This is a genomic window from Pseudomonas sp. Q2-TVG4-2, assembly GCF_013620795.1.
Lineage (GTDB): Bacteria > Pseudomonadota > Gammaproteobacteria > Pseudomonadales > Pseudomonadaceae > Stutzerimonas.
On the sequence record NZ_LGLW01000005.1, the window covers coordinates 344,749 to 401,629 of the forward strand.

Consider the following 56,881-nt stretch of genomic DNA (forward strand, 5'->3'; position numbering starts at 1 on the left):
CCTCCCAGGGCCCTTCAGAAAATCGGCTCTTCCTGGTTGGCTAGCGCCTGACCCTGCTCGGCGATCTGGATCGGCAGACCGTCTTCACCCGCGATGATCTCACGAACCATTTCCCAGTCCAGCTGCAGCACGCCGGCCGCTTCGTCACGCTTCAGCAGCGTATTCACCACCACCGCATGCTTGTCCATCAGCGTCATATGCTTGTCCTCGTCCTGCAGAGGCGTGTGCGCTTCCAGGTAGATCCTGCCCTGACTCACGCCAAACTTGTAAGGCTCGTCGATAATTCGCACAGCGGTTCCGACTTTAACTAACCCCGACAATTCCAGAACGTTGTGATTGAGCATGCGGAAACAACCGTGGCTGACACGCATGCCAATGCCGAACTTTTTGTTCGAACCGTGAATCAGGTAGCCGGGCAACGCCAGGGTCATCTTGTAGGGACCAAGCGGGTTATCCGGTCCTGGCGGCACGACCTTCGGCAGGGGATCGCCATCGGCGGCGTGCTCATCCCGAATTGACTGTGGCGGATACCACGCCGGATTGCCGATCATGGCCGTGATACGGGTATTACCTATCGGCGAACCCCAGCCTTCGCGGCCAATTCCGAGGGGAAAGGTATGCACCACGCTCTCGCCCTCCGGGTAGTAATACAACCGGTATTCGGCCAGGTTGATCACAATACCCTCACGCGGTCCGGGCGGCAGGATGTAGCGAGTCGGCAGAATGATGTCGGTACCTTCGCCCGGCAACCAGGGGTCCACACCCGGGTTTGCCGCGATGAGCTCCAGATAGCCCAGGTCGTACGTTTCGCCCAGCGCCGCGAAAGTGTCTTCGTATTTGGCCTTGATGACCTGAATCTGCCCGACTACGTCCTCGCCCTCCGGCGGGAGCGGCAACTCGAGAGCAGCGGACGGCCCAGCCAGCAACAGAGCAGCGAAGGACACACAGGAGGCGACTGCAGACGCACGCGAGAGCATTCAGGGTTTCCTTGGAAAAGGTGATCGTATTGCCGGCGATTGTACTCGAAGCGACAGCAGCCGCCGAGCTACCAGCCGCTGGCGGCAGACGGAAGGCCCTTGCGTTGCGCCCTGAGCGCCTCACGGCATGTTGAACAGAGTCGGCGGTCCTTGAGCATCGGTCGCTCCAGATCCTGCCAGTGCGGCCGCGCAGGTAGAAAACCACCGCAAAGCGTGCGATCGACCTGACCACTCAATTCCAGTTGTCGCAGCGCAAGATGCAGACGATTTTCGCGGCAGGCGAACAGGTCGAACTGTTCGTCCGGCACAATAAGACGATAGGCAAATAGGGTCCAGGCTGGGCGCGGCATCTGAGGCTCCGATCGAGGGGCGCGACAGTAGCCGCGCGCACGCCTCAAAGCAAGGGTTCGAGCACCGGCCAGACGTTATCCAGCAGCCTTTGCTGGGCACCGGCTGTGGGGTGTATCCGATCGGACTGCATCATGCCCTCGACCCCACCTACACCTTCAAGGAAAAATGGCACGTAAGGTAGTTTCTTCTCCTCAGCAAGGGAGTCGAACGCTTGTGCAAAGGCCGTGGTGTAGCGCTGCCCCAGGTTGGGTGGCAACCGCATGCCGAGCAGCAGGACCTTAGCGCCTGCGTCCCGTGACTGTTCAACCATCGCCGCAAGATTCTGCTTTAAGTGAGGGGGCGACTGGCCACGCAGACCGTCATTGCCTCCCAGCTCAAGGATGACCACCTCCGGCTCATGCTCCGCGAGCAAAGTGGCCAGCCTGGCGCGCCCGCCAGCGCTGGTGTCGCCGCTGATCGAGGCATTCACCACTTGATAACCCGCCCCTTCTGTATCAAGGCGTTGCTGAAGCATGTGTACCCACCCCTGGCTGGTTTCCAGCCCAAAAGCGGCACTGATACTATCCCCGACCACCAGCACCGTTCCCGCCAAGGCTCCCTGAGCCCAGCACAGCAGTACCAGGACACCACTTCTCAACCAATTTCGCATCGGAATCTCCATGAGCGCCAGCATTCTCTACGCCCGGAACCTTAGCAAAGCGGTACCCAGCGCGGAAGGCGAGCTGGCAATACTCGACGATGTGTCCCTTAGCCTGAACAAGGGGGAGAGCCTGGCGATCATCGGGACCTCCGGTTCCGGCAAATCGACGCTGCTCGGCCTGTTGGCCGGCCTGGATCTGCCCAGCTCGGGCGAGGTGCACCTCGCCGGCCATCTGCTCGGAGACCTGGACGAAGACCAGCGCGCCAGGGTGCGAGCCGAGCATGTCGGCTTCGTCTTTCAATCGTTCCAACTGCTCGACAGCCTCAACGCCCTAGAGAACGTCATGCTGCCCCTCGAGTTGCATGGTCGCCGTGATGCTCAGGCGAAAGCCACCGAGCTGCTCGGACGAGTCGGCCTGGGCGCTCGCCTACATCACTATCCGAGACAACTTTCGGGCGGCGAACAACAACGCGTCGCCGTCGCCCGCGCGTTCGCCGCCGAACCCAAAGTACTGTTCGCCGATGAGCCCACCGGTAATCTCGATAGCCACACCGGCGCGAACATCACCGAGCTGCTCTTCGAGCTGAACCGGGAGCGCGGCACCACCTTGGTGCTGGTCACACACGATGAGCGATTGGCGCAGCGCTGCCAGCACCTGCTTCGCCTGGAAGGTGGTCGCCAACTTCGTGATGAGCAGACCCGATGAAGCGCGTGCCCTTCAGCCGCCTGGCTGCTCTGGCGTTGCGTCAGTTGTTGCGGGACGCCCGGGGCGGCGAGCTTCGCGTGCTGTTCGGTGCGCTGCTGATCGCCGTCGCGGCAAGCACGGCCATTGGCTATTTCGGTGCACGCCTGAACGATGCCATGTTGCTGCGTGCCACGGAATTCCTCGGTGCCGATCTGGTATTACGTGGCAGCGCACCTGCCGCGCCCGAACAGATCGAGGCGGGCTCTCGGCTGCAACTCGACCATGCTCGGGTGGTGGAATTTTCCAGCGTCGTCGCGACCGACGACAATCTGCAGCTGACCAGTGTCAAGGCAGCCGACGACCATTACCCGCTGCGCGGTGAGTTGCGCAGCGCCGCCGCGCCGTATCAGCCCGAGCAGCCCGGACGTGGGCCGCAGCCCGGGGAGGCCTGGGCCGAAGCACGCCTATTCGCCGCACTCAACCTGCAAATAGGCGATCACATCGAGGTGGGTAACAAGCAGCTGCAGTTGACCCGCGCGCTGACTTACGAACCCGATCGTGTAGGCGATTTTTACAGCCTGACGCCACGCGTCCTGATGCACCTCGACGACCTTGATGCCACTGGCGTAGTGCAGCCTGGCAGCCGCGTACGCTATCGCGAACTCTGGCGTGGCTCGACCGAACAGCTGCAAGCTTACGAAGAGACCATCAAACCCGACCTGCAACCGCATCAGCGCATCGAAACCGCTAAAGATGGTAACCGCCAGATCGGCGGCGCCCTTGGGCGTGCCGAGCGCTATCTCAACCTAGCCAGCCTGGCGGCGGTACTCCTCGCTGGCGTAGCGGTAGCGCTTTCGGCGGCACGTTTTGCCGCGCGCCGCTTCGATGCCAGCGCCCTTCTGCGCTGTCTTGGCCTGTCACGACGCGAGGCGCTGACGCTCTATGCCTTGCAGCTCGGCTATCTTGGCGTAGCGGCCAGTGCAGCAGGCGCTTTGCTAGGCTGGGCCGCGCAACATGGATTGTTTTTTCTGTTGCGCGATCTCGTGGTCAGCGAAGTCCCTCCCGCAACCCTCTGGCCAGCCCTGGCAGGCATCGCCACTGGAATGGTCGCGTTGGCCGGTTTCGCCTTGCCGCCGCTGGCCGCTCTGGGCCGTGTGCCGCCGCTGCGGGTGCTGCGCCGAGATATTCTGCCGGTCCCACCGAGCACCTGGCTGGTGTACGGCGCAGCGATCGGCGCGCTTGGCCTGATCATGTGGCGCCTGAGCCTGGACTTGAAAATAACTCTCGCGCTGCTGGGTGGCGGTCTGCTTGCCACCGTCTTCCTCGGTGGTTTGTTATTGCTGGCGCTGAGCGGATTGCGTCGGGCGCTTTCTGGCGCGTCTCTAGCATGGCGCCTGGGCCTCGGGCAGCTACTCCGCCACCCGCTGGCGGCGGCTGGCCAATCACTAGCCTTCGGTCTGATATTGCTGGCAATGGCGCTGATCGCACTGCTGCGCGGCGAGCTGCTCGATACCTGGCAGAATCAGTTGCCGGACGATGCGCCCAACCATTTCGTGCTCAACGTCTTGCCCGCTGATAAGGATGCGTTCGCGCAACGTATCGAGGCGCTGTCGGATCATGCCGCGCCGCTGTACCCGGTGGTACCGGGTCGCTTGGTGGCAATCAACGGCGAGCCGGTGCGTCAGTTGGTAAGCAAGGACAGCCAGGGCGAGCGGGCAATCCGCCGAGATCTGAGCCTGACATGGGCACGCGATCTGCCTTCCGATAATCGCCTGAGCGCCGGCCATTGGTGGGGCCGCGAACGGAGCGAGCTGCCCGGCGTGTCGGTAGAAGCCGAACTGGCCGAGAGCCTTCAGGTCGAGCTGGGCGACCGGCTCAGCTTCACGGTCGGCGGGCTCACCCGCGATGTCAGCGTAACCAGCCTGCGCGAAGTGAACTGGGACAATTTCCAGCCGAACTTCTACATGATTTTCGAGCCGGAAACGCTACGTGACGTGCCCACCACCTATATGACCAGCTTCCACCTACCGGCCGGCAAGGATCGCGAACTGGTGCAGCTGGCCCGGGATTTTCCCTCCGCGACGATCCTGCAGGTCGAGGCCTTGCTCAGTCAGTTGCGCAGCATCCTCACGCAGGTCTCTCTGGCGGTGGAGTACGTGCTGATGTTCGTCCTCGCCGCCGGCCTGGCCGTGCTGTTCGCCGGGCTTCAGGCCACACTCGACGAGCGCATCCGCCAAGGCGCTCTGTTGCGGGCGCTGGGTGCGGAGCGCAGCCTGCTGCTCAAGGCCAGGCGCGCCGAGTTCGGTGTGCTAGGCGCGGCCAGCGGCTTGCTGGCCGCTCTAGGCTGCGAACTGGTCAGCGCCCTGCTCTATCACTTCGCGTTCGACTTGCGCTGGCATCCGCACCCCTGGCTGCTGATGCTGCCGGTGATCGGAGCATTGCTGGTCGGGGCTGCCGGCGTGGTCGGCACCCGCCGGGCACTGAATGCCAGCCCGCTCAATGTGCTCCGTGAGAACTGAGCAGATGAAGATAAGTGCCTCTAGAATGGGCGGCTCCTTGCCTGCCCCGGATCACCCATGAGCCGCTATCGCCCCCCACGCCCCGCCGGCACTCCCTTGATCACCCCCGAGGGCGAAGCGCGACTGCGCGCCGAGCTGCACGAGCTCTGGCATGTCAGGCGCCCGCAAGTCACGCAATCGGTCAGCGAAGCAGCAGCGCAAGGCGATCGCTCCGAAAACGCCGAGTACACCTACGGCAAGAAAATGCTGCGGGAAATCGACAGCCGAGTGCGCTTCCTTGCCAAGCGCCTGGAGAAGCTGAAGGTCGTCAGCGAGAAACCGAGCGATCCGGGCAAGGTTTACTTTGGCGCCTGGGTGACGGTGGAAGACGAGGATGGCGAGCAAGCCCGCTATCGCATCGTCGGGCCGGACGAGCTGGACTTGCGCCAAGGCCTAATCAGCATCGATTCGCCACTCGCCAGAGCGTTAGTGGGCAAACCGCTTGACGCCGAGGTACAGGTTCAAACGCCTACCGGCGCCAAGCGCTGGTACATCGTTGCCATCGACTACCCGTGACCGGCCAGTTAGAAAACGACCGATAAGTCGGTATTTCCGGCAAAATTCCGCGATAAAGAACCGATAATCGAAAATCATAACTTTCCTACCCATCCAGGCGTTCCGCCTGGTAACAGACAGCCGATACGGCGTTAACGGCCAGTTGCCATCAACTAACCTGGATGCACCATGCCAGAGCGGATGTTCTCCGATCGTAAGAAACTGGCGCGATTGCTGCAATTGTCCTACGGCAGTACGCGCAGCGCGCGGTGAATGGCGAGGGACTGCCCAATGCCCGATTCACCCACCGATGAGTGCATTCATGAACAACAAGAAGACCTTGATCGCTCTATGCCTCGGCACCGCACTGGCCCTTTCCAGCCAGGTGCAAGCAGGCTTGTTCAGCTCCAGCGGCTACACCCAGACGCGTTACCCGATCGTCCTCACTCACGGCATGCTGGGCTTCGACAGCATGCTCGGCATCGACTACTGGTATGGCGTCCCGCATGCGCTTCGGCGTGATGGTGCGCAGGTTTACGTGACCGAAGTCAGCCAGCTCAACACCTCAGAACTGCGCGGCGAAGAACTTCTGGAGCAAATCGAAGAGATCGTGGCGATCAGCGGGAAACCCAAGGTGAACCTGATAGGCCACAGTCACGGCGGGCCAACGGTGCGCTACGTCGCCGCCGTGCGTCCCGACCTGGTCGCTTCAGTCACGAGCGTCGGCGCGCCGCACAAGGGATCGGACGTCGCGGACTTGATCCGCAAGATCCCCGAGGGGTCTGGCGGCGAAGCCATCGTCGCCAGCCTGGTCAATGGCATGGGCGCGTTGATTCACTTCCTGTCCGGCAGCCCAAGTACCGAGCCACAGAACGCTCTCGGGACGCTCGAATCGCTCAACAGCGAGGGCGCTGCACGCTTCAACGTCAAATATCCACAGGGCATTCCGACCTCTACATGCGGCGAAGGGGCATACCAGGTCAACGGCGTGCGCTACTACTCCTGGAGCGGAACCAGCCCATTGACCAACCCGCTGGATATTAGTGACGCGATGATGGGCGCAGGCTCGCTCGCGTTCGACGAGGCGAATGACGGACTGGTGGGCCGCTGCAGTTCGCACCTCGGCATGGTTATCCGCGACAACTACCGGATGAACCACCTGGACGAGGTCAACCAGGTTCTCGGGCTGACCAGTCTGTTCGAAACCGATCCGTTGACCGTTTACCGCCAGCATGCCAACCGCCTGAAGAACGCAGGCCTCTGAGACGCGCCGGGGCCAACCGGCCCCGGCCCTGACCACAAGGCATATCGATGAAAAAACTCGCTGCCCTGCTTCTGCTGATCGTTACCGTTGGCGTCGCTATTCACTGGCGTGAGCCATCCGGACCGGTACAGCCCCGCACGCACACCACCATAGCCCCGGCGTTCGCTACGGCACCTCCTGTAGATCAGATGCCGGTTCGCCCCGCAGCCGTACAACCCTCACCCACCGAGACGATTCGACGTTTGCCGCCCTCTTTCGCCGGAACCCAGGTCGACGGTCGGCTTCGCGCCGACTCCCTGGGCAGGCTAATCATCGAGCGCGACGTCCGTCGCGTCTTCGATTACTTCCTGGCCTCGATTGGCGAGGAGCCGATCGAGGCCAGCGTCACCCGCCTGCGCCGCTATATCGAGGCGCAACTTCCCCAGCCCGGAGCGGACCAGGCATTGCGGCTGCTGGGCCAGTATCTGGACTACAAACGTCAGCTACTGGTACTCGAAGAGCAACACGCGCAGCGGGCCGATCTGGATACCATGCGCGAGCGGCTGCGCGCAGCTCGGCACCTGCGCGCCGGGACATTTGATGAAGAGACACACGAGGCATTCTTTGCGCTGGAGGAAGCGGCCGACAGCTTCACGCTGGGAAGATTGGCGATTCGACGCACCCCAACCCTCAATGCAGCGGCTAAGGGGGCAGCTATCGACAGGCTGCAGGACAGCCTGCCGCCCGAACTGCGGGACGGAATGGTGATACAGCTGCAGTCCCAACTACGCGAGCAGACACAGGTGCTGCAGTCCAGCGGCGGTTCGCCGACCGATCTGCGTCAGCTGCGCCAGCAGCTGGTCGGCAATGCTGCCACCGCGCGCCTGGAACGACTCGATCTGAAACGACAAGAATGGCAGAAGCGGCTGGCGGTCTATCGCCAGGAAAAGAAACGCATCGAAAGCAGCCGGGGCCTTGGGGACGCTGACAAGCGTGCGGCTATCGCTCGATTGGCGGCGGAACACTTCGAGGAAAACGAGCGCCGGCGCCTGGATGCAGCCGAACAGCGACTCATCATGAAAAACGGCTAAGCGGTTAATTGGCCGCGCTCTGGGGCCCGCCTTCCAGCAGGTAGCGTTCACGGGTGTAGGCCAGGTAATACTTGTTGACCGCATTAACGTAGCTGACCACGCCCATGCCCATGGTCGCCATGGCGACACGTTCAACCTGGAAGAACCACTGGTCCGGATTGAGACCGAGGCGACGGGCCTCCGCACGCATACTCTGAACCCGCTGCGGGCCCATGTTGTAGGCAGCGAGGACGAACGCCATGCGTTCACGCTCATTCAGTCTGGGACTGGAAAAGAATTTCCGACGAATGTTCGCCAGATACATCGCGCTGGCCTGCACATTGTTGTCCAGCTTGCCGATGTCATTTACGCCCATACTGCGAGCAGTGGCGGGAGTTACCTGCATCAGCCCGGTGGCCCCGTAAGCACCGCGAGCCGCCGGATTGAGGGTCGACTCTTTGAACGCCAACGCGGCGAGGTTCAACCAATCGATATCCTGCTGCTGAGCATGCCGCTGCAAGGTTGGCCGTACTTTCTCAAGGCGCTGGCGTCCGATCCGGTCGAGCGGATACTGCACTCGATAGAGCCGCCGATAGACTCGAACGAACGCAGCGTCCTGGTTGTCCGGCGAATTGTAGCCGTGAAGAAAGCGATCAACGCTGGCACGCAACATGCTCGCCTCCTTTCGCAGAAACCAATGCATGTCGGCCCGCTTGCCCAGCGTCAGCTGGGATTCGATACGCAGCTTGGGCAGCACCTTCGCCCAGCGTTCGGCAATGGTCTGCTCAACAACCGTAGCCGGATAAACTCCGGCCTGCACCATTTCCAGTACATCCTCCACTGCAAGCGTCGGATCCACCCACTCGATGGAAATCGGAGCACGCCCGGCCTGCATCAACTGCTGATTAATGCCTTCCAGAGCAGGCCCGGCCGCACTGCCAGCCGACAACGCCAAACTACGCCCCGATAATTGCTCGAAGCTTTTGTAACGATGGTTGCCCTGGCGGCTGACCAGCACCATCGGCACCTTATCGACGACGGCCCGGCTGCGACTGACTCGGCGCATCGCACCCAACTCCAAAAGCTCTCCCGGCGCCACCAGATCACCCTCGCCTCGTTGCAGCGCGCCAAGCAGCTGATCTTTGGCCTTGGGAATGATTTCCAACGTGATCTGAGGTCCTTTCGAACCCCGATTGAGAAACTGTTCGAACGCACGCAGACGCACATATTCCACGCCGATGGCTTCACCCTTGACCTCGCCTGAGCTATTGCGGCTCTGGTTGATCAGCACGCGAAGCACCTGACTGCGGCGAATCTCCGCCAGATCGCGTACCGTATCCACCGGCTGCCATGCCTGGGGGCCCATTACCCGCGCGACCACCGGCCACGGCGCGAGCGCCAGCAGACACAACAGCAGTGGGAATAGTCGGATCATCACAGGGTATCGGCTCGAACGGGGGCAGTATGCAGTGCGGCAGGCTACCGCCGCGGCGGCGAAGATTCTCACAGCGGAGGCTCGGTCGCCAGCGTCACTTGTCTATTAGCATGAGATATTGGCTTCAACTACTTGATTAATATAGTTATATTGTTTTGATTTATAAGCGAGGCAGTTCCATGCAGCTTGTCGACATCGGCGTCAATCTGACCCACCCGACCTTCGCTCGCGATCCGCGCGCCGTGTTGAATCGCGCCTATGCGGCGGGAGTGACGCAGCTGGTGCTGACGGGTACCAGCCTCGCCGAGAGCGAGGCAGCACTGGGCCTCTGCCGGGAGCTGGATGAAAGTCGGCAGCGCCTGTTTTGCACGGCGGGGATCCACCCCCATGACGCGAGTCAATGGACGTCGGAAACCGCATCCCAGCTGAAAGGTCTGCTCGCCGAACCCGAGGTGCGCGCCGTCGGTGAGTGTGGGCTGGACTTCAACCGGGACCTATCCCCTCGCTCACAGCAGGAACGGGTGCTGGAGGAGCACCTGCAACTGGCGGTGGAAACCGGCCTGCCAGTGTTCCTTCACGAGCGCGACGCCGACCAGCGCCTGGCGGCGATCCTCCGGCCTTTCCGTGACCAGCTCAGCGCCGCGGTGGTGCACTGTTTTACCGGGGAGAAACGAGCCCTATACGCCTATATGGATCTTGACCTGCATATCGGCATCACCGGCTGGATCTGCGACGAGCGGCGTGGCACGCATCTGCATCCGCTTGTCCGCGATATTCCAACATCGCGATTGATGCTAGAAAGCGATGCGCCTTACCTGTTGCCTCGCACGCTTCGGCCTAAACCCAAGGGCGGCCAGAACGAACCCGCCTTCCTCCCGGAGGTGTTGCGAGAGGTGGCCCGACATCGCGGCGTGCCCGAGGACGAACTGGCCACTTCCACTACCGCTTGTGCCCGGCAATTCTTCGCTATCACGCCGCTGGATCAGCCAGAACGGCGCTAAAGCCGGGTGCTTCTATCGCCAATAACCGGCTCACACAAAATGGCAAGAACGCCTTTCGCTTAGCCGTTTGCATAGAAACCGACGGTGTGGTCAACGTCATGCACAGCATTGCCGGGCAGACCAACCTGCTCGAATTAAACGCAGCCATCGAGGCCGCCCCCGACCAGAATCGCCGGTCAGCCAAACACCGTAACAGTCTGGCGACTCAAGGCCACCAACTCCCCCTCGGCCGTCCAGAGTGCCGCTGCACAATGGCCATAACCGTCCTGAGCGTGCTCGATCACCGCGCGGTACCGGCACCAGTCATGGGTATCCACCTGCGGAGACGGCTGGATGAACTCGATGGTCCAGGTCAGCGAGCTACCAGGTGCGAAGCTGTTTAGATGAGACAGCACCGCGGGTGGCCAAGCATCAACCAGTGCCAGCAAATGCGAAACGGTGACAGGCTCGCGCTCGATCTCGCCGCGCAGCCGTACCCAGCCGCCCATCTCACGTGAAGCATTGCCGGTAAAAGGCAGCCCGCCGATCCCCCAACGCATCGCCAAATAACGGGTGAATTCCGGCGCTGCGCCCGGTACATATGGCAGCTCCTGGCACTCTTCCACTGGCGGCATTACCGGAGCCGTTTCCGCGGCTACCCGGATGGCCGAGGCCCGGGCTGCACCGAAACTGCCTTGGATGATGGTTACCACCTGACCATTCTGCACAGCCCGCCCGAGTACCTGGCTCACGGCCTTCCCCTCGCGCAGCACTTCAGCCTCGAAGCCGACCGGGGTATCGACCAGCAAGGGACCGACGAAGGTTATGGCCAGAGAACGCACCGGTCGACCGTCCGGCACCTGCGCCTGCATGGCCTCGTACACGAGCGCTGCAACCACCCCGCCAAAGCCGGCACGACCCTGGCCCCAGGTGGCAGGAACGGTAACGTTCGCAGGATTGTCACGAACGGCGTTGATCAGTTCGGAGAAAGTCATGCCCACCTCGGATTGTTTTTATGGTTCGCCATCTTACCGTCGGCACATCGTTAGAAGCGCGCAACTGAGCTTCGGTGATAGCGCACCATCGCACACAGCTATCGTTCATCGGGAACAGCTTTCGGCTTCCAGCGAGCACCGGATCGCCATGACAGCTGGCGCCGCAGCCTGGCAAGCGACGCTTGTAGTTCGCCCCTGCCCGATGGACGGTCGGCGTAACGGGCCATCTCGTAGAGACGCGCAAACTCACGAATCGATTCGGCACTTGCCGGGAGCAGAGCCGCCGCCCGTTCGGCGAAGTCCCGTGCGCCTTCACTCGCCTGGCGCTCGATGCCCTGACGTGCAAGCAATCGCTCGAAGTGCCGGAATAAGCGTATTTGTAGATCCCGTTCGCGGCGCCATGGTTTCAGCACAATGACTGCCAGTCCCGCCATCAACAGCGCCCCGATCAAGACTGTCAGCAATCCGAGCCGCCGCGCGTCAAGCTTGCCGAACAGCCCTTTCAATACATCCAGCTGGCGCTCGCCCTGATAGCCGAGTACCCAACGCTGCCAGCCGTAGTTCAGATTATCCCAGCCGAATCGCAGCTGGTTCAGCCAATCGATGTCTCGATAACGCCGCAGCGTCAGCGGAGAATCATCAAGAAGCGCATCTTCGTCTGAAAGCGCTTCCTCCAGCCCCAGTTCGATGCGCTCGGGCGCGACCTGAAACGTTGGGTCGATTGCGATCCATCCTCGATCCGCGCGCCAGTATTCGACCCAGGCGTGGGCGTCAAGCTGGCGAACGGACAGATAATTACCCGATGGATTGATCTCTCCGCCCTGATAGCCCGCAACTACCCGGGCAGGTACGCCGGCGGCACGCAGCACGAACGTCATCGCTCCCGCATAGTGGATACAGAAGCCGTTCAGCGTATCGAACAGAAAACCGTCGACGATATCGCCCCCCACCGATGAAGGCTTCAGGGTGTAGCGGTATGGCTGCTGGTTGAAGTGCTGCAAAAGCGTCTGCACGAGGTCAGCAGGATTCGGATGTTCGCGGCGCAACGTAGCTGCCCAGGCGCGACTGCGAGGGTTGCCCTGCGCGGGAAGCTGCAAGGCGCGCTCCAGCGTGGCAGGCGGAGCGACTGGTTCGCGCAACGATTCAGGCCAGGAGGTCGCCTGATACAGCAAAGCCTGATCGATTGGGCGGGTACGCTGCAGATGAAAATCGGTCATCAGCCGCACGTCACCCGCTTCGACCTGCGGCACATCCAGGGCGTACAACCACGGACGACCGCTGGGCTGCATGACCACGCTGTACTGCACCGGTGTGCCTCTCGGCGCCCAATCAGGCGCGTGCGGAACCTGTGAGGCAAGCGATTGTGACCAGCGCCGACCATCGAAGCGTTCGAAGGTTACAGCCCGCCAGTACAGCCGATCCCGCGCGGGAATCGGACCCTCGAAACTGGCTCTGAATGCCAACTGGGAGGACCGGCTCAGCTCGGCAATATCACCGGGGGACATGCTGTCTGACAGCCCGGTAACGCCGCGGTCGCTTGGCTGTGGCAACGACCAGAGCGGCCCCAGTCGCGGAAACAGTACGAATAGAACGAGCATTAGCGGCATCGCCTGCAATAACAGCGAGCCGGCCAAACGCAGCGTCGGCCAGGGGTGGGTGCCGGCAGCACTCTGCTGGAGGCCAATCATTGCTGCCAACAGAGCCGTGACCGGCAGAAGGCTGTAAATCCCGGCTGGTAGGCTGTCGTAGAACAGGTAGCTCGTGGTCACGGCGAAAAAGCCGAGAAAAACCAGCACCCATGCATCACGGAGACTGCGCATTTCGACCAGCTTGAGAATAAACGCAGCGATCAGCAGCACAACGCCTGCGTCGAGTCCGATCAGGCTGCCGCGCGACAGGTACACGCCACACCCCACACCGATCATCATTAAGGCTTTCACCCAGCTGCGTGGATAGCGCGCGCGCATGCGAAAAATTTGCACCCGCCAGGTGGCGCAGGCCAGCCAGAGGCCGATAATCCAAAGCGGCAAGTGGCCAAGATGCGGCAGGATCACGAGCACTTGCGCGACCAGCAGCCAGATCAGCCCGTTGCGTGGAATCGTCTGGAAAGCGCTCATCGAGTGCCCTCCCGCTCCAAGCCAAATACCGCTAGTTCACGCAGGCAGCGGTTGCGGTGATCGACGCCGACATCCGGGCCGATGGTGCTCGCATCAACACGCAAGGCGAACGGTTGCTGACGCGCGGACAGCTCGACAACCCAATGGCAAAGCAGCGAAAGACGAGCTTCGATATCGCCATCCAGCGCTTCGAGGTCAAGCAGCGGTTCCTGCCCGAGCAGCGCGGTGAAATCCTTGACCAACAGGCCTTGGCCCCGGGAATAAGCCTTCCAGTTGAGGCGTCGCCTCGAGTCGCCCGGCTGCCAAGGTTTCAGACCTTGATAATCATCGATGCCGGCGCCCGAAGCCCGGGTGCCCTCGCGCTCTTGTTCAGCCGATCCATCGGTTTCCGGCAACGTCCCTGCTATCGGGCGAGGATAGACCAGTGCAGCCAGCTGCAAATCGACCCAACTCCAGGCCACCAAAATGCCCAGTGGAAAGCGGCTCTCGACGCGTAGACGCCCCGGCCGTAGCCAGCCGCGGCGTTCGGTCGGCAGGCTTAACTCGATTTCGCAGGTGCCCCCTGCCGGCACGTCGACTGTCTGCAGACCGCTGCTGGGCCAACCCAGCGCGACAGCCTGATAGAGACGACCGCGGCTTTCCAGCCGGACCTGCAGCCGCGCCTGCTCATCGAGAAAGACTGCCTGCGAGCCACCCGCCTGTAGCGTCAACCCGGCGAGATTGCGCCAGGTGTGAAGGATTGCGACCATATAGACCGAGCCGAGCAGGAACGTCAGGGCATACGCAAGGCTGTTCTGGTAATTGATCGCCGCGATCAACATCAACAGCAGCGCCAGCAAAAAGGTCATGCCCACCGGGGTCGGCATGATGAATATCCTTCGCTGATCGAGCCGCATGCTCGGGCCAGGCGGTATGCGCTTCAAAAGCCAGCGATCACGAACCCGTGGTAGCAGTCGCATGCGTGTCCTCTCGGCAGTGTTGGAAGTTGCGCATCAGAGCGCGGGCACTTCACGTAACAGCCACTGCACCAGCGCCCCCCCGCCGTGACCGGTGGCATCGGCACGCTCGCGCAGGCGATGGCCAACCACCGAAGGCAGCACCGCCTGGACATCTTCAGGGATGACGTAATCACGTCCATCTAGGAATGCCCAGGCGCGTGCCGAGGCCAGCATTGCAAGACTGCCGCGCGGCGATAGCCCCCAAGCGAATTGCGGCTGCGTGCGGGTCGCCTCTACTAGCCGCAGCACGTAATCGACCAGCGCATCGCTGACCCGGACCTGCGCCACCGCCTCCTGGATTTCCACCAGCGCCGTGCGGTCGAGCAGAGGTTCCAGCCGAACTAGCAGATCGCGACGCGCGTCCCCCATCAGCAGGGCCTTCTCGGCGGCTTTCGCGGGATAGCCCAATGACAGCCGCATGAGGAAGCGGTCCAGCTGCGATTCGGGCAGTGAAAACGTGCCGCCGGAGCTGACCGGATTCTGCGTGGCGACGACGAAGAACGGATCGGGCAATGGCCGCGTGGCACCCTCAATGGTCACCTGCCCCTCCTCCATGGCTTCGAGCAGGGCGCTCTGGCTTTTGGGCGTGGCCCGGTTGATCTCATCCGCAAGAACCAACTCAGCGAAAATGGGGCCCGGATGGAACACGAACTGACCGCTGTCCTTATCAAACACCGAGGTACCGAGAATATCGCCTGGGAGGAGATCCGAGGTGAACTGGATCCGCTGGAATTCCAGCCCCATGACCTTGGCAAGCGCATGGCTCAGGGTGGTCTTGCCCATGCCAGGCAGGTCCTCGATGAGCAGATGTCCTCGCGCAAGCAGGCAGGCCATGGCCAACCGCACCTGTGATTGCTTGCCGAGCAGTACCTCGTTTACCGCTCGCAGACAGACATCCAATCTAGCGCGCATGCCACTCTCCTTCGATTCGTCTAAGTGATGCTACTGACCCGACGGCTCCAGGCAAAGCCGGCGGAAACCTTTGTTGGCAAAGTTGTGACCCGGCGCTTGATCACGCTCACGCCTATGGATCTCGACGGCGCCAATCTCGCCATGCGATAGCCCTGCAGTCCGATCGGCAGTAAGCGGTGCCGCAGTGGGGCGACGATGAAGTTTGGCTTGATGAGAGGCGCCGGCCATTGGATGGCCTATGCATCTCGCCAACTAAGGTCGGAGCATCTCGAAACGTTCACGCGTGTAGGTGTAGCTGACGCCACCGAGCCGGCCGACCAGATCCAGCCTGGCCGGATCGATGCGCCCCCGTTCATCGAGCACTTCGTCATCAATATGCGCCAGCAGCACCTCAGCAAAAATCAGGTGGCAGTTGGGTGACTCCGTCGGGTACGGCAGGATCTGCGCCACCCGACATTCGAAGGCAACCGGTGCCGCCTGCACCCGCGGCACGTTCACACGTTTCGCCGGTTCACTGGCGATGCCGCAGTGCTCAAATTCGCTGATGCCATGGGGTAACGCTGCAGCGGATGCATTCATTGCTTCGGCCTGTTCGGCGCCCACCAACTGGACGACTAGCTCCCCGGTATCCTGTGCATTTCGAGCGGTATCCTTCGGCACGCCTTCTTTCAGACCGACATTGATCAGTAATGTCGGGGGCTCGCTGCTGATGACCTGAAAGAAACTGAAGGGCGCAAGGTTACTGATGCCATCTGCCGAGCGGGTCGATACCCAGGCAATCGGGCGCGGCGTAACTGTCGAAGTTAGCCAACGATAGCTCTCGGCCGGCGTCAGTGCGGAAAAATCGAGCTGCATGGTGATGTCCTGCTGAACCGACCGGCGCGTCTGGCTCGAGCGAAGAAAGGGTGGCACCGGCCACAGGTGCCACTGGAGTGCTGTTAGCGCCCGGCGCGTGACTCGCGTAGATAGAAGCGGGCTTTCTTGGCCTTTTCTACGCAGCCCTGGTAGGCCTCGAATTGCTGCTGAGTCTTGGCACCGGTCAGCAGAGCCATCGCCTTGGAATAGCTCACGGTACCGGCGAAACCTTCCGCTTCGGCAATGCTCTGCTCTTCCCAGGCCGCATTCAGCTGAGACGCACAGCTATCGCGATAGGCGGTTTTTCCAGCGCAGCCTGTCAGGGCCAGCGCCAGCACGGACAAACAGATCAGACTTTTCATCGATACATCCCTCGTTCTAAAAACCTGCTCAGGTTTGCTTTCCTGCAGCACGTTCGCGCAGGAATTCGACCACAGCGTCCTGCTCACCCGCGAACTCGATACGGGAGGCCTTGCTTTCCCGCTGATAGGCATACATCGGATCGTAGTACTGTTTCAGCAACGCCTCGATCCACCCCCGGTGCAGATCGACCGCACCGGTACTGCCCTGTTCGGCAAGCGCCTGGCCCATGATCGCGGCCAGGCGTGCGTAGCACTCTCCACCGAGCCGCTTGCTGATATTGACCAGACTTTGCTGCAAACGCTCGGAGAAAGCTGTGAATCCGTCCTCGCCTTGCTCAGCAGTGAATTCGGCACAGAGATCGATCACATAGTCTTTGAGAATACGATCGACACGACCTTCGAAGCTATCCTCCAGCCATACCAACGGATAGCGCTGCATGCCCTGGAATAGCGGCAGCGGAATCGAGCAGCGGCCCACCAGCCGCGCCTCGTCTTCGAGCACGAACTGCCTGGCTCCAGCCTGCTGCATCTTAAGCAAGCGAATCGCCAGCGCGTTCTCGAAATCGATCTGTACCGGTTGCGGCGTGGCGCGCTTGCCGAAGCTTGAGCCCCGGTGGTTGGCGATACCCTCCAGATCGACGCCGTCATCCAGACGCGCCAGCACTTCGGTCTTGCCGGTGCCGGTCATGCCACCGACCAGCACGAAGTCATCCTGGGCCGCCGTGTGCTCGATGGTTTCCAGCAGGAAATGACGCATCGCCTTGTAACCGCCGGTCACGCGCGGATAGTCGATTCCCGCCTCGGTCTTCAGCCATTGCTGAACCAGCTGCGATCGCAACCCACCACGAAAACAATAGATGTAGCCCTGCGGGTTGTCCCGAGCAAAGTCGGCCCAGGACTGGATGCGCTCGGTCTTGACCTGGCCGCTGACCAGCCGATGGCCGAGCTCGATCGCGGCCTCTTGGCCGTGCTGCTTGTAGCAGGTGCCTACCTTCTGCCGCTCAAGGTCGTTCATCAATGGCAGGTTGACCACACCCGGAAAGGCGCCCTTGGAAAATTCCACCGGCGCGCGGGCATCCATCATTGGGAGATCGTTGAGAAACAGCTCGCGGTAGTTATCGGTATCGCCGCGCATCAACGGACCTCGACAGCAAAGGCGCCGGCTTCGACCAACTCGCCGATCGGCTCGAGCGCCAGACCCAGCTCCATCGCGGCTGCCAGGAATTCCGCCTCACCTTCGGGCGCGACCGCGACCAGCAAGCCGCCACTGGTTTGCGGGTCGCAGAGCAATTGCTTGTGCGCCTCGTCGAGCGCGGCGATGCGGTCACCATAGCTTTCGAAGTTGCGCACAGTACCGCCGGGTATGCAGCCCTGCTCCAAGTAATATTCAACCCCCTCCAGACGTGGCACGCGGTTGTAATCGATGCGCGCGGTCACACCGCTGCCGTCGGCCATTTCCACAAGGTGCCCGAGCAATCCGAAGCCGGTGACGTCGGTCATCGCGTGAACGCAGGCGAGCTTGCCGAAGCGGCTGCCGGGTGTGTTCAGCGTGCACATCCAGTCACGCGCCCGACCGACATCTTCAGCGCGCAGCTTGGCCTTCTTTTCGGCGGTTGTGAGAATGCCGATGCCCAGCGGTTTGGTCAGGTAGAGCTTGCAACCCACCGTCGCCGTATCATTTCGCTTCATCTGGGCCTTATTCACCAGGCCTGTCACCGCCAGGCCGAAGATTGGCTCGGGGGCATCGATCGAATGGCCGCCCGCCAGCGGAATGCCCGCCGCATCGCAGACGGCCCGGCCACCAGCAATCACCTCGCGGGCCACTTCCGGCGGCAATAGGTTAACCGGCCAGCCGAGAATAGCGATGGCCATCAATGGCTCGCCGCCCATGGCGTAGATGTCGCTGATGGCGTTGGTCGCAGCGATGCGTCCGAAGTCGAACGGATCGTCGACGATGGGCATGAAGAAGTCGGTGGTCGAGACCACGCCCCGCTCATCATCGATACCGTATACCGCGGCATCGTCACGCGAGGCATTGCCGACCCACAGGCGCGGATCGAGATTTTGCGCGCCACTGCCGGCGAGGATCACATCCAGCACCTTGGGCGAAATCTTGCAGCCGCAGCCGGCACCATGGCTGTATTGGGTGAGGCGGACGGGTTCGCTCATCTAGAAAGACTCTCGTGACGCTGGCAAAACGGGCGCCGATTGTAGCAAGAAGGCCGGCGACTGGCGGCATCTCAGATCGCGCCGACGCTTCGTGAAAGCAATACCGCGGCAAGAGTGCCTGCGAGCTTCGAATGTTTGCGGCTTGTGCATTGGAACACTTGAACCCTCACGCTTGAGGCTTGAAGCTATCGCTCTGCCAAAGGGAGAATCGAATGGGCAACAAGGTGGCATTGGTACTGGGCTCAGGTGGCGCGCGCGGTTATGCGCACATCGGTGTCATCGAGGAACTCGTGGCCCGAGGCTACGAGATCAATTGCATTGCGGGCTGCTCGATGGGCGCGGTGGTCGGCGGGATCTACGCGGCGGGCAAGCTGGACGAATACCGTGAGTGGATCGAGAGCCTCGATTACTTCGACATGCTGCGCCTGGTCGATCCGAGTTTCAGTCTCGGGGCGATACGAGGCGAGAAGATCTTCGGCCGTATCCGCGACATGCTGGGTTCGATCAATATCGAGGATTTGCCGATCCCCTTCACGGCCGTCGCGACCGACCTGACCAACCAGCAGGAAATATGGTTTCAGGAAGGCAACCTGGAACTGGCGATGCGCGCCTCGGCCGCCATCCCAAGTCTGTTCACACCTGTGATGCAGGGTAACCGGATGCTGGTGGATGGCGGGATCCTAAATCCTTTGCCGATAGTCCCGGTGGTCTCCAGCCACAGCGACATCATCATCGCGGTAAACCTTAACGCCAATAACCACCGACAATATCCACTGCCCGAGGTGATCCGCCCCGGTCGTTTCGACGCCATGGTCAGTTCGATCAGCTCGCACATACCATTCTGGCGCAGCAAGGGGCTGGAGGAGCATATCGCTGAACTTCAGGGCGCTGACGGGTCGAGCGACAACCAACCGCCAGCAGCTCCTACCGGGCAGAGCGCGCCGAAATCGGCGGAGGGCTCCATGGTGGTGGATGTCGGCGGGCCAGCATCGCTACTGGAATTGATCAACCAGAGCTTCGAGGTGATGCAGTCGTCGCTGACCCAATACAAGATCGCCGGCTATCCGCCAAACGTACTGGTCAACATCCCCAAGCGCGCCTGCCGGTTCTACGAGTTTTACAAAGCGCCCGAACTGATCAAGCTGGGCCAGATCATCGCTAGAGACGCACTCGATAAGTACGAGGAAGAGCAGCTCTAAGCGCAGCGGCTGCTCTCCTCATCGGGGCGGTGTCTGGTCCAAATGCCCACCCGGTAGTCGCTCCGGGTGGGCGACTCCCGGTACTTCCTTGATCAGCCAATCACCCAGAAGGCTATAGGCGACCGCCAGCAGCGTCGGGCCGAGAAACAGCCCCATGAAACCGAACGCCAGCACGCCGCCAAACACACCCAGCAGCACCACAACCAAGGGCAGGTTGCCGCCGCGACTGATCAGATAGGGCTTGAGTACGTTGTCCACCCCGCTGATGATGAACATGCCCCAGGCACCGAGAAATACCGCCATGCCGTACTGGCCTTGCCAAACCAGCCAGGCGACTGCCGGCCCCCAGATCAGCGGCGGAACCATGAGAAAGCTGAAGGCGAACGTCAGCAGGCCGAGAATCAGAGCGCCCGGTATGCCAGCGATGGTGAATCCCACATACGCGAGAATCGCTTGGGCAGCGGCCGTACCGATCACCCCGTTGACGACTCGTTGTACCGTACCAGCCACCAGCTCCAGGTAATGATCAGCGCGATCACCGATCAGCCGATGCAGCAGGCTGTGAACAAATGCCGCCAGTTTCGGCCCGTCGCGATAGAAGAAGAACACCAGCACCAGACTGAGCGCCAGCTCCAGCATACCGCCGCCAATTCGAGCGCTGCGCACCAGCAGCCAGTTGCCGACTTGGCCGATATAAGGGCGAATGGTTGCGAAGAATGCTGTGCCCTGCTCATCCAGGGCGTACCAGAGAGCCAGCAGGCGGTCCCCTACCAGCGGTAGTTCACCCAGCCATCCAGGTGGCGCTGGCAGGCCCTGCACCTGCAGGTTATGCACCAGCACGTTAACCTCGCGTATCTGATCGGCAATGTTGAACCCCAGCCACACCAGCGGTACCGCTACCGAGACCATCCAGCCAAACGTCAACAGCGTCGCGGCGAGGGTCGAATTACCCCTCAACCAGCGTGTCAGCACCCGCATGACCGGCCAGCTCGCGAACGCCAGCACTGCCGCCCAGAACAGTGCGGAGGCAAAAGGAGCCAAGACCCACACGCAGGCACCGAGCAGCACCAGGAGCAGAATCTGCACCAGCAGACGATCGTTGTTAAGCATCGATGTACCTATGGAAACAGGGTGCGCTTTTGAGCCAAGTGCACCAGAGGGGGCTCTATTGCAGTCTGAAACGCGCCCTCAATGCAACAGTTTGATACGCAGGCCCTCCTCGTCGGACACTTCGGCCTCCAGTCGCCGCGCCTTGATCCGCTCCTGCGTAAGGGCTTCATGCCAGCCAGCTGCACCCTTGCCTTCCAGAACGACCCGGGTGGTGCTGTCGAGCCGCAGCACATTCGCCAACAGCGCACCCCACTCCGCCGTGGGCTCTTGCGGCAATCGAGGCAGCCATAGCTCGCCGGTATCTTTCAACTGACGCAGCAAGGTAGCCGGATTCGGCAGGATGATGCCGAGCGCTGTATCGGGATTGAACTGTTCCACATGCAGGTAAGGACGGCCATTGCCACGCGTGACGCCATAGAGTGCCATGAGCTGATCGGAATCGCCCGGCAGACGCGCCAGCAAATAAGCCTGCCTGGCATCGGGACCGTAGAGCGCTGAACGCTGGAAGATCTCGTTCGCCCATAGACTGCTCGATCCACACTCGCGACCCTCACACCAGAAGAGCAGTTCTGCACCATCCTCCAACAGCCGACTGCGTGCCCGCTCGAATGCTTCGATACCGGTATGGACCTCCGGCAGCAGATAGGTGACGGCTGTCAGCTGGCCGCTCGCGCTGATCTGATCGCTCATCCGCAGCCGCCCACTGATGCGACGAATCGAGTCCAGCGGATAAGTTCGCTCCAGGACCTGCTGTTCTTTGAACGCGACGATTCGCGACTGCGGATATCGCGGAAGCGAGTCGAAATCTCGGCTGCCAGGCAGGTCAGCCGCGCTCGCCGCATTGGCGAGCATGACAAACGTGGCTATCCACACAGCTCGTATACGGCAGCTCAACGGGACACCATCCGCTGTGCAGTTTGACCATTGGGCGTGGCGGCGGTATGGCGTTCGATCATCGGGGGTGTTCCTGTTGAGGCGAGAGCCCAGCCTCACCAGTTGGCAAAAGCAAGTCAAGCGGGGCTTTGCGACAGATTTTTGCGCAACCGCTGCCGTCTGGCTCAAACCGCAAAGAACGGGTTAAAAACAGCCGCCACCGCCTCGGCTCCCGCTTGGTCGTCCAGGTGCAAATGATGACCACCCGGCAATCGGTGCAGCTGGAATGGCAAGGCCTCGGACAGTTCGACCATGGCCGGCTGGATCATCAGCCCCTGTTGCGCCAAAACCAGGCTCGCAGGGCAGGCCACTCGGTGCACGAACGCCAGTGCATGCGCACGGCTCAGACGCATCGGCGACGGCAACATCAAACGCGCGTCGGTGCGCCAGGTATAGCCCCCTGGGACCGGCATCAAACCTCGTTGGGCCAGCCGTTCGGCAGCGTCGTAGCTGACCGCCCCGACGCCTTTCATACGTGCCGAGACGGCCTGCTCGAACGTGGGGTAGACCGGTTTGCGCTTGCCGTCTACGGCGAGCAGCGCCTGCAATGATTCGCCGAGTTTCTGCGGTGCGGTGTCGGCCTCTCCGGTATAGGGAATCACCCCGTCAATCAGAGCCAGACGATCAATGCGCTCGGGCATGGCGCCGGCCAGCATGACCGAGACGATGGCACCCATGGAGTGGCCCAGCAGAGAAAATCGCTTCCAGCCGAACTGTTCCGCGGTTTGCAGCACGTCGTAGGCGTAGTCCCAGATGTTATAGGGAGCACCGGCGGGTCGATGATCGGAATGACCGTGCCCCGGCAGATCCAGCGCGACGATACGGATCCCCTCGAGCAGCGGCGCCAGACGGGAGAAGGTGGCGGCATTGTCCAGCCAGCCGTGCAGTGCGATAACCGGCTGGCCATCCTCGGGCCCGTAGAGATGCGCCGCGACTTCGATATGTGGCAGGCGCAGGCGGATTTCTTCGAATGGGATACTCATGCAGCACCTCTTCGGTCCAGTTCGCTCCAGCGACTGAACAATTGTCTGAGCAGGATCGCAGTGCCGCGCGGATGCTCAAGCGGGAACATATGCCCACCGGGCACGCTATGCGCCTCGCCGTGGGCGACCAACCGCAGCAGATATGCATGATGGGGCAGCACCACCCGACTCTCGCGGCCACGCACCACCGCAAGCGGAATCTTCAGCGCATGCGGCCAGCCTGGGGTCATGTGCGGCACGCTGCGGTAAATCCGGATTTCGGTTTTCGGATCGAAGCGCAGGCGCACGCCTTGAGCGGTCGTTTCCAGCCCATGCTCGATATAGGCATCTAGGCAGTCAGGGTCGAATGAGCGAAACAACGCCTTGCTGGCGAAATATCGCCGCGCTTCGTCTGGGCAACTGAATTCCTCGCGACGGCCCAGGGTGCGTCCGGCGGGCGTAAGCCGATCGATGAAGCCGAAGCGCTTGGCCGCCCAGATCAGCGTCTGGTCGAACCATGTGGTCATCGGCGAATCAAGCATGACCACACCACGATAAAGCTCTGGTCGCTGCAGGGCCGCATGATAATGAAGCATCCCACCCAGCGAATGACCGACGCCCCAGACTGGCTCTCCCAGTACCGCGAGTTGCTCAAGGAGCTCCTGCACCAGATTCTGCCAGTTGTCGTCCACTGGGAAGCGAGGATTATGGCCGTGCTGGTCGAGGTGGGTCACGACATACTCAGGCGCCAGTTCGCCGAACAGCTTGCGATAAGTCGCCGAGGGAAAACCGTTCGCGTGAGCGAAGAAGATGCGTTGCGTCATGAGCTCAATGCGAAAGAGGAGAAGTGGCCATTGTCTGGCCCCTCCCCCTTTCACAGCAATTGGCGTGAGCGGCAGAACCAAAGGCAGTCCTGCCAAACAAGGGGTCTACGACGCCTCTATACGTCGTGGGCTGTTTTCACCTACGGGCATGACGGCGACGGTTAAACGGGAAATGCAGCTGAGCTTACCGTCGTCGCCGCTCAAGCGGATATCCCAGACGTGGCTGGAACGTCCGACATGAACCGGTCGGCATACGGCAGTAACGCGACCACTGCGCAACGCGCGGATATGGTTGGCGTTCACTTCGAGGCCCACACAATAGAACCGGCTCGAGTCGATGCATTGGTAGCTCGCCACGGAACCTACAGTTTCGGCGAGCACGACCGACGCGCCGCCATGCAGCAAACCGTAGGGCTGGTGGGTGCGAGAATCGACGACCATGCTTGCGGTGAGGGAGTTATCGTCGACCGCTTCGAAACGAATATCGAGCAGTCCGAGGATGGTGTTCTGGCGGTTTGCATTGAGTTGTTCGAGCTCCGGGGGACGCTGCCAAATGCTCAAGTGTCGCTCTCCATGATTTCTGATTTTTTTATTGGTGATTTGCGGCTTACTGCACGCTGCGCTGCACTGGATTTCTCCAATCAGGCCGCACGCTAGCCTGGGTGCTGCAGCCCGACGAGCTGCATCAGACCCGCCGCCAGATATTCCCCGTCCAGTTCCGCCAAACTCGCAGTCGCCATGGGCAGCGGTGATTCACGATGGCCACTGACCAGCCATCCACCCAATGCACCAACGAAGGGCTGGTGGGTCACAAGCAACAACTGCTGCTCGGCACGGCGGTCAAGATAGAGCATCGCATCGGCTGGATCGGTCTCGGGTGTCAGCCAGGGTACGGTTTCCACCGGCCCAGTAAAACCAAGCGTCTGACGGACTATTTCGGCGGTCTGCTTAGCCCGTTGGTACGGGCTGACGAGGATCGCCTGCAGGGATCGGCCCTGCAGATGAGCGGCAGCGCGCTCCACTTCTAATCGCCCGGCGTCTGTCAGATTGCGCTCCGCATCGGTACGAGCCTTGGGCTCGGCCTCGCCATGACGCAGTAGCCACAGCCTCATGGCTGCGGTTCCTGCTCCGGCGACACAGGGGTGACGGGCGGCGGCGTTTCCCGATCGGCCGGCCGGGGCTTAGGCCAGTCGGACATCGGCCAAGGTTTGCGATCCGTGTTGAAGGTGCCGAAACGGCCGATCTGCGCGACGTACTGGCTGAGGCTATCGCCAAGCCGCTGCAGGCTCTCGTTCGCCTTGCCGTTTACCGCATGCAGGACCAGCTGCGCGACCACAACCACCAGCAGCACCAGCTCGGCGACTTGCCAGACAAAGAAGAAAACCAGCATCCATATTGCGCGCAGGATTAGCGATTCACGATCGGCGCTGCGTTGTGATGTACTCATCGATATCTCCGCTATCGTTTCAGAAGCCGTCGGTGGAAATGAAATCTACGTCGGTCTTCGGTTCACCACGCATCAGCAGCGCGATTACCTGTTCCAGCGTACGCCCCTCGAACAGGATGGCATGTAGCCCTGCGACCAGTGGCATGTAGACCTGTAGCTCCTCGGCCTTGGTCTTTAGCACCTTGATAGTGTTGACGCCCTCGGCCACCTCCCCCAAACGTGATACCGCCTGGTCGAGACTCAGGCCTTCGCCAAGTGCGTAGCCCACCTGAAAATTGCGGCTTTTGGAAGAGGTACAGGTGACGATCAGATCCCCGACACCGGCCAGCCCTAGGAACGTCATGGGGTTGGCGCCCAACCTGACCGCGAAACGGGTCATTTCCGCAAGTGCACGCGTGATCAGCATGCTGCGTGTGTTTTCGCCCATCCCCAAGGCCGCGGCCATACCGGCCATGATCGCGTAGACGTTCTTCAGCGCGCCGCCGAGCTCGACGCCGAAACGATCGGCACTGGCATAGACGCGAAAGGTGCGCCCGTGCAGAGCATGCTGCACAGACCGGCAAAGCGCCTCGTCGTCGCTCGCCACCACCGTTGCAGTCAGCGCATGCTCGGCCACTTCGCGTGCCAGGTTCGGGCCTGAGATCACACCGATGCGGGCCTGTGGTGCGATCTCCTCCAGAATCTGGCTCATCAGCATGAACCCCTGCGCTTCGATGCCCTTGGTCGTGCTGACCAGCATCTTGCCCGACAGCTGAGCGGCAAACGGCGATAGCGCCTGGCGCAGCGCACTGGAAGGCAGCGCTACGAACACCAGTTCGCAGTCAGTCAGTGCTTGCCCCAGGTCTGTGACCGGACTGACCTTGGGAAGCACTGTCACGCCTTTTAGATAGCGCGGGTTCTGGCGCAGGGTACGAATGCTCTCGGCCTGTGCGGCATCACGCATCCACAGTCGGACGCTGTGGCCGTTTTCGGCAAGCAGATTCGCGATGGCGGTACCGAAGCTACCGCCGCCTAGCACCGCAATGGGTTGCTGTTCAGTCATGGGGGATCCGTTTGAGCCAGCCGGTGGCAATGATCGGCATTATACGTAGCGCTCCGCGCACAGCCAGTACGAAGCCAGTTGCCAGTGGAATCATCAGGTTACAGTTTCCAACGACGCCTGCCGCTGTGAAAGATCCCTTCGTCCGCCCCTGCCCAGCGGGTGCCGACGCGATTCATTCCCCTATGGTCTATAAGAGACGGGATGTCACATGGTCGTTGTCACTGGTCAGGAGTGTTAAAGTGTCGGCCCGTTTCTACCATGGTGCTCTCGCGGTTGGTCGAAACGAGCGGTATCCATGTCCTTGCGCTGTGACTTTCAGTGCAAGGTCGCAGTCTACGATTAGACTTTATGATCGGACTCTCGATTTGCGAGTCAGATAGAAAGCAGCAAGCCCTCCGTAAAGGGACCATTGAGGAATACGCATGACCAAACAACAGGCCTTTACTCGGGAAGATCTGCTCCGCTGCAGCCGCGGTGAGCTTTTCGGGCCCGGTAATGCGCAACTGCCCGCGCCGAACATGCTGATGGTCGATCGCATCGTTCATATCAGCGAAGTGGGCGGCAAGTACGGCAAGGGCGAGTTGGTCGCCGAGCTAGATATCAATCCTGATCTCTGGTTCTTTGCCTGCCATTTCGAAGGTGATCCGGTCATGCCCGGCTGCCTGGGGCTTGATGCCATGTGGCAGCTGGTTGGCTTCTATCTCGGCTGGCAGGGCAACCCGGGCCGTGGTCGTGCGCTGGGTTCTGGCGAAGTAAAGTTCTTCGGCCAGGTCCTGCCGACCGCCAAGAAGGTCACCTATAACATTCATATCAAACGCACCATCAACCGCTCGCTGGTCCTCGGCATCGCCGACGGCACCGTCAGCGTGGATGGTCGCGAGATCTACAGCGCCGAAGGTTTACGTGTCGGCCTGTTTACATCTACCGATAGCTTTTGAAGGACTTCCGCATGCGTCGCGTCGTGATCACCGGCCTGGGTATCGTTTCCTGCCTCGGCAATGACAAAGACACCGTTTCCGCCAACCTGCGCGCCAGCCGCCCTGGCATTCGCTTCAACCAGGCCTATGCGGACATGGGTCTGCGCAGTCAGGTTTCGGGTTCAGTCGACCTGAACCTCGAGGAGCTGATTGACCGCAAGGTCCTGCGTTTCATGGGCGATGCAGCGGCTTATGCCTATCTTGCCATGCAGCAGGCCCTGGAAGATTCCGGCCTCAGTGCCGAGGACATTTCCAACCCGCGCATCGGCCTGATCGCCGGTTCCGGTGGCGCCTCGACCATCAACCAGATGGAAGCCATCGACATCCTGCGCGACAAAGGCGTCAAGCGCATCGGCCCATATCGGGTACCGCGCACCATGAGCAGCACGGTCTCCGCCTGCCTGGCAACACCGTTCCGCATCAAGGGCATCAACTATTCCATCGCCTCGGCCTGCGCCACCAGCGCGCATTGCATCGGCCATGCCATGGAACAGATTCAGATGGGCAAGCAGGACGTCGTCTTCGCCGGTGGCGGCGAAGAAGAACACTGGAGCCAGAGCTGCCTGTTCGATGCGATGGGCGCCCTCTCCAGCCAGTACAACGAAACGCCGGAAAAGGCCTCGCGCGCTTACGACGCCAAGCGTGACGGCTTCGTCATCGCCGGTGGTGGCGGCATGGTAGTAGTCGAAGAGTTGGAGCATGCGCTCAAACGTGGCGCGAAGATCTACGCCGAAATCGTCGGTTACGGCGCCACTTCCGATGGCTACGACATGGTTGCTCCAAGCGGTGAAGGCGCGCTTCGCTGCATGCAGCAGGCGATGGCGACGGTCGATGGCGACATCGATTACCTGAACACCCATGGCACTTCCACGCCAGTCGGCGATCTCGCGGAGAGCAAGGCCGTACGCAACATGTTCGGCGATAAGATCCCGGCCATCAGTTCAACCAAGAGCCTATCCGGCCACTCGCTGGGCGCCGCTGGCGTTCACGAAGCGATCTACTGCATGTTGATGATGCAGGGCAACTTCATCGCCGGCTCGGCGAACATCGAAGAGCTGGACCCGGAAGTCGCTGACATGCCGATCGTTCGCGAGACCCGCGAGAATGCCCAGATCGATACCGTCATGAGCAACAGCTTCGGCTTCGGCGGCACCAACGCCACGCTGGTCCTCAAGCGCTGGAAAGGCTGATCGATAGCGTGTAACGACAACGGCGCCTCAGGGCGCCGTTGTCGTTTGTGGGCTATCTCGAGCCGCCGTTGAGTTCTCGGCGCTTACAACGTATTGCAGCGTAGCCCCACGCGACTGCGCGTGGAGGCTGTCACGATGCAACGACCAACTCAATCAGGGCGCACGCCCTCTTCACCCACATCGCCATGAGCGATACATGAGGCCGCGGTGAACAGCGCATCAGTCGATGAGTTCAGCGCTGTCTCGGTCGAATCCTGCACCACACCGATGATGAACCCGACCGCTACGACCTGCATGGCGAGATCGTTGGAAATACCGAAAAGGCTGCAAGCCAGCGGAATCAGCAGCAACGATCCGCCTGCCACACCGGACGCGCCGCAGGCACAGATGGCCGCGAGCAGGCTGAGCAGGATGGCAGTCGGAATATCCACAACAATGCCCAACGTGTTAACCGCCGCCAGGGTCAGCACTGTGATGGTGATCGCCGCGCCGCCCATGTTGATAGTCGCGCCCAGAGGTATCGATACCGAGTAAGTGTCTTTATGCAACCCGAGACGCTCGCAGAGCTGCATGTTGACCGGGATATTCGCCGCCGAGCTGCGGGTGAAAAATGCGGTGATCCCGCTTTCACGCAGGCAGGTAAAGACGAGCGGGTACGGATTCCTGCGAGTCTGCCAGAGCACAATCAAAGGATTCATCACCAACGCCATAAATAGCATGCTGCCGACCAGCACCAGCAACAAACGCAGGTAACCAGCCAGCGCAGCGAAACCGGACTCGGCAAGCGCTCCGGCTACCAGACCGAAGATGCCCAGCGGAGCAAAGCGAATCACCACCTTGACGATTAGCGTTACACCCTCTGATACATCAGCGATCAGGTCACGTGTGCTTTCACGCGCATGGCGGAACGCAATGCCCAGTCCAATGGCCCATGCCAGGATGCCAATGAAGTTACCCTCGATGAGCGCATGCACCGGATTATCAACGACATTGAACAACAGCGTTTGCAGGACAGCACCGACGCCCGACGGCGGCACAACGTCGTTCGCCTGACTGATCAAAGTCAGATTCGTAGGAAACAACGTACTGGCGATGACCGCGACGGCAGCAGCACTTAAGGTGCCCAGTGCATAAAGAACCAGAATGGGTCGAATATGCGTCGGTTGACCACGTTTATGGTTGGCCAGCGACGCAGTTACCAGCACGAAGACCAGAACCGGCGCGACGGCCTTCAATCCGCCTACGAACAGATCGCCCAGCAAACTGACCGAAGCCGCCGCTTGCGGCGAAAGCCATGCCAGCAAGCAACCGGCGAGAAGTCCGACGACGATCTGCGTCACCAGGCTGACACGGTTATAGGCTCTGAAAAGGCGGCTTGAGAGGTTGGACATTGCTGAGTCTCGGCGTAAGGGCAGGACCGGGGCATAACGCCTTTGACGGCTGATGAGCACCGCCGCGATACTGACCCAATTAAAAACGCCGGATGGTACGCATCTCAGTCCGTTATGCCCAGCTTTGCGGCAAGCCACGATGCCGCTGCAGCAGCAAACACAGCAGCAACACCCGTGCGGATTAGGCGTCGCGGCTACGATCAGATACGAAAGCGCGCCACCAGCTCGTTCAGGCTGATCGCCAGCCTCGCCAGTTCCTGGCTCGCGGCGCTGGTCTGGTTGGCTCCCGCCGAAGACTGCAGCGACAAGTCGCGAATATTGATCAGGTTGCGGTCGACTTCACGAGCCACCTGAGCCTGCTCTTCCGAGGCGCTGGCGATGACAAGGTTGCGCTCACTGATCTGACTGATCGCCCGAGTAATGTTGTCGAGCGCCTCACCGGCAGTTCGCGCAACGTCAAGTGTGCTGCGCGCGCGCTCGTTGCTCGCCTGCATAGCCTGCACGGCCTTATCGGTGCCCTGGTGCACATCGCCGATCATCTGCTCGATTTCCTGGGTGGACTGCTGGGTACGGTGTGCCAACGCCCTCACCTCGTCGGCCACGACCGCGAAACCACGGCCAGCTTCCCCAGCACGTGCCGCTTCGATGGCGGCGTTGAGCGCCAACAGGTTAGTCTGCTCGGCAATCGAGCGAATCACATCAAGCACCTTGCTGATATCCCGCACCTGGCCGGCGAGGTGCTCGACCTGTGTCGCGGTAGTGGTCACATCACCGGCCAACAAGCCTATCGACTCGACGGTCTTGATTACCTGCTGACGGCCATGCTGTGCGGTGCTGTCCGATTCGCGCGACGCTTCGGAGGTCGCCACGGCATTACGGGCGACCTCATCCACGGCTGCCGTCATCTCGTTAACAGCCGTGGCAGCTTGCTCGATTTCGTGGTTCTGCTGGTGCAAACCGCGGGTCGAGTCCTCAGTTACGGCATTGAGCTCTTCGGCCGCCGAAGCGAGCTGATTGGACGAATCGGAAATGCCTTGAATGGTGTCTCGCAAGTTCATCTGCATGGCCTTGAGCGCAGCCAGCAAGCGCGCCGGCTCGTCGTTGCCCTCTATGACAAAGTCCCGGGTGAGATCACCGGAAGCCACCGCTTCGGCCATTTCGACCGCCTGACTTAAAGGCCGAACAATGCTCTTGGTGAACAGCACTGCAAGGGTCACTGTGACAAGCGCAGCCATGGCGATAGTGATAATCACCCAGACGAAAGCCGTTTCATACGCGGCCAGCGCGCGGTCCGCAGCGCGGCTCGCCTCGTCGGCGTTGATACGCTGAAGATCAAACAACGCCTTGGTCATCGCGTCAGCGTGCTGATTGATATTGCCGTTCATGACATCCAGAGCTTGCTCGCGCAGACCCTCGCTCGCAAATTCGACCACCTTGCGCTGTTCGGCCATATATAGCGCCTGGGCGGTTTCGAAGCGGTCATAGGCCGCCTTCTCCTCTGCAGTCGTCAGCCTCTGTTCGTATTCGGCTTTCATCGCACCAACGTCGTCGGTCAGCTTGGTAAGCGTCTGCGCGGTCGCGGTACGCGCTTCGTCATTGCTCAGCATGGTCATGCGCATCGTAAGCGCACGCGTACGCTGCATGCCGGCGTTCAAATCCGCCAGACTGACGAGGCTCGGCAACCAGTTCTGATCCACCTCGCTGGACGCCTCGCGCATCTCGGCCATTTGCTTCAACGCAAACACGCCGAGGGCCAGAACCAGCAAGCCAATCAGACCGAAACCGGCAGAAGAACGGGCCGAGATACTCATTTGTCGAAGCGACATGGGACTTCCTACTCCAAGAGATGCGCTGCATGACCACAGCGATAACGACTCGGGTATCGGTGTCCGGGCGAAAAGCTTGAAGAGTTGAGGCCTGGAAAGCGGGCCAATCAGTGAAGATTACGACGAGCGGCGATACGGCTAAACATGGCCACTAAATGGCCATCAACTCGTCCAGTTTCGTGGTCAACAGCACCGCTCAATCTGCATTCGGCCGCTGCTTGCGCGGCAGCACATCAAGGAAGTTTTCACGCGCAACCTTGCGGGCAATCGATTCGGGCAACGCATCAAGAAACGGGTCGAACGCGCGCATGCCCTCCGCCAAGTTATCAAACCGACCGACCACATCTGAGCCAAGCATGAAGCGCGTAGGATGACGCTCGATTAGCGCCAACCACTCCTGGTCTGGCTGGCCAGCCTCATTCAGGAGATAGGGCCTGAGCATCGTCCAGGACAGGTCGATATAGAGATTGGAATAGTCATCTAGCAAACGGCTGACCGTTGGCAGCAGAAATTCGAGCTTTTCCTGATGACGATGCAGCTCCATGCTCGTCCCCGCATGCGCCCAGATGAAACGAGTATGCGGATGGTTACGTAGCGACTCTTCCAGCTCAGCCAGGTACAGCGGATTACGCTCGCGCTTGGAGGTGATGTTGGAATGCAGCATCACTGGCAAATCGAACTCGGCAGCGAGGTGATAGACGCGTGTCAGTGCCTCGTTGTTGGCGCGCGGCGTATCGCCTTCCGTCAGTGCGGTGACGTCATCGTGCCGGGTGAATATCTCGCCCAGCCCCTGCCAGAGCCCAGGATCGAGATCGAGCATCCGCCGAATATGCGCGTCGGCATTCTTGTCGTTGGGATTGAAACCTGAGAGAAATGGATGGAAGCGCCGCCGCTGCTCGTTATCCAGCTCCTTCAAGGCTGCGGCAACCACCACATCGGTCGCGCTGTACCAGTAGACGGGCGCGTCATCGCCAGCATAGTAGCGGGGTCGCTTAGGCTCGTTCTCATGCCACTTCTTGGCGACCGGGATCCCGCTAATCATCACATGGTCGATATCGCCAGCGTCCATCGCCTTGAGCAGCTTGCTCATGCCATCGCTTTCCTGGAAGAAATCAACGAAATGCAGATGAGCGTCGCTGTAGTGATAGTCGCGTGCATGAACCGGCGCGATCGACGCGACCAGACACAGCGCGGTAAAGCAGTTTCGTAAGTTGAACAACCAATGACCTCCTGATAGCCAAGCGGATAGACCGCCCTGGGGCATGGCGGTTCAGTAGCAGGCTGTCGTTCCACTTGTATCGGCGGCCCCGAAACTGAGGGAACCGATCGCCGGTAAACGGAGCCGCGGAGATCATCATGGCGCGACGAGGCCAAACCACGCCGGATCGAACGTAAAAGGCCCGTCAGTGACGGGCCTTTTGTACGCGCTGCTGGGTTACGCGGAAAGCTCAACCAGCAGCTTGTTCAGACGCTGCACATAGGCTGCCGGATCCTTGAGGCTGTCGCCGGCGGCCAGCGCGGCCTGATCGAAGAGGATGTGCGACAGGTCAGCGAAGCGATCCTCGTCCGGCTCGGCGTCCAGCTTCTCGATCAAAGGATGCTGAGGGTTGATCTCGAAGATCGGCTTGGAGTCCGGTACCTTCTGCCCGCTAGCTTCTAGAATCTGGCGCATCTGCAGCCCCAGGTCCTGCTCACCGATTGCGAGAATCGCCGGAGAGTCGGTCAGGCGGTGCGATACCCGCACTTCAGCCACCGCGTCACCCAGCGCGGTCTTGAGGCGCTCGACCAGGCCTTCCTTGGTCTTGGCGATTTCTTCTTGGGCCTTCTTGTCCTCTTCCGAGTCCAGCTTGCCGAGATCCAGATCACCGCGTGCGACGTCCACGAACTGCTTGCCATCGAACTCAGTGAGATAACTCATCAGCCATTCGTCGATGCGGTCGGTGAGCAGCAGCACCTCGATGCCCTTCTTGCGGAACACCTCCAGGTGCGGGCTGTTCTTAACCTGTGCATACGATTCGCCGGTGAGGTAGTAGATCTTGTCCTGGCCCTCCTTGACGCGCCCGAGATAATCGGCCAGCGAAACGCTCTGCTCGCCTGAAGCATCCTGGGTAGAGGCGAAGCGCAGGAGACCGGCGATCTTCTCCTTGTTAGCGAAATCTTCCGCCGGGCCTTCCTTGAGAACCTGACCGAACTGCTTCCAGAAGTTCTTGTAGTCCTCCGGCTTGTCCTTGGCCAGTTTGTCCAGCATGTCCAGCACACGCTTGGTAAGCGCCGATTTCATCGAATCGATGACCGGATCCTTTTGCAGGATTTCACGCGAAACGTTCAGCGACAGGTCATTGGAGTCGATTACGCCCTTGATGAAGCGTAGGTACAGCGGAAGGAACTCGTCCGCCTGATCCATGATGAACACGCGCTGCACGTATAACTTGAGGCCCTTGGGCGCCTCACGCTGGTACAGATCGAACGGTGCGCGGCCCGGTACATAAAGCAGCGAGGTGTATTCGAGCTTGCCTTCGACCTTGTTGTGGCTCCAGGCAAGCGGGTTCTCGAAATCGTGGCCGACGTGCTTGTAGAACTCCTGATATTCCTCGTCCTTGATCTCGGTACGCGGACGCGTCCAGAGCGCGCTGGCGCGGTTGACAGTTTCCCACTCGGGTTCTGCCGGCTTGTCCTGCTCCTCGCCATGGCTCTCCTTCGGCAGCTCGATCGGCAGGGCAATATGGTCGGAGTATTTCTTGATGATGTTGCGCAGGCGCCAACCATCGGCGAACTCTTCTTCACCTGACTTCAGGTGCAGCACGATGCGAGTCCCACGTTCCGGCTTGTCGATGTTGGCAACTTCGAAGTCGCCCTCGCCTTTCGATGACCAGTACACGCCTTCTTCGGCAGGTGTGCCCGCACGACGGCTGAACACTTCCACCTGGTCGGCGACGATGAATGCGGAGTAGAAGCCAACACCGAACTGGCCGATCAGGTGCGAATCCCTCTTCTGGTCGCCCGTGAGGTGCTTCATGAACTCGGCGGTACCGGATTTGGCGATGGTACCGAGATGGGTGATGACATCCTCTCGGTTCATGCCAATGCCGTTGTCGTCGAGCGTGACGGTCTTGGCATCCTTGTCGAAGCTGACACGGATCCGCAGCTCAGCACCGCCCTCGAGCAGCTCGGGCTTGGCCAGCGCTTCGAAACGCAGTTTGTCAGCCGCATCCGATGCGTTTGAAATCAGCTCGCGAAGAAAGATTTCCTTGTTTGAATACAAGGAATGAATCATCAGGTGAAGCAGTTGCTTCACTTCGGTCTGGAAGCCCAGGGTTTCTTTGTTTTGAGTCTCCACACTCATCGTCTTGCAAACTCCACATCGTCAATGGCACGGACCGCGATTGCGGTAATGACAAGCAGATGGGGGCTGGATGCGCGAATTCAAGGGGCGCTCGCCAGGCAGTTCGAGCGCGTCACTCGATTCGCCTGGCCCTATGGCTCGAGCAATTCAAGCAGGACGATATCGCCCGGGGCGAGATTGTAGATGGCTTCTCCTGGGCCTTTCAGCATTCGCCGGATCGCCACGTTGCCGTCGCGATCAATGCCGGCAAACCGGCCTTCCGCCACCCCGCCACGCTCTGTATGCGCTCGCATTTGCAGATGCTCGTACCGTGCTGGATTGCGCAGCAACCGCGCCAGCGTAAAGCGCTGCCGACGGTCGATGCGAGATGACGAGGTATCGTCCGGGGGCGCTTCTGGTTGGATGGAGGAGACTTTTGGCTGCTTTTCGATTTCTGCAGGCAACGGCGGGTAGGTGTCGTCGTCTACCACCCAGCCTTGATCGCCCTTGTGGATGTTCAGTTCGAAACGGCTGGGCGCACCCTTCACCTTCGCTTGCACCGAAATCATCATTGCCAAGGCAGGGAAGCTGACCGGAGCCAGCGACTCGATGGCTACCGCTCGCGTCGCGAAACGTCGCTGCAGATGGTCTTTGGCCAGATACATAAGCGTATCGGCCGAGTCGTGGGCCAGATCCACCTGCCCCTCGCGGTAGCGCAGGTCGTCAGTGAACAGCTCGACATGGCCGCTAAGGCTCGTGTGGTAATGCATCGGCAGAACCAGGTGAAAGTCGCCGACCAGCTTATTCGGTGGCACCGGCTGCAACTCCAGATGCAGGGTGTACCCACTTTGGATTCTGCGCGCTTCAGGGAGCTCCTGCTCCGGCCGCATCCAGCTGATCTCGATCTCTGGGACCGGATTGATATCCTGGGGAAGCACATCGGCCTGCAAAGCGCCAGGCGGTGTCGCCCCGAGCCGAATGCGTACTTCTTGCCTGGCAAACAGGCCGTCACCTTCTCGCAGCGTCAGCATGCCATCCATGAGTTTACCGACCTGAGGGTTGAATGGGCGACCATCGAGCTGACCGTGTAGGCGGATAGCCAAGTGGCGGTTCCGGGCCAGCTCATCCGGCTCGAGCCATTTCAGGCTGGCGATCGCCGCCATTCGTTCCGGATCATGGTTGGCGAGCAGAGTGAATCCGACTACCAATGGAATAAACCCCAGCCCTGCCAGGCCGGCGGCCTTTCGAGCCGTATGCCAGTGTCGGATTACATACAACAATGTAACCGGAGGGAGTAGGCTTCCAACGCCCCACAACAGGCCCGTACCGAAGGCGAGAACGATCAACCAGACGAGCCCGGCCACTATCAGAAGCAGCCCGCCCAGTATCAGCAACGCATCCATTCAACACCCTTGAGAAATCTGTAGAGGCAGCCGCCAGACGTATCAGGGCTCGTTGACCTTGAAGTGGCAACGGGCAGTGGCGATAGGCTCGGCCTGATTCGTTTGCCAGGCCGTAACAGCAACGTTCGCTACACGACGCCCCTGGCGCCAGACCTGACAGGCGGCAAAGGTGTCACGATAGTGACCCGCCCGAAGATAATCTATCGAGAAGTCGATGATTTTGGGCAAATGTGGCGCCCCCATGAACATCAATAAATGAAGCATCGCTGCGTGCTCCATGAAGCCGGCAATCACCCCTCCATGGATAGCCGGGAGCGTGGGATTTCCGATGTTGTCTTGGTTTTTCGGTAGCCGGAACACCATGTCGTCGCCCAGCCTCAAGCATTCGATGCCGATGAGTCTGGCGTACGGCACCATCTGTAAAAGCGCATCGTAGTTGTTGCTGGCGTGGGCCTCGCTGACCAGCGTATCAAGATCCAGACTGCTCACTGAGGCACCCCCGACTCCGATACCTGGGCGCTCTTGCCCATGCGCATAAACGCCCCCACGACATGCGCGATCGGCTCGTTGATATCGCGCTGGTATGCCACGCCACGTGTGAAAATCACGGTGGGCGTTACTCGGTAGCACTCGGCAAAGCCGAACACATCATGGTTCGGTTCCGCCGGATGCATGTAGTCAATGCGTAGATCCAGCGTCGGGCAAATTTCCAGTTCGGGCAGTGCACATGCCGTTGAAATGCCACAGGTGGTATCCATCAACGTGGTAATCGCGCCACCGTGGATGCGTCCGCTGTCTGGATTACTGACGATCTTCTCGCTGTAAGGAAGGCGCAGCGTGAGCCCATTAGCATTGGCGTGTTCGACGGTCATGCCGAGCACCTGACAGTGGCGTAACAGGGAAAGGAAGCGCTGGGTACGCTCCAGTATCAGACTATCGCTCATGCGAACTCTCGAATCGGAATCAAGCCGGGCAGTTTAACCTGCGTCGACGGAGGGCCCTATTCCTTGGGGCTGTCGACAGGCAAGGTTGGCGTAAACACCATCACCTCAAGCACATCGGAATGGAATTCGCGACGATACAGAATCAGTACCACTCCTGCCGTTACCCCCATGAAGAACCAGGGGTGAACAAACCAGGCCAGTGTGGCCATGCCGAAATAATAAGCACGCAGGCCGAAATTGAACTGGTTGGCCGCCATCGAAATGACCCGTGCCGCGCGTTCGGCGAAGGACTTGCGCTCCTGGTCGCTGACGTTGCGCTCGCCAGCCATGGGCGCCGAGGCGACCAGCACAGCGGCAAAGTTGTATTGCCGCATGCACCAGCTGAAGGTAAAGAAGGCATAAACAAAGACGACAGCCAATGCGAGCAGCTTGATCTCGGAAAGGCCCCGGCTAACGGGCTGGGCGAAGGGAAGATCAGCCAACAGCGAGACCGCTCGGTCGGAGGCGCCCAGTGCAGTGAGAACACCGGCCAGAATGATCAGCGTGCTGGAAGCGAAGAAGCTGGCATTACGCTCGAGATTGCCGATCACGTTGGCGTCGGCGATCCGGTTGTCACGCAACAGCATGCGGCGCATCCAATCCTGACGGTATAAGTGCAACACGCTGGCCAGACAGGCAGTATCCCTGCCGCGCCAACTGGCGTACCGCGTATACCCGACCCAGCAAAGAATGAACCAGACGACAGCGATCAGGTGCGGTAGAAGATGACTCGGAATAGACATAAAAGCCCCCGGGATACGCGCACCTGATTATAGCCAGATAATGCTCGTGATCCCTGCGTTTCAGCGGGATCGGTTTCAGCGCGCGCTCGTTCCACGGCTGGCCCGGGCGATGCCAAGCAACCGATCAACAGCAAAGGCGACCGCCAGAGTCACCAATACCGGTATCAGCCAGCCCATGCTTTGGGCCGCCAGCGGCAAAGCCTTAAATCGTTCGGGTACCAGCTCGGTGAAACCGGCCGCAGAGAGACCATCGGCGACGCCGAACACGAGTGTCACCGCCATCACCGGAGCGAACACCCGGCTCGGCGAGACCCACCAGCGGTCAAGCAGGCTCAGCGCCACCAGCATGATCGCCAGCGGATAAAGCCCGACCAGCACCGGCACCGACACACTGATCAATTGAGTAAGCCCCTGGTTCGACACCGCCAGGCTGAACAGTGTGAACACGATCACCACCGTGCGATAGCTGACTGGAACCAGGCTGCTGAAAAACTCGCCACAGGCGGTGGTCAGCCCGACCGCAGTGGTCAAGCATGCCAAGGTGATCACCACTGCCAGCAATAAGCTGCCGGTGGTACCGAATGTGTGCTGTACATAAGTGGTCAGGATCTGCACGCCGTTCTGCGCATCACCCGCGATGCCCTGGCTGGTGGCGCCGAGATAGAAAAGTGCCAGGTAAACGAGCGAAAGCCCTACGGCCGCGATGGCTCCAGCGATCATCGAATAGCGGGTTACGAGCACAGGCTCCGATACACCGCGATCACGGATGGCCGTGGCGATCACAATACCGAATACCAAGGCACCCAGCGTATCCATCGTCAGATAGCCTTCGAGAAAGCCTTTGAGCAACGGGCCATTGCGGTAGCTTTCGGCGGTACTGCCGATCTCGCCGGCCGGGGCGAATAAAGCGGCCCCGCCCAGTACCAGCAACGCCGCGAGAAGTACCGGCGTGATGAACTTGCCGATCCGGTTGACCAGCTGGCCGGGATTCAGCACTAGAAACAGCGTGGCCGCGAAAAACAAGACCGTATAAACGAGCAGCGGCGTGGCCGAATCTCCGGTAAACGGTGCGACCCCCATTTCGAACGAGACCACGGCAGTGCGCGGCGTCGCGAATAGAGGGCCGATTGCAAGATAAACCGCAACCGCCAGCAGCGTTCCGGCGACACGCCCCAGCGGTGCAGTCAGCCTGTCCATCCCACCGCCCACTCGTGCCAGCGCCACCACTGTCAGCAGCGGCAAGCCGACACCTGTCAGCAAGAAGCCCACCGCTGCGAGCCAGATGGATTGCCCTGCGGCCAACCCGGCGCTGGGCGGGAAAATGATATTACCCGCGCCAAGAAATAGCGCGAATGTCATGAATCCAAGAGCCAGCAGATCCAGGCCTTTCAATCGAGTCATTTGGTTAGTCACCACCGCAAGAGGGGTTCTGGTACGGCGAACGCACCCAGGCGTGCTTTCCCGGCGCGATTCCCTGTCGAGCCGCCCAAGAAAAAAGGACGCACCTTAATGGAATTCCCCCTTTGGAGCGAGGGCTAGGGGTCTTTGGGGCAAAGACGGCACAAAGACACTGCCTCGAAGCTAGCCCGGCGCTGCTGAAGCCAGACAAAAAACCGGCCGCAAAAACAAAAAAAAGCCAGTCAGACACCTGACTGGCATTTATATCGCAGGTGGAAGAATCAGCCCTGCTTGACTTCCCAGCCGGTCAGTTCCGCAAGCGCCTTGCCGATATCGGCAAGCGAACGCACGGTCTTCACACCCGCGTCCTGCAGGGCTGCGAACTTCTCGTCAGCAGTACCCTTGCCACCGGAAATGATCGCACCAGCATGCCCCATGCGCTTGCCGGCAGGCGCAGTCACGCCAGCAATGTAGGAAACAACCGGCTTGGTCACGTTGGCCTTGATATAGGCCGCGGCCTCCTCCTCAGCGGAGCCACCGATCTCACCGATCATCACGATCGCTTCGGTCTGCGGGTCTTCCTGGAACAACTTGAGGATGTCGATGAAGGTCGAACCGGGGATCGGGTCACCACCGATGCCGACGCAGGTGGACTGACCGAAACCGGCGTCAGTGGTCTGCTTGACCGCTTCGTACGTCAATGTGCCGGAACGCGAAACGATACCGACCTTGCCGGGCAGGTGAATGTGGCCAGGCTGGATACCGATCTTGCATTCGCCGGGAGTGATGACGCCCGGGCAGTTCGGCCCGATCAGGCGAACGCCCAGTTCGTCACACTTGATCTTCACTTCGAGCATGTCGAGGGTTGGGATGCCTTCGGTGATGCAGACGATCAGCTTGACGCCACCGAACGCCGCTTCGAGGATGGAGTCTTTGCAGAACGGCGCCGGCACGTAGATGACGGAAGCTTCAGCACCGGTAGCCGCCACGGCTTCCTTGACGGTGTTGAATACCGGCAGGCCAAGGTGAGTAGTGCCGCCTTTGCCCGGCGTGACGCCGCCGACCATCTTGGTACCGTACTCAATAGCCTGTTCGGAGTGGAAGGTGCCCTGCGAGCCGGTAAAGCCCTGGCAGATGACCTTGGTGTCTTTATTGATCAGGACGCTCATTATTTGCCCTCCGCGGCTTTGACGACTTGAATGGCCGCATCGGTCAGGCTGGTCGCACCGATGATGTTCAGACCACTTTCACCCAGCATCTTTGCGCCAAGTGCGGCATTGTTACCTTCCAGGCGAACGACCACCGGCACTTTCACACCGACTTCCTTGACCGCGCCGATAATACCTTCAGCGATCATGTCGCAGCGGACGATGCCACCGAAGATGTTGACCAGAACAGCAGCGACATTTTCATCGGAGAGAATGATCTTGAACGCCTCGGTCACGCGCTCTTCGGTAGCGCCGCCGCCGACGTCAAGGAAGTTGGCTGGCTTGCCGCCATGCAGGTTGACGATATCCATGGTGCCCATGGCCAGGCCTGCACCGTTGACCATGCAGCCGATGTTGCCATCGAGCGCCACGTAGTTCAGTTCCCACTTGGCCGCGTGCGCTTCGCGAGGATCATCCTGAGAAGGGTCCTGCATGCCGCGCAGCTTGGGCTGGCGATAGATAGCGTTGCTGTCGATGTTCAGCTTGGCATCCAGGCAATGCAGGTTGCCATCTTTCTTGATGACCAGCGGATTGACTTCCAGCAGCGCCAGGTCGTAATCGACGAAGAGCTTGCCCAGTCCTACGAATATGTGCACGAACTGCTTGACCTGGTCGCCTTTCAGGCCCAGCTGGAAAGCCAGCTCGCGACCCTGGAACGGCTGCGCGCCAACCAATGGATCAATCGTGGCTTTGAGGATTTTCTCAGGGGTATCGTGAGCGACCTTCTCGATGTCCACGCCACCTTCGGTAGAAGCCATGAACACGACCCGGCGAGTGGCGCGATCAACCACGGCGCCCAGGTACAGCTCCTTGTCGATGTCGGTGCAGGCTTCAACGAGAATCTTACTGACCGGTTGGCCGTTGGCGTCGGTCTGGTAGGTCACCAGGCGCTTGTCCAGCCATTGCTCGGCAAAAGCGCGGGCTTCGTCCTTGCTACGCACGAGCTTGACACCACCCGCTTTACCGCGACCGCCGGCATGCACTTGGGCCTTGACCACCCACTCGGTACCGCCAATTCTGTCGCATGCCTCGGCCGCTTCCTTCGGACTATCGACTGCGTAGCCCTTGGAAACTGGCAATCCGTACTCGGCAAACAGTTGCTTACCCTGATATTCGTGAAGATTCATCTTAGCTACCGTTCGGTTTGATGTGCATCAGACGTTGCATGTATGCCGCGTCGCCTCAAGTCGCTGAAAACTATCGAAAACACCTTTCAGAGACCTGTCATACCTTGTCTTGAAGGTATCGACGGCTTGCGACGTTCCCAGAGAAACGAGGCAAGCCGTCCTTTCTACCGCAGCGCTGTTAACGCTTCTTGCGGTTGGCAATGTGAATAGCATGGCCATTCACTGCCAGTGCTGCTTCATGCAGCGCTTCGGACATGGTCGGGTGCGAGAACACCATCATGCCCAGGTCTTCGGCACTGGTGCCGAACTCCATGCCGATCGCGCCTTGCTGTACCAATTCGGCTGCAGCCGGCCCCATCACGTGAACACCAAGAACACGGTCAGTCTTCGCATCGGCAATTACTTTGACCAGACCAGCGGTGTCGTTAGCAGCCATCGCACGGCCGCTCGCGGCGAACGGGAAGGTGCCGACGTTGATCTCAACGCCCTCACCTTTCAGAGCCTGCTCAGTTTTGCCGACCCACGCGATTTCCGGGTGGGTATAGATGACAGACGGAACCAGGTCGTAGTTCATTTGCGATTTGTGACCCGCGATGCGTTCGGCCACCATCACGCCCTCTTCCGAGGCCTTGTGCGCCAGCATCGCACCACGAACCACGTCACCGATGGCATAAACGCCCGGGACGCTGGTAGCGCAGTAATCGTCAACGAAGATGAAGCCACGCTCGTCCATATCGACACCGGCATCAGCCGCCAGCAGGTCGGTGGTCACCGGACGACGGCCAACCGCAACGATCAGCTTGTCGAAGGTTTGCTGCTGCTCGCCCTCGGCATTAGTGAAGTTGACAGTGACCTGGTCGCCCTTCACTTCGGAACCGGTAACGCGCGCGCCCAGCAGGATCTTCAGGCCCTGCTTGCTTAGAATCTTGAACGCTTCCTTGGAGATCTGCTCGTCAGCGGCCGGTAGGAACTTGTCCATCGCTTCCAGCACGGTAACTTCAGCGCCCAGGCGCGCCCATACCGAACCCAGCTCCAAACCGATCACACCAGCGCCGATAACGCCCAGCTTGGCCGGAACGGTCTGGAAGTCCAGCGCACCGGTGGAGTCGACGATAATGTTCTGATCGACCGGCGCAGGCGGAATGTCCACCGGCTTGGAGCCGGAGGCGAGAATTACATGGTCGGCGCCCAGCACCTGAGTATTGCCATCGAGCCCAGTGACTTCGACCTGCTTGCCGCTGAGCAGCTTGCCGTGACCTTCAAAAACGGTCACACCGTTCGCTTTCATCAGTCCCGCAACGCCACCCGTGAGGTTTTTGACGATCTGGTCCTTGCGGGCAACCATGGCCGGAACGTCCATGGCCACTTCACCAGTGCTGATACCGTGCACCTTGAAGCTCTCATGGGCCTCGTGAAACTTGTAGGAGCTGTCCAGCAGCGCCTTGGATGGAATGCACCCGACGTTCAAACAAGTGCCCCCAAGAGCGGTCTTGCCTTCCTTGCCTTGATATTTTTCGATGCAGGCAGTCTTCAGGCCCAGCTGCGCCGCGCGAATGGCTGCTACATAACCGCCGGGGCCGGCACCGATGACGACGACGTCGAATTTCTGGCTCATTGCGAATCCTCTTGAGTACGTGCAGCAAAAGTCAAAAGGCCGCAATCAGCAAGCCCGGCTTCCGCCTAGCTTGTCGACCGCAGCCCGTGACGCTTGTTAGATGTCCAGCAGCAGACGGGCCGGATCTTCCAGCAGGTTCTTGATGGTCACCAGGAAGCTGACCGCTTCCTTACCGTCGATCAGACGATGATCGTAGGACAGCGCTAGGTACATCATTGGTCGGATGACCACCTGACCGTTGACTGCCATTGGACGTTGCAAAATGTTGTGCATGCCCAGAATGGCGGCCTGCGGCGGGTTGACGATCGGGGTCGACATCATCGAACCGAAAGTACCGCCGTTGGTGATGGTGAACGTGCCACCCGTCATTTCATCGATCGACAGCTTGCCATCACGAGCCTTCTTACCGAAGGTGGCGATGCCGCTTTCAACTTCGGCCAGGTTCATCAGCTCCGCATTGCGCAGCACTGGCACAACCAGACCACGGTCACTGGAGACGGCGACACCGATGTCCTGATAGCCGTGGTAAACGATGTCAGTGCCGTCGATAGAAGCATTGACCGCCGGGAAGCGCTTCAGCGCCTCGACGGAAGCCTTGACGAAGAAGGACATGAAGCCCAGGCGCACGCCGTTGTGCGTTTTCTCGAACAGGTCCTTGTACTTCGAACGCAGGGCCATGACTTCGGTCATGTCGACTTCGTTGAAGGTAGTCAGCATCGCCATGTTCGACTGTGCTTCGACCAGACGCTCGGCAACCTTAGCGCGCAGGCGGGTCATCGGCACGCGCTTCTCGGTGCGATCACCGGCAGCAGCGACAGGTGCAGTGGCGGCGCTGGCGGCAGGCTTGGCCGCAGCGGGCGCGGACTTCTTGGCTTCGATGGCGGCAACCAGATCTTCCTTGGTGACGCGACCGTCTTTACCGGTGCCTTTGACACTGTTGGGGTCGATACCATTCTCTTCGGCAAGCTTGCGCGCGGCCGGCGCGAGGATGGCATCTTCACCCCCGCCAGCGGGCGCTGCTGCCGCAGCGGCAGGAGCGGCAGGAGCGGCAGGAGCTTCGGCCGGAGCAGCGCTGGCGGTAGCGCCGGCTTCTAACTTGCCGAGCAGCTCACCGCTGAGCACCGTGTCACCTTCGTTCTTGACGATCTCAGTCAGAACACCGTCCGCTTCGGCCAGTACTTCCATTACGACTTTGTCGGTCTCGATGTCGACGATCAGTTCGTCACGCTTGACCGCTTCGCCCGGCTGCTTATGCCAGGTGGCAACGGTGCCGTCAGCAACCGATTCCGGAAATTGGGGGGCTTTAATCTCGATAGCCATTAGCTGGGTCCTATTTGATTCGGTTTCTACATCGAGGCCGCGTTATCGCGGCCTCTTGCGGGAGCGATTTAAATGGTGAACGCGTCCTGCAGCAGCTTTTCCTGCTGCTCGGCATGCATGGAGGCGTAGCCGACTGCAGGCGCAGCAGAAGCTTCACGACCCGCGTATTGCAGGAACAGCTCCTTCTTGTGCGCGACGGCGACACGACGCATGTGATGCTGGCTGCAATACCATGCGCCCTGGTTCATCGGCTCTTCTTGACACCAGACGATGCTCTTGAGGTTCTGGTACGGTGCAAGCACTTCGGCCAGATCGTCTTCCGGGAACGGGTAAAGCTGCTCGAGACGAATGACCGCGATATCTTCACGGCCTTCGTTGCGGCGCTTGTCCAGCAGATCGTAGTAGACCTTGCCACTGCACATGACTAAGCGTTCGACTTTGCTCGGCTCGATCTGATCGGTTTCCGGAATTACAGTCAGGAACGAGCCCTGAGTCAGCTCCTCCAGCGTCGAAGTCGCCAACTTGTGACGCAGCAACGACTTCGGCGTCAGGGCCACCAGCGGCTTGCGCAGCGGACGGATCGCCTGCCGACGCAGCATGTGGTAGACCTGTGCCGGCGTGGTCGGCACGCAGACCTGAATGTTGTGCTCCGCGCACAGCTGCAGGTAGCGCTCCAGACGAGCGGATGAATGCTCCGGACCCTGTCCTTCGTAGCCGTGCGGCAGCAGCATGGTCAGACCGCAAAGGCGACCCCACTTGTGCTCACCGCTCGTGATGAACTGGTCGATGACGACCTGTGCACCGTTGGCGAAGTCACCGAACTGAGCTTCCCAGACTACAAGCGCGTTGGGCATGGTGGTGGCATAACCGTATTCGAACGCAAGCACGGCCTCTTCCGATAGGAAGGAGTCGTAGAGATCGAAGCGCGGCTGTCCTTCATACAGATGCTGCAGCGGAATGTACGTGCTGCCGTCTTTCTGGTTGTGCAGCGCGGCATGGCGATGCGAGAAGGTGCCGCGGCCCACATCCTGACCACTGATGCGCACCGGATGACCTTCGAACAACAGGGTCGCGTAGGCCAGTGTCTCGGCATAGCCCCAGTTGATTGCCAGGGCACCGGCCCCCATCTTCTGACGATCTTCGAGAATTTTGGAGACCTGACGCTGTACGACGAAGCCTTCTGGGATCGCCAGCATTTTGCCGGACAATTCCTGGAGGGCCTTCAGGTCGAAACGCGTATCGTGGCGGGCGGTCCAGGCATGACCCAGGTACGGACGCCAGTCAACGAAGAGCTCCTTGTTAGGTTCCTTGACCAGGCTCTTGACCACGTGCAAACCATTGTCCAGAGCGGTTCGATATTCATCGACCTTGCCTTGGACCTGAGCCTCTTCCAGCACTTTCGATTGGATCAGCGAATCGGCGTAGAGCTCGCGAGTGGTGCGCTGCTTGGCGATCTTCTGATACATGAGCGGCTGGGTGCCGCTCGGCTCGTCAGCTTCGTTGTGGCCGCGACGACGGTAGCAGATCAGGTCGATGACGATGTCGCGCTTGAACTGCATGCGATAATCGACGGCCAGCTGCGTGATGAACAGAACAGCCTCGGGATCATCTGCGTTCACATGAAAGATCGGCGCCTGAATCATCTTCGCAACGTCGGTCGCGTACTCGGTGGAACGCGCATCTTCCTGCTTGTTCGTAGTAAAACCGACCTGGTTGTTGATCACGATCCGGATGGTACCGCCCGTGCGATAGGCACGAGTCTGGGACATCTGGAAGGTTTCCATCACCACGCCCTGACCCGCTACAGCCGCATCACCGTGAATAGTGACTGGCAACACCTTGTCACCAATCGAATCACAACGGCGGTCCTGACGGGCACGAACGGAGCCCTCCACCACTGGCGATACGATTTCGAGGTGAGACGGATTGAACGCCATCGCCAAGTGGATTTCTCCACCTGGGGACATCACGTTCGAGGAGAAGCCTTGGTGATACTTGACGTCACCAGAGCTGAGCCCTTCGACCTTCTTGCCTTCGAACTCGTCGAAGAGGTCGCGCGGGTTTTTGCCGAAGGTGTTGACCAGCACGTTGAGTCGGCCGCGGTGGGCCATGCCGATAACGATTTCCTTGGTGCCGTACGAGCCGGAACGCTGGATGATTTCGTCTAGCAGCGGAATCAGACTCTCGCCGCCTTCCAGGCCGAAGCGCTTCGTCCCTGGATATTTGGTACCCAGGTACTTCTCAAGGCCTTCGGCCGCAGTCAGACGCTCGAGCAGATGGCTTTTGATTTCCGGCGAGAAGGCCGGACGCCCACGGACGCTTTCCAGGCGCTGGATGAACCAATTGCGCTGATCTGAATCGACGATATGGGTGAATTCAGCACCGATGGTGCGGCAATATGTCTCTTGCAGCGCCTGGTGTATATCACGCAAGGTGGCCTGATCTTTGCCCATGGCAAGGTCGCCGGTACGGAAAACCGTATCCAGGTCGGCGTCGGTCAAGCCATAGTTGTTAATGGCCAGATCAGCTGGCGCTGGGCGCTGTTGCAAGCCGAGCGGATCGAGCTGTGCAGCCTGATGGCCGCGCATCCGGTACGCCTGGATCAGACGCAGAACTTCGACCTGCTTCTTCTCATGCTCGCTACTGACGCTGCCTGCCGAAACAGGCTGGGCACGACGCTGGTTCTTGGCCAGCAGGACGAAGTGATCGCGAATTGTCGAATGCGATACGTCGGCCGCAGCCCCGCCACTCACGGGCAGCTTCTGGAAGTAGGTGCGCCACTCTTCGGGCACAGCGTTGGGATCGTGCAGGTAGAGCTCATAAAGCTCTTCCACATAGGCAGCGTTACCACCGGATAGGTGGGCACTGTCCCACATGCGCTGCATTACGCTTTCTTGCATGTCTGGTCACCTTCGATAAGGAGACACCACCAGCGTGGAGACCGCAGCATGACTTCCCAAGTTCTGAAGCAGCGACCCAGGTAAAGCCACTACGGACCGCGCAGATAGTTTCCGAGAACCACCCCGGATGCTCCTGCTGGTCATCAAATTTTCAGAGCGAAACCCCCGCTTTGTGAGCTGGGATTCCTACTAAGACTACGGCGCCGAGCTTGAACTACGGCGCCGTAGGTGTCGCGGTGAAGCATTACCGGCCCGCGATTACGCGAATAATCACAGGCACCCATGGCACATCAGGTTGCGCTCTGCAGCAGCATGTTGCGCACGTGACCAATTGCCTTGGTCGGGTTCAACCCTTTCGGGCAAACGCTCACGCAGTTCATGATGCCGCGGCAGCGGAACACACTGAACGGATCGTCCAGCGCAGCCAGACGGTTCTCGGTCTCAGTATCGCGGCTATCGGCCAGGAAACGGTAGGCCTGAAGCAGCGCAGCGGGGCCAAGGAACTTGTCCGGGTTCCACCAGAAGGACGGGCAGCTGGTCGAGCAGCAAGCGCACAGGATGCACTCGTACAGACCGTCAAGCTTCTCGCGATCTTCCGGGCTTTGCAGACGTTCGATAGCCGGAGCCGGCGTATCGTTCATCAGATAAGGGCGAACCTTCTCGTACTGCTTATAGAAGATGCCCATATCAACGGCCAAGTCACGAATAACTGGCAAACCAGGCAGCGGACGCACCACCAGCTTGTTGCCTTTGACCACAGCCGACAGCGGCGTGATGCAGGCAAGACCGTTCTTACCGTTCAGGTTCATGCCGTCGGAGCCGCAGACCCCTTCGCGGCAGGAGCGACGATAGGAGAAACCTTCGTCCTGCTCTTTGATGAGAGCCAGCACGTCCAGCACCATCAGGTCTTTACCATCGGTATTGACCTGGAAGTCCTGCATGTACGGCTTTTCGTCTGTATCCGGGTTGTAGCGATAAACGCTCACTTGCAACATATCGTCGACCTCAGTAAGTCCGGACCTTGGGTTCGAAAGTCGGAACTGTCTTCGGAGAGAAGTTCACGGCACGCTTGGCTACACGCTTCTCACCTGGGAAGTACAGGGTGTGGCACAGCCAGTTTTCGTCATCACGCTCTTCAAAATCTTCGCGGGCATGGGCACCGCGGGACTCCTTGCGGTTCTCTGCAGCAATCGCAGTCGCTTCTGCCACTTCGAGCAGGTTCTGCAGCTCCAGCGCTTCGATACGCGCGGTGTTGAAGGCCTGGCTCTTGTCAGAAATCTTGACCGTAGCGATGCGCTGGCGCAGATCGGCCAGCTGAGCGATGCCTTTCTGCATGTACTCACCCGTACGGAACACACCGAAGTAGTTCTGCATGCAGCTTTGCAGCTCTTTGCGCAACGAAGCGACGTCTTCGCCAGCGGTCCGCTCGTTCAGCGACGCCAGCCGATTCAGGGCCACGTCCAGATCGGTTTCGGTAGCACCGCGATGCTCGATACCATCCTTTAGTGCCTTTTCCAGATGCAGACCTGCCGCGCGGCCGAATACAACCAGATCCAATAGCGAGTTTCCGCCGAGGCGGTTGGCGCCATGCACGGATACGCAAGCCACTTCGCCGACCGCAAACAGCCCGTCGATGATCTTGTCGTTGCCGTTGGTGTCCTGAGTTATGGCCTGACCATGAATGTTGGTGGCAATACCACCCATCATGTAATGGCAGGTCGGAACCACAGGAACCGGGGCAGTGACCGGATCGACGTGAGCAAATGTCTTCGACAGCTCGCAGATACCCGGCAGGCGGCTATGCAGCACTTCCTCGCCCAGGTGATCGAGCTTCAGCATCACATGATCGCCATCCGGACCGCAGCCATTGCCGGCCAGGATTTCCTTAACCATGGAGCGAGCAACGACGTCACGACCAGCCAGGTCCTTCGCGTTCGGAGCATAACGCTCCATGAAACGCTCACCATGCTTGTTGATCAGGTAGCCACCCTCGCCACGGCAACCTTCGGTTACCAGCACGCCAGCACCAGCGATACCAGTCGGGTGGAACTGCCACATTTCGATGTCCTGGACCGGCACACCGGCACGCAGCGCCATACCGATACCGTCGCCAGTATTGATCAGGGCGTTAGTCGTCGAAGCGTAGATACGGCCCGCGCCGCCGGTAGCCAGAACCACGGCCTTGGAACGGATATAGACCGTTTCGCCGTTTTCTATGCAGATCGCGATGATGCCAACGATGGCGCCATCCTGGTTCTTCACCAGATCCACGCCATACCATTCATTAAGGAAGGAAGTGCCCGCCTTAAGGTTTGCCTGGTACAAGGTGTGCAGCAGTGCATGGCCAGTACGGTCAGCGGCAGCACAGGTACGTGCAGCCTGACCACCTTTACCGTAGTCCTTCGACTGACCACCGAACGGACGCTGATAGATACGACCTTGCTCGGTACGGGAAAAGGGCAAGCCCATGTGCTCCAGCTCGAACACGGCCTCGGGGCCAACGGAACACATGTATTCAATAGCGTCCTGGTCACCGATGTAATCGGAACCCTTGACGGTATCGTACATGTGCCAGCGCCAATCATCGTTCGGGTCGGCCGAAGCAATGGCGCAGGTGATGCCGCCTTGAGCAGAAACGGTATGCGAACGGGTCGGGAACACCTTGGTCACTACCGCAGTTTTATGGCCACCCTGGGCCAACTGCAGCGCAGCGCGCATGCCCGCGCCGCCGCCACCAATAATGATGGCGTCATAAGAAAGAGTACGAATGCTAGCCATGGATCAGATACCCCAAAGAATCTGCACACCCCAGACGAAGAACGTGAACATGGCGATGCCACACACTGCCTGGAAGAGGAAACGCACACCGGTAGCCCACTTACCGATTGCCATGTTGGTCAGGTAGTCAGTGGAAATCGTCCACATACCAACCCATGCATGCACGCTCAGGGCGACCAGCGCCAGAAGGCTGAAAATGCGCATCCAGGTGGCCGAGAACAGCTCCTGCCACTGGGCGTATTCCAGCCCTGGATTCACAACTAGGTATCCGATCAGGAAAAGAAAATAAGCCGCGAGAACCACTGCAGAAACGCGCTGAGCCATCCAGTCGTAAAGGCCCGAACGGGAAAAGTTCGTGACGTTGGTTACCATATCCACACTCCCGCCAGCACGATCAGCACCGCCGAAACGGCCAGAACGATTTTCGAGCCCAGCTTGCCGCCTTCCAGCGTCTCACCATGCCCTGTGTCCATGATCAGGTGACGCACGCCGGCCACCAGGTGATACAACAATGCAGACAGCAGCACCCAGATCACCAACTTAGCCAACGGACTGCCGATATACGCCTTTACTTCTTCAAAGCCTTCGGCAGAAGAAAGCGATGCATCCAGCGCAAGCAGCAGAATGGCCACACCTACAAACAGGACCACGCCGGAAACGCGGTGAAGGATCGAGGTGTAAGCAGTGATAGGGAGTTTTATTGTCCTAAGATCTAGGTTTACAGGTCGTTGGCTTTTCACGGCTTTGTTTCACACTTGAGAGCCCCAAAAACGCAGGGCAAGTTGTTGGGAAGAGCACGCAGCGGTACCCGCCACCCACGAGTGACAACCCACAGGAAACTGCCTGTTAGGCCCCTGCCGGTCGGTCGCCGAGTATAAACAGTTAGGTCGCTAATGACAATGTGGTGAAGTGCCACTAAAGGCGCATGGCGCCCCTGATTACAAATGCCGTAAATAGGCTTTTCTGTGTTGCGAATTCACCCGTAAACCCCCTCCGCTGCAGGCGGCCCGCGCAAATTGACTTTGAGATTTATCTCACTATAGTGATGCGGGCCCTGCGTGGGGGGCCATGATGATTCCAAGCATAAGACAGGAGGCCATACATGGCTGACAACAAAGCGCAGTTGATCATCGAAGGCGCAGACGCCATCGAACTGCCCGTTTTAACCGGCACCGTAGGGCCTGACGTAATCGATGTACGAGGCTTGACCTCCACGGGTCGCTTCACTTTCGACCCCGGCTTCATGTCCACCGCCTCTTGCGAATCCAAGATCACCTACATTGATGGTGATAAAGGCATTCTGCTGCACCGCGGTTACCCGATCGAACAGCTGGCCGAAAAATCCGATTACCTCGAGACCTGCTACCTCCTGCTGAATGGCGAGCTGCCGACCGCCGAAGAAAAGGCGAAGTTCATCAGCACCGTAAAGAACCACACCATGGTTCACGAGCAGCTCAAATCGTTCCTCAACGGCTTTCGTCGCGATGCGCACCCGATGGCCATCATGTGCGGCGTTGTCGGCGCACTCTCGGCCTTCTATCACGACTCGCTGGACATCAACGACCCGCACCACCGCGAAATTTCCGCCGTACGCCTGGTCGCCAAAATGCCAACCCTGGCGGCGATGGTTTACAAGTACTCCATGGGTCAGCCGATGATGTATCCGCGCAACGACCTGAACTACGCTGAAAACTTCCTGCACATGATGTTCAACACACCCTGTGAAGTGAAGCCGATCAGCCCCGTTCTGGCCAAAGCGATGGATCGTATCTTCATCCTCCACGCAGACCATGAGCAGAACGCCTCCACCTCCACTGTTCGCCTGGCGGGCTCCACCGGCGCCAACCCCTTCGCCTGTATCGCTGCTGGCATCGCAGCGCTCTGGGGTCCGGCACATGGCGGTGCGAACGAAGCCGTTCTCACCATGCTGGACGAAATCGGCGATGTATCGAACATCGAGAAGTTCCTGGCCAAGGCCAAGGATAAAAACGATCCGTTCAAGCTGATGGGCTTCGGTCACCGTGTCTACAAGAACTTCGACCCTCGCGCCAAGGTCATGAAGCAGACCTGCGACGAAGTGCTGGGCGAGCTGGGCATCAACGATCCGCAGCTTGAGCTGGCGATGAAGCTGGAAGAGATCGCACTGAACGATCCCTACTTCGCCGAGCGCAACCTGTACCCGAACGTTGACTTCTACTCGGGCATCATCCTCAAGGCGATCGGCATTCCGACCAGCATGTTCACCGTGATCTTCGCCCTGGCCCGCACGGTCGGCTGGATCTCGCACTGGAAGGAAATGATCGCAATGGGCCAGAAGATCGGCCGCCCGCGTCAACTATACACCGGTCATCCCCAGCGCGATCTGCAGCGCTGAGGCTTAGCCGGAAACACAAGAAAGGCCGCCGACTAGGCGGCCTTTTTTGTCTGTGTGTCCCGTTTTTGTCTCTGTGCCCCGCTCTGAATAAAATTTATCAGAGGAGCGCTGTAACGCTCGCGGGCAGCAACTATCAGTTGACCTCCCATAGCGTCGCAGAGAGCTATATCGGTGAGCCTAACCTCTCTCGTCGTTAGATACACACCCAACCGGATCAGCACGAAGCACTTCGCTTTTGTGGAAGGCCCTCTCGGCGCGAAGCTCTCCCTACTTGCAGACGATCACCACGCTTGCGTGCGTAGTACCGCGCCAGTGCGCATGACCCCAATCACCATCACCCAGTTGCCTGCTCCAGCCAGCCGAGCAATCGAATCGCATCCTGTCGGCTATCACCACAGACCAGAGCGCCCGCCTGAAAGGCGACACAAACAGCAGGGCGCGACGGCTGGCCAAATAACTGACAAAGATTCTGTTCAGAAAGATGCAGACAACGCTCTCCAGCTGGCTTTCCAAAAGGCATGCCTGGAATTGGTGAGCTGATAGAAGGAGCGATACAACAGGCACCACAACCGGGACGGCAATCCATTTCAATCATCCGAAATGAAAAATGGGGCGGCGATAATAATGGCAGCTCGAGCAAAAGGCACTAGCACTACCAGACGCCCACTAGGCTACTTGCGACACCATTCGGTGACCCAATAGGATCTGCCATCGCCTGGAGTAACATCTCATGCCCATCTGGCATCAGACTGCCGCCCTACTCTGCGCCTCTAACCTGTTCATGACTTTCGCTTGTACGGCCATCTCAAGCCCCTCAATGGCAAGCCCTGGTTAGTCGCCGCTTTGATCAGCTGATGCATCGCATTGTTCGAATACCTGATCATGGTGCCGGCCAACCGCATCGGCTACACCGAGCTGTCAATCGAGCTACTGAAGATCATGCAAGAAGTTATCACCCTCGCCATATTCGTACTGTTCAGCGTGCTGTATATGCAGCAGCCAATAAAACTCGACTACCTGTGGGCCGGGCTGTGTCTGCCAGGTGCTTTCTATTTTATTTTTCACTCGTGAGCGGCGCCTACAACGCATAGAGGCGGTAGCCCACTTCGAAGCGCCGGCGCCTGATGACGCCATCACACCGCTTCGGCATACTGGCCGCCCTTTTCCGCACCCTTAGAGGTTTCAAATGTTCAAGGTCAACGAATACTTCGACGGCACCGTCAAATCCATCGCGTTCGACATGGAAGCCGGTCCGGCCACGATTGGGGTCATGGCGCCTGGCGATTACGAGTTCGGCACCAATCAGCTGGAAGTCATGCATGTAGTCGCCGGCAGCCTGGATGTGAAACTGCCGGGAAGCGAGCGCTATGAAACCTTCGGCGCAGGCAGTCAGTTCACCGTGCCGGCCAACAGCAAGTTTCAGCTGAAAGTCGCGGCAGATACGGCATACTTGTGTGAGTACCGGTAAGCGAAAGGCACTTACACCGGTGACCGGGCCAGCCATCATGGTGAATGGGTAAAGCGTCATCCCTACTCAGGCCTTTCACCACCACGGTAGGGTGGGCTTCAGCCCGCTAACTGGCTCAGCCGCCGCGCTCCACACCCACGGGCTGCAAGCACGCATAATAGGCAGCACTCGAGAGCTGGCATAGCCAAGGTATCGGCGGATCAAAGCCCTAAGTCCGCTCGAAACCTTGTATAAACCAGAACGCGTTCCTGTGCTGCTGCAGCTTGATAATGCACGTCAACAGCGCCTTCAATCCAGCGGCTTGTAAGCCTGACTGACCTGTTTCGACTGACTGAGCTTTGTCAGCTCGCCGGCCAGCCGCTCCCGTTCGGCACGACCTGAGCGCTGCAGCTCCTCGTACAAGTGCGACAGCTCTTCCACCTGCTCGAGCAGGCCGCGATCGAAGGCATCGTCATCGCCCAGCGCCGCGACCAATGCGCTGCAGTCTTTATCTAACGCCGTGATCGCTTCCCAATCGTTGTCTGCCAGCGCATCGCGGAGCTTATCGATCAGCGCGGTAAATGCGTCTTTGCGTGACTGCATAAGCGTTCTCGGTGGCGTGAATGGATGCAGAGATAGCAGCATATATTCGACGCGAATTTACATTACGCCTTGGGCGCGATCTGATCCCAAGCCAGCTTGATCTCGCCCAGGAGTTTGCCCACTTCGTTCAGCTTGTCGACATCGTTATGCCGACTGGCCTCGAACAGGCGCATCGTCATGTATTCATAGAGCCGGTCGAGATTCTCCGCCAACTCGCCACCTATGCTCTTGTCGAGGGCGTCGCGCAGGCCGCCGATGATATTGATGGCCTTGCCAACAAGCACGCCCTTTTCAGCATAGGCTTCACGCTCCATGGCACCTTTCGCCTGAGCGATACGGTCCAGGCCACCTTGCATCAGCATCTGAATCAAGCGGTGCGGATCGGCCTCGGTAACCTGAGCCTTAACACCTACCTGCTGATACTGTTTCATTGCTGCCATAGCGTTCATTTGGATAAGCCTCGTGCCACGTCAATTTGCATGTTCAGCTTATCGGTCGAGAGTACTCAAGCTTGAGAGCAGGCGAGGCGAAATTACCAGAAAAAGAAAAACCGCCTGGCGGCGGTTTTTCTCGTCGGAATGACATTATCTTTTAGAGTTGCCTGCTGCCCACGGAAGATTTTCGAGCGAAGCCAGGAGACTGGCGGAGGTGTTGGATAGCTGGCCCACCAGCGCGTCCATCGCATTGAATTGCTTATACAAGCGGTCCTGCAGTGAGGTAATCCGACGATCAAGGTCTACCTTCTGCTTGTCGATCTTCGAAATCGTCTCTGACATCACCTTGTTACGCTGCTCAAGGATGCCGCCGGTTTCGGTATAAGGCTTCAGTTTTTCATCCAAACGAGTTGCCAAGCCTTTGTCGCCTGAAAACAAGCTGGAGATACCCTCGAAACTATCAGTCATCGATTTGTCCAGCTTGGCGCTATCTATGGCAAGCGTTCCATCTTTCTGTGTTGTGATTCCAATATCTGTAAGTGCGCGCACGGCACCGGAGCCCTGCACGTTCACTAATTCATTGCGAATCGTGTTCAACAAGTTGCGCGCAGTGGCATCACCAACCAAAGCGCCCGTGACAGGAGCTTTACCCTCGCCTACCGGTGTGACTTTCGTCTGAGCGTTGATCACTCCGATCAGCTTGTTATAGGCATCTACGAACTTCTCTACGTTTGTCTTGACGCCAGCTTTATCAAGGTCGACGGAAACCGTAATCGGCTTACCGGTTTCGGTTATGCCCTTGAGGTCAAGTGTCACTCCCTCAATCGCAGTATCAAGCGAATTGGTCTTGCTGGTGACCTTCAGCCCGTCCACATAGACTTCGGCGCTTTGCGCTTTTGTCAGCATACGAGCCGCCGCGGGATCGGCCGGCTGCGTTACTTCGGCATCGGAAAATGCCAGTTGCGAGAGGTTAGCGCTTCCCGTTCCATCGTCAGCCGGCGCAACCACCGAAATATCCTCTCCCGCACCCGACTTGCTACTATTCAAGACCAACCGTGACCCTGCGTCATCGGTAACAATCGTGGCCGTTACGCCTTGCTCAACGCCTGCTTTATTAATGGAATCGCGTATTCCCGCCAAGGTATTGTTGGTTCCATCTACGGTGATTTCCGGCAGGGAAACGCCCCCAACCATTACCGTCAAAGTCCCGTTTCCAAACGTTGCAGGTTCTGCGCCATTGGGCGCAATAGCAGCGAGCGCAACCTTACTACTCGCAGCTAGCTGCCTGACGTCTACCTGATAAGTTCCAACACCGGCGCTAACCCCCGCCTTTACCGCCAGAAGGTCCGTGTTGCTGGATTTCGCAGACCGAGCCTGAAATAGCTCGGGTTTGTTAATCGCGGATAATGCCGTTTGAAAATCGCTGATCGCGCTTTTCAGTGCTCCCACTGCAGTAATCTGAGTAGTCGTCTTCTTTTCCAGG

The 56,881-nt window shown here is 59.7% G+C and carries 53 protein-coding genes and 3 pseudogenes (1 of these 56 cut by a window edge); 13 read left to right on the forward strand and 43 right to left on the reverse strand.

Going from position 1 to position 56,881, the window contains the following annotated elements; all coding sequences use genetic code 11:
• Positions 1-14 precede the first annotated feature (14 nt).
• The 3 genes from H3028_RS12735 to H3028_RS12745 all read right to left on the reverse strand — a co-directional run bounded on the left by H3028_RS12735 (position 15) and on the right by H3028_RS12745 (position 1,977).
• On the reverse strand, positions 15-977 hold the full coding sequence (locus H3028_RS12735) for a L,D-transpeptidase family protein (protein ID WP_181297363.1): 963 nt from the start codon (positions 975-977) through the stop codon (positions 15-17).
• Between the two features lie 68 nt (positions 978-1,045).
• The gene (locus H3028_RS12740; RefSeq protein WP_181297364.1) at positions 1,046-1,327 is read right to left on the reverse strand and encodes a hypothetical protein; all 282 of its coding nucleotides are present in this window, start codon (positions 1,325-1,327) and stop codon (positions 1,046-1,048) included.
• A 44-nt stretch (positions 1,328-1,371) separates the two neighbouring features.
• Positions 1,372-1,977: an arylesterase gene (locus tag H3028_RS12745; RefSeq protein ID WP_181297365.1), complete on the reverse strand. Its 606-nt coding sequence runs from the start codon at positions 1,975-1,977 to the stop codon at positions 1,372-1,374.
• Between the two features lie 10 nt (positions 1,978-1,987).
• Here H3028_RS12745 and H3028_RS12750 point away from each other — a divergent pair, with 10 nt between their 5' ends.
• The 5 genes from H3028_RS12750 to H3028_RS12770 all read left to right on the forward strand — a co-directional run bounded on the left by H3028_RS12750 (position 1,988) and on the right by H3028_RS12770 (position 8,040).
• Positions 1,988-2,674 (forward strand): ABC transporter ATP-binding protein, encoded by a 687-nt coding sequence (locus H3028_RS12750; RefSeq protein ID WP_181297366.1) that lies wholly within the window; start codon positions 1,988-1,990, stop codon positions 2,672-2,674.
• Positions 2,671-5,172 (forward strand): ABC transporter permease, encoded by a 2,502-nt coding sequence (locus H3028_RS12755; protein WP_181297367.1) that lies wholly within the window; start codon positions 2,671-2,673, stop codon positions 5,170-5,172. Before H3028_RS12750 ends, H3028_RS12755 begins: the two co-directional genes overlap by 4 nt.
• A 57-nt stretch (positions 5,173-5,229) precedes the next feature.
• A complete protein-coding gene (greB, locus tag H3028_RS12760) occupies positions 5,230-5,727 on the forward strand; it encodes a transcription elongation factor GreB (protein ID WP_181297368.1) in 498 nt (165 codons plus the stop codon).
• 301 nt (positions 5,728-6,028) lie between these two features.
• Entirely contained in the window at positions 6,029-6,970 is a 942-nt protein-coding gene (locus tag H3028_RS12765) for a triacylglycerol lipase (protein ID WP_181297369.1), read from the forward strand.
• A gap of 47 nt (positions 6,971-7,017) precedes the next feature.
• A complete protein-coding gene (locus tag H3028_RS12770) occupies positions 7,018-8,040 on the forward strand; it encodes a lipase secretion chaperone (RefSeq protein ID WP_181297370.1) in 1,023 nt (340 codons plus the stop codon).
• A 4-nt stretch (positions 8,041-8,044) separates the two neighbouring features.
• Here H3028_RS12770 and H3028_RS12775 read toward each other — a convergent pair whose 3' ends face one another.
• A complete protein-coding gene (locus H3028_RS12775) occupies positions 8,045-9,454 on the reverse strand; it encodes a transglycosylase SLT domain-containing protein (RefSeq protein WP_181297371.1) in 1,410 nt (469 codons plus the stop codon).
• Between the two features lie 179 nt (positions 9,455-9,633).
• Here H3028_RS12775 and H3028_RS12780 point away from each other — a divergent pair, with 179 nt between their 5' ends.
• Positions 9,634-10,455, forward strand: coding sequence for a TatD family hydrolase (locus H3028_RS12780; RefSeq protein ID WP_181297372.1), 822 nt, complete (start codon positions 9,634-9,636; stop codon positions 10,453-10,455).
• Between the two features lie 83 nt (positions 10,456-10,538).
• A pseudogene (locus H3028_RS21600) lies at positions 10,539-10,613 on the forward strand (hypothetical protein); the annotation flags it as partial.
• Positions 10,614-10,631: 18 nt separating this feature from the next.
• On the opposite strand, the gene H3028_RS12785 reads toward H3028_RS21600, so the two are convergent.
• The 8 genes from H3028_RS12785 to selD all read right to left on the reverse strand — a co-directional run bounded on the left by H3028_RS12785 (position 10,632) and on the right by selD (position 18,842).
• Positions 10,632-11,429: an acyl-CoA thioesterase II gene (locus tag H3028_RS12785; protein ID WP_181297373.1), complete on the reverse strand. Its 798-nt coding sequence runs from the start codon at positions 11,427-11,429 to the stop codon at positions 10,632-10,634.
• A gap of 98 nt (positions 11,430-11,527) precedes the next feature.
• Positions 11,528-13,546: a DUF3488 and transglutaminase-like domain-containing protein gene (locus H3028_RS12790; RefSeq protein ID WP_181297374.1), complete on the reverse strand. Its 2,019-nt coding sequence runs from the start codon at positions 13,544-13,546 to the stop codon at positions 11,528-11,530.
• Entirely contained in the window at positions 13,543-14,505 is a 963-nt protein-coding gene (locus H3028_RS12795) for a DUF58 domain-containing protein (RefSeq protein ID WP_181297375.1), read from the reverse strand. The genes H3028_RS12790 and H3028_RS12795 overlap by 4 nt, the downstream gene beginning before the upstream one ends.
• A gap of 33 nt (positions 14,506-14,538) precedes the next feature.
• Positions 14,539-15,456, reverse strand: coding sequence for a MoxR family ATPase (locus tag H3028_RS12800; protein WP_168423886.1), 918 nt, complete (start codon positions 15,454-15,456; stop codon positions 14,539-14,541).
• A 252-nt stretch (positions 15,457-15,708) separates the two neighbouring features.
• Positions 15,709-16,311 (reverse strand): flavin reductase family protein, encoded by a 603-nt coding sequence (locus H3028_RS12805; protein WP_181297376.1) that lies wholly within the window; start codon positions 16,309-16,311, stop codon positions 15,709-15,711.
• 83 nt (positions 16,312-16,394) lie between these two features.
• Positions 16,395-16,673 (reverse strand): hypothetical protein, encoded by a 279-nt coding sequence (locus H3028_RS12810; RefSeq protein ID WP_181297377.1) that lies wholly within the window; start codon positions 16,671-16,673, stop codon positions 16,395-16,397.
• A gap of 28 nt (positions 16,674-16,701) precedes the next feature.
• Positions 16,702-17,808 carry a tRNA 2-selenouridine(34) synthase MnmH gene (gene mnmH / locus H3028_RS12815; protein ID WP_181297378.1) on the reverse strand — a complete coding sequence of 369 codons (1,107 nt, stop codon included), beginning with the start codon at positions 17,806-17,808 and terminating at the stop codon, positions 16,702-16,704.
• Positions 17,808-18,842 (reverse strand): selenide, water dikinase SelD, encoded by a 1,035-nt coding sequence (gene selD, locus H3028_RS12820; protein ID WP_181297379.1) that lies wholly within the window; start codon positions 18,840-18,842, stop codon positions 17,808-17,810. The genes mnmH and selD overlap by 1 nt, the downstream gene beginning before the upstream one ends.
• Before the next feature lie 212 nt (positions 18,843-19,054).
• On the opposite strand from selD, the gene H3028_RS12825 reads away from it, so the two are divergent.
• A complete protein-coding gene (locus H3028_RS12825; RefSeq protein WP_181297380.1) occupies positions 19,055-20,041 on the forward strand; it encodes a patatin-like phospholipase family protein in 987 nt (328 codons plus the stop codon).
• 18 nt (positions 20,042-20,059) lie between these two features.
• Here the strand turns inward: H3028_RS12825 and H3028_RS12830 are convergent, their stop codons facing one another.
• The 8 genes from H3028_RS12830 to H3028_RS12865 all read right to left on the reverse strand — a co-directional run bounded on the left by H3028_RS12830 (position 20,060) and on the right by H3028_RS12865 (position 26,359).
• Positions 20,060-21,151: an AI-2E family transporter gene (locus H3028_RS12830; protein ID WP_181297381.1), complete on the reverse strand. Its 1,092-nt coding sequence runs from the start codon at positions 21,149-21,151 to the stop codon at positions 20,060-20,062.
• Between the two features lie 78 nt (positions 21,152-21,229).
• Complete coding sequence (locus H3028_RS12835) at positions 21,230-22,033, reverse strand: DUF4892 domain-containing protein (RefSeq protein ID WP_181297497.1); 804 nt, start codon at positions 22,031-22,033, stop codon at positions 21,230-21,232.
• A 176-nt stretch (positions 22,034-22,209) separates the two neighbouring features.
• Complete coding sequence (locus H3028_RS12840; protein ID WP_181297382.1) at positions 22,210-23,067, reverse strand: alpha/beta fold hydrolase; 858 nt, start codon at positions 23,065-23,067, stop codon at positions 22,210-22,212.
• Positions 23,064-23,870, reverse strand: a complete 807-nt coding sequence (locus H3028_RS12845; RefSeq protein WP_181297383.1) for an alpha/beta fold hydrolase — start codon at positions 23,868-23,870, stop codon at positions 23,064-23,066. Before H3028_RS12845 ends, H3028_RS12840 begins: the two co-directional genes overlap by 4 nt.
• Before the next feature lie 105 nt (positions 23,871-23,975).
• Positions 23,976-24,431, reverse strand: a complete 456-nt coding sequence (locus H3028_RS12850; RefSeq protein WP_181297384.1) for a hotdog fold thioesterase — start codon at positions 24,429-24,431, stop codon at positions 23,976-23,978.
• 92 nt (positions 24,432-24,523) lie between these two features.
• A complete protein-coding gene (gene sixA, locus H3028_RS12855; protein ID WP_181297385.1) occupies positions 24,524-24,982 on the reverse strand; it encodes a phosphohistidine phosphatase SixA in 459 nt (152 codons plus the stop codon).
• The gene (locus H3028_RS12860; RefSeq protein ID WP_181297386.1) at positions 24,979-25,317 is read right to left on the reverse strand and encodes a DUF4389 domain-containing protein; all 339 of its coding nucleotides are present in this window, start codon (positions 25,315-25,317) and stop codon (positions 24,979-24,981) included. Before H3028_RS12860 ends, sixA begins: the two co-directional genes overlap by 4 nt.
• Before the next feature lie 19 nt (positions 25,318-25,336).
• A complete protein-coding gene (locus H3028_RS12865; RefSeq protein ID WP_181297387.1) occupies positions 25,337-26,359 on the reverse strand; it encodes an NAD(P)H-dependent glycerol-3-phosphate dehydrogenase in 1,023 nt (340 codons plus the stop codon).
• Positions 26,360-26,781: 422 nt separating this feature from the next.
• Between H3028_RS12865 and fabA the strand changes: the two genes are divergently transcribed.
• Positions 26,782-27,297 (forward strand): 3-hydroxyacyl-[acyl-carrier-protein] dehydratase FabA, encoded by a 516-nt coding sequence (gene fabA, locus H3028_RS12870; protein ID WP_168423899.1) that lies wholly within the window; start codon positions 26,782-26,784, stop codon positions 27,295-27,297.
• Positions 27,298-27,308: 11 nt separating this feature from the next.
• Positions 27,309-28,526, forward strand: a complete 1,218-nt coding sequence (gene fabB, locus H3028_RS12875) for a beta-ketoacyl-ACP synthase I (RefSeq protein WP_181297388.1) — start codon at positions 27,309-27,311, stop codon at positions 28,524-28,526.
• Between the two features lie 149 nt (positions 28,527-28,675).
• On the opposite strand, the gene sstT is transcribed toward fabB, so the two are convergent.
• The 19 genes and pseudogenes from sstT to sdhC all read right to left on the reverse strand — a co-directional run bounded on the left by sstT (position 28,676) and on the right by sdhC (position 51,280).
• Entirely contained in the window at positions 28,676-29,917 is a 1,242-nt protein-coding gene (gene sstT / locus H3028_RS12880; protein ID WP_181297389.1) for a serine/threonine transporter SstT, read from the reverse strand.
• 200 nt (positions 29,918-30,117) lie between these two features.
• Complete coding sequence (locus tag H3028_RS21605) at positions 30,118-30,981, reverse strand: methyl-accepting chemotaxis protein (protein WP_375154413.1); 864 nt, start codon at positions 30,979-30,981, stop codon at positions 30,118-30,120.
• A pseudogene (locus tag H3028_RS21610) lies at positions 30,973-31,743 on the reverse strand (MCP four helix bundle domain-containing protein); the annotation flags it as partial. The pseudogene H3028_RS21610 and the gene H3028_RS21605, both read right to left, overlap by 9 nt.
• A gap of 196 nt (positions 31,744-31,939) precedes the next feature.
• Positions 31,940-32,962: an amidohydrolase family protein gene (locus H3028_RS12890; protein WP_181297391.1), complete on the reverse strand. Its 1,023-nt coding sequence runs from the start codon at positions 32,960-32,962 to the stop codon at positions 31,940-31,942.
• Positions 32,963-33,178: 216 nt separating this feature from the next.
• On the reverse strand, positions 33,179-35,086 hold the full coding sequence (htpG, locus tag H3028_RS12895; protein WP_181297392.1) for a molecular chaperone HtpG: 1,908 nt from the start codon (positions 35,084-35,086) through the stop codon (positions 33,179-33,181).
• Positions 35,087-35,217: 131 nt separating this feature from the next.
• Complete coding sequence (locus H3028_RS12900) at positions 35,218-36,468, reverse strand: MFS transporter (RefSeq protein WP_181297393.1); 1,251 nt, start codon at positions 36,466-36,468, stop codon at positions 35,218-35,220.
• A gap of 42 nt (positions 36,469-36,510) precedes the next feature.
• Positions 36,511-36,957, reverse strand: a complete 447-nt coding sequence (locus H3028_RS12905; protein WP_168423906.1) for a PaaI family thioesterase — start codon at positions 36,955-36,957, stop codon at positions 36,511-36,513.
• Positions 36,954-37,412 carry a PaaI family thioesterase gene (locus H3028_RS12910; RefSeq protein WP_181297394.1) on the reverse strand — a complete coding sequence of 153 codons (459 nt, stop codon included), beginning with the start codon at positions 37,410-37,412 and terminating at the stop codon, positions 36,954-36,956. The genes H3028_RS12905 and H3028_RS12910 overlap by 4 nt, the downstream gene beginning before the upstream one ends.
• A 56-nt stretch (positions 37,413-37,468) precedes the next feature.
• Positions 37,469-38,194 carry a DUF599 domain-containing protein gene (locus H3028_RS12915; RefSeq protein ID WP_181297395.1) on the reverse strand — a complete coding sequence of 242 codons (726 nt, stop codon included), beginning with the start codon at positions 38,192-38,194 and terminating at the stop codon, positions 37,469-37,471.
• Positions 38,195-38,269: 75 nt separating this feature from the next.
• Positions 38,270-39,595, reverse strand: a complete 1,326-nt coding sequence (gene brnQ / locus H3028_RS12920; RefSeq protein WP_181297396.1) for a branched-chain amino acid transport system II carrier protein — start codon at positions 39,593-39,595, stop codon at positions 38,270-38,272.
• 278 nt (positions 39,596-39,873) lie between these two features.
• Entirely contained in the window at positions 39,874-40,761 is an 888-nt protein-coding gene (gene sucD / locus H3028_RS12925) for a succinate--CoA ligase subunit alpha (protein ID WP_181297397.1), read from the reverse strand.
• Positions 40,761-41,927 carry an ADP-forming succinate--CoA ligase subunit beta gene (gene sucC / locus H3028_RS12930; RefSeq protein ID WP_181297398.1) on the reverse strand — a complete coding sequence of 389 codons (1,167 nt, stop codon included), beginning with the start codon at positions 41,925-41,927 and terminating at the stop codon, positions 40,761-40,763. Before sucC ends, sucD begins: the two co-directional genes overlap by 1 nt.
• A gap of 178 nt (positions 41,928-42,105) precedes the next feature.
• Positions 42,106-43,542, reverse strand: a complete 1,437-nt coding sequence (gene lpdA, locus H3028_RS12935; protein WP_181297399.1) for a dihydrolipoyl dehydrogenase — start codon at positions 43,540-43,542, stop codon at positions 42,106-42,108.
• 96 nt (positions 43,543-43,638) lie between these two features.
• On the reverse strand, positions 43,639-44,862 hold the full coding sequence (odhB, locus tag H3028_RS12940) for a 2-oxoglutarate dehydrogenase complex dihydrolipoyllysine-residue succinyltransferase (protein WP_181297400.1): 1,224 nt from the start codon (positions 44,860-44,862) through the stop codon (positions 43,639-43,641).
• A gap of 68 nt (positions 44,863-44,930) precedes the next feature.
• Positions 44,931-47,762 (reverse strand): 2-oxoglutarate dehydrogenase E1 component, encoded by a 2,832-nt coding sequence (locus H3028_RS12945; RefSeq protein ID WP_181297401.1) that lies wholly within the window; start codon positions 47,760-47,762, stop codon positions 44,931-44,933.
• Between the two features lie 290 nt (positions 47,763-48,052).
• Positions 48,053-48,757, reverse strand: coding sequence for a succinate dehydrogenase iron-sulfur subunit (locus H3028_RS12950; RefSeq protein WP_181297402.1), 705 nt, complete (start codon positions 48,755-48,757; stop codon positions 48,053-48,055).
• 10 nt (positions 48,758-48,767) lie between these two features.
• On the reverse strand, positions 48,768-50,540 hold the full coding sequence (gene sdhA, locus H3028_RS12955; RefSeq protein WP_181297403.1) for a succinate dehydrogenase flavoprotein subunit: 1,773 nt from the start codon (positions 50,538-50,540) through the stop codon (positions 48,768-48,770).
• Between the two features lie 3 nt (positions 50,541-50,543).
• Entirely contained in the window at positions 50,544-50,912 is a 369-nt protein-coding gene (sdhD, locus tag H3028_RS12960) for a succinate dehydrogenase, hydrophobic membrane anchor protein (RefSeq protein WP_168423917.1), read from the reverse strand.
• A complete protein-coding gene (gene sdhC / locus H3028_RS12965; RefSeq protein WP_181297404.1) occupies positions 50,906-51,280 on the reverse strand; it encodes a succinate dehydrogenase, cytochrome b556 subunit in 375 nt (124 codons plus the stop codon). Before sdhC ends, sdhD begins: the two co-directional genes overlap by 7 nt.
• Before the next feature lie 362 nt (positions 51,281-51,642).
• On the opposite strand from sdhC, the gene gltA reads away from it, so the two are divergent.
• Complete coding sequence (gene gltA / locus H3028_RS12970; protein ID WP_042924517.1) at positions 51,643-52,914, forward strand: citrate synthase; 1,272 nt, start codon at positions 51,643-51,645, stop codon at positions 52,912-52,914.
• Positions 52,915-53,248: 334 nt separating this feature from the next.
• On the opposite strand, the gene H3028_RS12975 is transcribed toward gltA, so the two are convergent.
• Positions 53,249-53,500 carry a YkgJ family cysteine cluster protein gene (locus H3028_RS12975; protein WP_181297405.1) on the reverse strand — a complete coding sequence of 84 codons (252 nt, stop codon included), beginning with the start codon at positions 53,498-53,500 and terminating at the stop codon, positions 53,249-53,251.
• 144 nt (positions 53,501-53,644) lie between these two features.
• Between H3028_RS12975 and H3028_RS12980 the strand changes: the two are divergent.
• Together H3028_RS12980 and H3028_RS12985 are read left to right on the forward strand one after the other, a co-directional pair.
• Positions 53,645-53,985 (forward strand): annotated as a pseudogene (locus H3028_RS12980) (DMT family protein).
• Between the two features lie 115 nt (positions 53,986-54,100).
• The gene (locus H3028_RS12985) at positions 54,101-54,382 is read left to right on the forward strand and encodes a pyrimidine/purine nucleoside phosphorylase (protein WP_181297406.1); all 282 of its coding nucleotides are present in this window, start codon (positions 54,101-54,103) and stop codon (positions 54,380-54,382) included.
• A gap of 288 nt (positions 54,383-54,670) precedes the next feature.
• On the opposite strand, the gene H3028_RS12990 is transcribed toward H3028_RS12985, so the two are convergent.
• The 3 genes from H3028_RS12990 to fliD form a co-directional block, all read right to left on the reverse strand.
• The gene (locus H3028_RS12990) at positions 54,671-54,964 is read right to left on the reverse strand and encodes a flagellar protein FliT (RefSeq protein WP_181297407.1); all 294 of its coding nucleotides are present in this window, start codon (positions 54,962-54,964) and stop codon (positions 54,671-54,673) included.
• 62 nt (positions 54,965-55,026) lie between these two features.
• Complete coding sequence (gene fliS / locus H3028_RS12995; protein WP_181297408.1) at positions 55,027-55,413, reverse strand: flagellar export chaperone FliS; 387 nt, start codon at positions 55,411-55,413, stop codon at positions 55,027-55,029.
• Between the two features lie 135 nt (positions 55,414-55,548).
• Positions 55,549-56,881 carry the 3' portion of a flagellar filament capping protein FliD gene (gene fliD, locus H3028_RS13000; RefSeq protein WP_181297409.1) on the reverse strand. The gene runs 101 nt beyond the window's last position, so only the last 1,333 of its 1,434 coding nucleotides appear in the window; its start codon lies beyond the right edge, outside the window; its stop codon occupies positions 55,549-55,551.

What these genes read in the sequence shown, in the direction of transcription:
- lpdA (WP_181297399.1), bottom strand. Translation starts at nt 43,542, where the DNA reads ATGAGCCAGAAATTCGACGTCGTCGTCATCGGTGCCGGCCCCGGCGGT.
- H3028_RS21605 (WP_375154413.1), bottom strand. Translation starts at nt 30,981, where the DNA reads ATGCAGATGAACTTGCGAGACACCATTCAAGGCATTTCCGATTCGTCC.
- H3028_RS12770 (WP_181297370.1), top strand. Translation starts at nt 7,018, where the DNA reads ATGAAAAAACTCGCTGCCCTGCTTCTGCTGATCGTTACCGTTGGCGTC.
- H3028_RS12740 (WP_181297364.1), bottom strand. Translation starts at nt 1,327, where the DNA reads ATGCCGCGCCCAGCCTGGACCCTATTTGCCTATCGTCTTATTGTGCCG.
- H3028_RS12985 (WP_181297406.1), top strand. Translation starts at nt 54,101, where the DNA reads ATGTTCAAGGTCAACGAATACTTCGACGGCACCGTCAAATCCATCGCG.
- H3028_RS12745 (WP_181297365.1), bottom strand. Translation starts at nt 1,977, where the DNA reads ATGCGAAATTGGTTGAGAAGTGGTGTCCTGGTACTGCTGTGCTGGGCT.
- H3028_RS12805 (WP_181297376.1), bottom strand. Translation starts at nt 16,311, where the DNA reads ATGCAGCTCGATTTTTCCGCACTGACGCCGGCCGAGAGCTATCGTTGG.
- greB (WP_181297368.1), top strand. Translation starts at nt 5,230, where the DNA reads ATGAGCCGCTATCGCCCCCCACGCCCCGCCGGCACTCCCTTGATCACC.
- H3028_RS12950 (WP_181297402.1), bottom strand. Translation starts at nt 48,757, where the DNA reads ATGTTGCAAGTGAGCGTTTATCGCTACAACCCGGATACAGACGAAAAG.
- H3028_RS12830 (WP_181297381.1), bottom strand. Translation starts at nt 21,151, where the DNA reads ATGCTTAACAACGATCGTCTGCTGGTGCAGATTCTGCTCCTGGTGCTG.
- mnmH (WP_181297378.1), bottom strand. Translation starts at nt 17,808, where the DNA reads ATGCGCGGCGATACCGATAACTACCGCGAGCTGTTTCTCAACGATCTC.
- H3028_RS12915 (WP_181297395.1), bottom strand. Translation starts at nt 38,194, where the DNA reads ATGTCTATTCCGAGTCATCTTCTACCGCACCTGATCGCTGTCGTCTGG.
- H3028_RS12900 (WP_181297393.1), bottom strand. Translation starts at nt 36,468, where the DNA reads ATGGATGCGTTGCTGATACTGGGCGGGCTGCTTCTGATAGTGGCCGGG.
- H3028_RS12800 (WP_168423886.1), bottom strand. Translation starts at nt 15,456, where the DNA reads ATGCGCGCTAGATTGGATGTCTGTCTGCGAGCGGTAAACGAGGTACTG.
- H3028_RS12865 (WP_181297387.1), bottom strand. Translation starts at nt 26,359, where the DNA reads ATGACTGAACAGCAACCCATTGCGGTGCTAGGCGGCGGTAGCTTCGGT.
- fliS (WP_181297408.1), bottom strand. Translation starts at nt 55,413, where the DNA reads ATGAACGCTATGGCAGCAATGAAACAGTATCAGCAGGTAGGTGTTAAG.
- htpG (WP_181297392.1), bottom strand. Translation starts at nt 35,086, where the DNA reads ATGAGTGTGGAGACTCAAAACAAAGAAACCCTGGGCTTCCAGACCGAA.
- sdhA (WP_181297403.1), bottom strand. Translation starts at nt 50,540, where the DNA reads ATGGCTAGCATTCGTACTCTTTCTTATGACGCCATCATTATTGGTGGC.
- brnQ (WP_181297396.1), bottom strand. Translation starts at nt 39,595, where the DNA reads ATGACTCGATTGAAAGGCCTGGATCTGCTGGCTCTTGGATTCATGACA.
- H3028_RS12825 (WP_181297380.1), top strand. Translation starts at nt 19,055, where the DNA reads ATGGGCAACAAGGTGGCATTGGTACTGGGCTCAGGTGGCGCGCGCGGT.
- H3028_RS12810 (WP_181297377.1), bottom strand. Translation starts at nt 16,673, where the DNA reads ATGAAAAGTCTGATCTGTTTGTCCGTGCTGGCGCTGGCCCTGACAGGC.
- H3028_RS12755 (WP_181297367.1), top strand. Translation starts at nt 2,671, where the DNA reads ATGAAGCGCGTGCCCTTCAGCCGCCTGGCTGCTCTGGCGTTGCGTCAG.
- H3028_RS12860 (WP_181297386.1), bottom strand. Translation starts at nt 25,317, where the DNA reads ATGAGTACATCACAACGCAGCGCCGATCGTGAATCGCTAATCCTGCGC.
- sixA (WP_181297385.1), bottom strand. Translation starts at nt 24,982, where the DNA reads ATGAGGCTGTGGCTACTGCGTCATGGCGAGGCCGAGCCCAAGGCTCGT.
- gltA (WP_042924517.1), top strand. Translation starts at nt 51,643, where the DNA reads ATGGCTGACAACAAAGCGCAGTTGATCATCGAAGGCGCAGACGCCATC.
- sucC (WP_181297398.1), bottom strand. Translation starts at nt 41,927, where the DNA reads ATGAATCTTCACGAATATCAGGGTAAGCAACTGTTTGCCGAGTACGGA.
- H3028_RS12775 (WP_181297371.1), bottom strand. Translation starts at nt 9,454, where the DNA reads ATGATCCGACTATTCCCACTGCTGTTGTGTCTGCTGGCGCTCGCGCCG.
- H3028_RS12735 (WP_181297363.1), bottom strand. Translation starts at nt 977, where the DNA reads ATGCTCTCGCGTGCGTCTGCAGTCGCCTCCTGTGTGTCCTTCGCTGCT.
- H3028_RS12840 (WP_181297382.1), bottom strand. Translation starts at nt 23,067, where the DNA reads ATGAGTATCCCATTCGAAGAAATCCGCCTGCGCCTGCCACATATCGAA.
- H3028_RS12910 (WP_181297394.1), bottom strand. Translation starts at nt 37,412, where the DNA reads ATGAGCGATAGTCTGATACTGGAGCGTACCCAGCGCTTCCTTTCCCTG.
- H3028_RS12945 (WP_181297401.1), bottom strand. Translation starts at nt 47,762, where the DNA reads ATGCAAGAAAGCGTAATGCAGCGCATGTGGGACAGTGCCCACCTATCC.
- fabA (WP_168423899.1), top strand. Translation starts at nt 26,782, where the DNA reads ATGACCAAACAACAGGCCTTTACTCGGGAAGATCTGCTCCGCTGCAGC.
- H3028_RS12790 (WP_181297374.1), bottom strand. Translation starts at nt 13,546, where the DNA reads ATGAGCGCTTTCCAGACGATTCCACGCAACGGGCTGATCTGGCTGCTG.
- H3028_RS12750 (WP_181297366.1), top strand. Translation starts at nt 1,988, where the DNA reads ATGAGCGCCAGCATTCTCTACGCCCGGAACCTTAGCAAAGCGGTACCC.
- sucD (WP_181297397.1), bottom strand. Translation starts at nt 40,761, where the DNA reads ATGAGCGTCCTGATCAATAAAGACACCAAGGTCATCTGCCAGGGCTTT.
- selD (WP_181297379.1), bottom strand. Translation starts at nt 18,842, where the DNA reads ATGAGCGAACCCGTCCGCCTCACCCAATACAGCCATGGTGCCGGCTGC.
- H3028_RS12990 (WP_181297407.1), bottom strand. Translation starts at nt 54,964, where the DNA reads ATGCAGTCACGCAAAGACGCATTTACCGCGCTGATCGATAAGCTCCGC.
- H3028_RS12975 (WP_181297405.1), bottom strand. Translation starts at nt 53,500, where the DNA reads ATGGATTGCCGTCCCGGTTGTGGTGCCTGTTGTATCGCTCCTTCTATC.
- H3028_RS12780 (WP_181297372.1), top strand. Translation starts at nt 9,634, where the DNA reads ATGCAGCTTGTCGACATCGGCGTCAATCTGACCCACCCGACCTTCGCT.
- H3028_RS12765 (WP_181297369.1), top strand. Translation starts at nt 6,029, where the DNA reads ATGAACAACAAGAAGACCTTGATCGCTCTATGCCTCGGCACCGCACTG.
- H3028_RS12785 (WP_181297373.1), bottom strand. Translation starts at nt 11,429, where the DNA reads ATGACTTTCTCCGAACTGATCAACGCCGTTCGTGACAATCCTGCGAAC.
- sdhD (WP_168423917.1), bottom strand. Translation starts at nt 50,912, where the DNA reads ATGGTAACCAACGTCACGAACTTTTCCCGTTCGGGCCTTTACGACTGG.
- fabB (WP_181297388.1), top strand. Translation starts at nt 27,309, where the DNA reads ATGCGTCGCGTCGTGATCACCGGCCTGGGTATCGTTTCCTGCCTCGGC.
- H3028_RS12845 (WP_181297383.1), bottom strand. Translation starts at nt 23,870, where the DNA reads ATGACGCAACGCATCTTCTTCGCTCACGCGAACGGTTTTCCCTCGGCG.
- sstT (WP_181297389.1), bottom strand. Translation starts at nt 29,917, where the DNA reads ATGTCCAACCTCTCAAGCCGCCTTTTCAGAGCCTATAACCGTGTCAGC.
- H3028_RS12795 (WP_181297375.1), bottom strand. Translation starts at nt 14,505, where the DNA reads ATGCGACTGCTACCACGGGTTCGTGATCGCTGGCTTTTGAAGCGCATA.
- odhB (WP_181297400.1), bottom strand. Translation starts at nt 44,862, where the DNA reads ATGGCTATCGAGATTAAAGCCCCCCAATTTCCGGAATCGGTTGCTGAC.